At 35.3% G+C, this 40403-nt stretch carries 32 protein-coding genes; 7 read left to right on the top strand and 25 right to left on the bottom strand.

Going from position 1 to position 40403, the window contains the following annotated elements:
* Nucleotides 1-375 precede the first annotated feature (375 nt).
* The gene (locus RPL90_RS10190; RefSeq protein ID WP_398573866.1) at nucleotides 376-1572 is read left to right on the top strand and encodes a M20 family metallopeptidase; all 1197 of its coding nucleotides are present in this window, start codon (nucleotides 376-378) and stop codon (nucleotides 1570-1572) included.
* A gap of 179 nt (nucleotides 1573-1751) precedes the next feature.
* Here RPL90_RS10190 and RPL90_RS10185 read toward each other — a convergent pair whose 3' ends face one another.
* The 3 genes from RPL90_RS10185 to RPL90_RS10175 all read right to left on the bottom strand — a co-directional run bounded on the left by RPL90_RS10185 (nucleotide 1752) and on the right by RPL90_RS10175 (nucleotide 4105).
* Complete coding sequence (locus tag RPL90_RS10185) at nucleotides 1752-2381, bottom strand: nitroreductase family protein (RefSeq protein WP_313548774.1); 630 nt, start codon at nucleotides 2379-2381, stop codon at nucleotides 1752-1754.
* 138 nt (nucleotides 2382-2519) lie between these two features.
* On the bottom strand, nucleotides 2520-3308 hold the full coding sequence (locus tag RPL90_RS10180; protein WP_313548768.1) for a sulfite exporter TauE/SafE family protein: 789 nt from the start codon (nucleotides 3306-3308) through the stop codon (nucleotides 2520-2522).
* Between the two features lie 170 nt (nucleotides 3309-3478).
* Nucleotides 3479-4105, bottom strand: a complete 627-nt coding sequence (locus RPL90_RS10175; RefSeq protein ID WP_313548762.1) for a phosphatase PAP2 family protein — start codon at nucleotides 4103-4105, stop codon at nucleotides 3479-3481.
* Between the two features lie 382 nt (nucleotides 4106-4487).
* On the opposite strand from RPL90_RS10175, the gene RPL90_RS10170 reads away from it, so the two are divergent.
* Entirely contained in the window at nucleotides 4488-5633 is a 1146-nt protein-coding gene (locus RPL90_RS10170; protein WP_313548756.1) for a globin domain-containing protein, read from the top strand.
* Between the two features lie 435 nt (nucleotides 5634-6068).
* Here RPL90_RS10170 and cysC read toward each other — a convergent pair whose 3' ends face one another.
* The 10 genes from cysC to RPL90_RS10120 all read right to left on the bottom strand — a co-directional run bounded on the left by cysC (nucleotide 6069) and on the right by RPL90_RS10120 (nucleotide 16939).
* On the bottom strand, nucleotides 6069-6668 hold the full coding sequence (gene cysC, locus RPL90_RS10165; RefSeq protein ID WP_313548750.1) for an adenylyl-sulfate kinase: 600 nt from the start codon (nucleotides 6666-6668) through the stop codon (nucleotides 6069-6071).
* 16 nt (nucleotides 6669-6684) lie between these two features.
* Nucleotides 6685-7869: a sulfate adenylyltransferase gene (sat, locus tag RPL90_RS10160; RefSeq protein ID WP_313548746.1), complete on the bottom strand. Its 1185-nt coding sequence runs from the start codon at nucleotides 7867-7869 to the stop codon at nucleotides 6685-6687.
* A 19-nt stretch (nucleotides 7870-7888) separates the two neighbouring features.
* Nucleotides 7889-8797: a sulfite exporter TauE/SafE family protein gene (locus tag RPL90_RS10155; RefSeq protein ID WP_313548742.1), complete on the bottom strand. Its 909-nt coding sequence runs from the start codon at nucleotides 8795-8797 to the stop codon at nucleotides 7889-7891.
* A gap of 24 nt (nucleotides 8798-8821) precedes the next feature.
* Nucleotides 8822-9439, bottom strand: coding sequence for an NAD(P)-binding protein (locus RPL90_RS10150; RefSeq protein WP_313548737.1), 618 nt, complete (start codon nucleotides 9437-9439; stop codon nucleotides 8822-8824).
* Nucleotides 9440-9450: 11 nt separating this feature from the next.
* Entirely contained in the window at nucleotides 9451-10194 is a 744-nt protein-coding gene (locus RPL90_RS10145; protein ID WP_313548733.1) for a sirohydrochlorin chelatase, read from the bottom strand.
* 17 nt (nucleotides 10195-10211) lie between these two features.
* Nucleotides 10212-10985 carry a uroporphyrinogen-III C-methyltransferase gene (gene cobA, locus RPL90_RS10140; RefSeq protein WP_313548730.1) on the bottom strand — a complete coding sequence of 258 codons (774 nt, stop codon included), beginning with the start codon at nucleotides 10983-10985 and terminating at the stop codon, nucleotides 10212-10214.
* Between the two features lie 25 nt (nucleotides 10986-11010).
* Complete coding sequence (locus RPL90_RS10135; RefSeq protein ID WP_313548727.1) at nucleotides 11011-12720, bottom strand: NADPH-dependent assimilatory sulfite reductase hemoprotein subunit; 1710 nt, start codon at nucleotides 12718-12720, stop codon at nucleotides 11011-11013.
* Nucleotides 12721-12740: 20 nt separating this feature from the next.
* Complete coding sequence (locus RPL90_RS10130) at nucleotides 12741-14567, bottom strand: assimilatory sulfite reductase (NADPH) flavoprotein subunit (protein ID WP_313548724.1); 1827 nt, start codon at nucleotides 14565-14567, stop codon at nucleotides 12741-12743.
* A 228-nt stretch (nucleotides 14568-14795) separates the two neighbouring features.
* Nucleotides 14796-15530, bottom strand: a complete 735-nt coding sequence (locus RPL90_RS10125; protein ID WP_313548721.1) for a phosphoadenylyl-sulfate reductase — start codon at nucleotides 15528-15530, stop codon at nucleotides 14796-14798.
* Between the two features lie 341 nt (nucleotides 15531-15871).
* Nucleotides 15872-16939 carry a M20 family metallopeptidase gene (locus RPL90_RS10120; protein WP_313548719.1) on the bottom strand — a complete coding sequence of 356 codons (1068 nt, stop codon included), beginning with the start codon at nucleotides 16937-16939 and terminating at the stop codon, nucleotides 15872-15874.
* 226 nt (nucleotides 16940-17165) lie between these two features.
* Between RPL90_RS10120 and RPL90_RS10115 the strand changes: the two genes are divergently transcribed.
* From RPL90_RS10115 to RPL90_RS10105, 3 genes are read left to right on the top strand one after another with little or no spacing between them, the layout of a single operon-like run.
* Nucleotides 17166-18605: an NAD-dependent succinate-semialdehyde dehydrogenase gene (locus RPL90_RS10115; RefSeq protein WP_313548716.1), complete on the top strand. Its 1440-nt coding sequence runs from the start codon at nucleotides 17166-17168 to the stop codon at nucleotides 18603-18605.
* Nucleotides 18606-18627: 22 nt separating this feature from the next.
* The gene (locus RPL90_RS10110) at nucleotides 18628-20028 is read left to right on the top strand and encodes a glutamine synthetase family protein (RefSeq protein WP_313548713.1); all 1401 of its coding nucleotides are present in this window, start codon (nucleotides 18628-18630) and stop codon (nucleotides 20026-20028) included.
* A gap of 27 nt (nucleotides 20029-20055) precedes the next feature.
* The gene (locus RPL90_RS10105) at nucleotides 20056-20823 is read left to right on the top strand and encodes an SDR family NAD(P)-dependent oxidoreductase (RefSeq protein WP_313548710.1); all 768 of its coding nucleotides are present in this window, start codon (nucleotides 20056-20058) and stop codon (nucleotides 20821-20823) included.
* Nucleotides 20824-21218: 395 nt separating this feature from the next.
* On the opposite strand, the gene eutH is transcribed toward RPL90_RS10105, so the two are convergent.
* The 4 genes from eutH to RPL90_RS10085 form a co-directional block, all read right to left on the bottom strand.
* Complete coding sequence (gene eutH, locus RPL90_RS10100; RefSeq protein ID WP_313548707.1) at nucleotides 21219-22493, bottom strand: ethanolamine utilization protein EutH; 1275 nt, start codon at nucleotides 22491-22493, stop codon at nucleotides 21219-21221.
* Between the two features lie 104 nt (nucleotides 22494-22597).
* The gene (locus RPL90_RS10095; protein ID WP_313548703.1) at nucleotides 22598-23167 is read right to left on the bottom strand and encodes an ANTAR domain-containing response regulator; all 570 of its coding nucleotides are present in this window, start codon (nucleotides 23165-23167) and stop codon (nucleotides 22598-22600) included.
* A gap of 6 nt (nucleotides 23168-23173) precedes the next feature.
* Nucleotides 23174-24568 carry a sensor histidine kinase gene (locus RPL90_RS10090; protein ID WP_313548778.1) on the bottom strand — a complete coding sequence of 465 codons (1395 nt, stop codon included), beginning with the start codon at nucleotides 24566-24568 and terminating at the stop codon, nucleotides 23174-23176.
* A 151-nt stretch (nucleotides 24569-24719) separates the two neighbouring features.
* Nucleotides 24720-25631, bottom strand: coding sequence for a LysR family transcriptional regulator (locus RPL90_RS10085; protein WP_313548698.1), 912 nt, complete (start codon nucleotides 25629-25631; stop codon nucleotides 24720-24722).
* A 115-nt stretch (nucleotides 25632-25746) separates the two neighbouring features.
* Here RPL90_RS10085 and RPL90_RS10080 point away from each other — a divergent pair, with 115 nt between their 5' ends.
* Nucleotides 25747-26937 carry an MFS transporter gene (locus RPL90_RS10080; protein WP_313548691.1) on the top strand — a complete coding sequence of 397 codons (1191 nt, stop codon included), beginning with the start codon at nucleotides 25747-25749 and terminating at the stop codon, nucleotides 26935-26937.
* A gap of 79 nt (nucleotides 26938-27016) precedes the next feature.
* On the opposite strand, the gene RPL90_RS10075 is transcribed toward RPL90_RS10080, so the two are convergent.
* The 7 genes from RPL90_RS10075 to RPL90_RS10045 all read right to left on the bottom strand — a co-directional run bounded on the left by RPL90_RS10075 (nucleotide 27017) and on the right by RPL90_RS10045 (nucleotide 37438).
* On the bottom strand, nucleotides 27017-27871 hold the full coding sequence (locus tag RPL90_RS10075) for a LysR family transcriptional regulator (protein ID WP_313548687.1): 855 nt from the start codon (nucleotides 27869-27871) through the stop codon (nucleotides 27017-27019).
* Nucleotides 27861-29051, bottom strand: a complete 1191-nt coding sequence (locus tag RPL90_RS10070; protein ID WP_313548681.1) for a YbfB/YjiJ family MFS transporter — start codon at nucleotides 29049-29051, stop codon at nucleotides 27861-27863. Before RPL90_RS10070 ends, RPL90_RS10075 begins: the two co-directional genes overlap by 11 nt.
* A gap of 196 nt (nucleotides 29052-29247) precedes the next feature.
* On the bottom strand, nucleotides 29248-29619 hold the full coding sequence (locus RPL90_RS10065; protein ID WP_313548677.1) for a Na-translocating system protein MpsC family protein: 372 nt from the start codon (nucleotides 29617-29619) through the stop codon (nucleotides 29248-29250).
* A gap of 100 nt (nucleotides 29620-29719) precedes the next feature.
* Nucleotides 29720-32332: a DUF2309 domain-containing protein gene (locus RPL90_RS10060; protein WP_313548671.1), complete on the bottom strand. Its 2613-nt coding sequence runs from the start codon at nucleotides 32330-32332 to the stop codon at nucleotides 29720-29722.
* Between the two features lie 13 nt (nucleotides 32333-32345).
* Nucleotides 32346-33863 (bottom strand): NADH dehydrogenase subunit 5, encoded by a 1518-nt coding sequence (locus RPL90_RS10055; protein ID WP_313548666.1) that lies wholly within the window; start codon nucleotides 33861-33863, stop codon nucleotides 32346-32348.
* 546 nt (nucleotides 33864-34409) lie between these two features.
* Nucleotides 34410-35930 (bottom strand): acetaldehyde dehydrogenase ExaC, encoded by a 1521-nt coding sequence (gene exaC, locus RPL90_RS10050; protein ID WP_313548661.1) that lies wholly within the window; start codon nucleotides 35928-35930, stop codon nucleotides 34410-34412.
* Between the two features lie 500 nt (nucleotides 35931-36430).
* A complete protein-coding gene (locus tag RPL90_RS10045) occupies nucleotides 36431-37438 on the bottom strand; it encodes a YeiH family protein (protein ID WP_313548659.1) in 1008 nt (335 codons plus the stop codon).
* 108 nt (nucleotides 37439-37546) lie between these two features.
* On the opposite strand from RPL90_RS10045, the gene RPL90_RS10040 reads away from it, so the two are divergent.
* Nucleotides 37547-38431 carry a LysR family transcriptional regulator gene (locus RPL90_RS10040; protein ID WP_313548656.1) on the top strand — a complete coding sequence of 295 codons (885 nt, stop codon included), beginning with the start codon at nucleotides 37547-37549 and terminating at the stop codon, nucleotides 38429-38431.
* Nucleotides 38432-38599: 168 nt separating this feature from the next.
* Here RPL90_RS10040 and RPL90_RS10035 read toward each other — a convergent pair.
* A partial coding sequence (locus RPL90_RS10035; protein ID WP_313548653.1) for a putative Ig domain-containing protein occupies nucleotides 38600-40403 on the bottom strand: 1804 nt, incomplete at its 5' end.

Below are 40403 nucleotides of genomic sequence, written 5' to 3'. Positions count from 1 at the left end.
ATTTATCAAATCGAGATGCAAAACTTTTTTAATTAATAAGCTTATTAAATTTAGACAACTAAAACATTCACTGTAACATTTTTTAAACCCCCTTACTGTTAAACAAATAGTAAGGGGGATTTTTTATATTCAACCTATCTTATTTAAGTAAAAATAAAGTTATTATTTCCTATCAATTCCGAATAAAACGTATATCCTTCTCTATTCAAAGTGATTTAATTTTTAACTTGCTACCATTTTATTTTCCTATTATTTACTATTTAATTTGAATTGTATATATAATTAATCTAAAATTCTTTAAATGAGTTTAATTTTATAACATGAACACATTGATTCATCTATATTAGAGGGCTTCAATTTATATTTAAGAAAGAAGTGTATGTTTATGAGTCTAAAAGAACAGTTATTTCAAATTTAGAAACTAAAGAGCAAGAGATGATTGAACATCGTCGTCATCTACATCGTCATCCTGAATTATCTTTTCAAGAGGAAAATACTGCAAAGTATATCAAGTCGTTCTATGAAGGTAAAGATGTAAAATTAACGCAACCTGTGCAAGATGCGCATGCGATCATCGTAGAAATTGACAGTGGTAAACCTGGTAAAACGATTGGGTTACGCGCTGATTTTGATGCCTTACCAATTAATGAAGAAACAGATGTACCTTTTAAATCTGAAAACGAAGGCGTTATGCATGCGTGTGGTCATGATGCACATACAGCCTATCTACTTGGTGTAGCAGACGCTTTAATCGAAGTTAAAGATCAGCTTGCTGGCAAGATTAAAATAATTCATCAACATGCTGAAGAACAACCACCTGGTGGCGCACAACAAATTATAAATTCGGGCGCCTTAGATGACTTAGATGAAGTATATGGCATTCACATCGTCCCTGCCGTAACACCCGATACAATTCTTTACAATAAAAACAATGCATTTTCTGGAAGTTCAACGTTCACACTTAAAATCAATGGTTTAGGTGGACATGCTTCGAGCCCTCATAAAACGCATGATGCGATTGTTGCCGGTACAAATTTTGTCAATTCAATTCAGACCATAGTCTCTCGTAGAATTGACCCATTACAAATGGGTGTCGTGACTGTTGGTGCATTTGAAGCACCTGGCGCTAGCAACGTCATTCAAGATTCAGTAACAATCAAAGGAACTGCGCGTTATTTAGATGCCGAATTGGAACAATTTATGTATCAAGAAATTGATAAAATAGCGCAAAGCGTTGCACTTGGTTTTGATGTTACTTATGACTTAGATTATACATTTGGTTACCCTGTGTTATACAATCACCCTACTGAAACAGATAATGTTGCTCGTGTGTTATCAGAAAGTAAAGGAGATTACTTCAAACATTTAATGGAAATTCCACCTGTTACCGGATCTGAAGATTTTGCATACTATCTTCAAAAAGTACCTGGTACTTTTTATATTGTCGGTAGTAAACCATATGACGTTGAAGATCCTTATATGAATCATCATCCTAAATTTGATGTTAATGAAGACTGTCTCCTTGTAGCTGCAAAATCTCTTACGGATATCGCTTTAGATAGATTACAATAAAAATAAGGGAGCGGGACAAAATTCTTAAATTTGTAAGAGGATTTTTACTCCCGCCCCAGCAAAAATGACTAAAGTTAAAAGCAGCTTGATACAAGCGCTTTTCAATTCAGTCATCTACTGCCCATATAAAAGTAGAGCCTGAAGACAATATATGTCCCAGGCTCTTATTGTTTAATTAATTATACGTATTGCATAACTTTATCTACTGGCATTCTATAAGAAGCACGTGCTTCTCTTGCTGCTTTACCAATTGCAATGATAACGACTGGCACATAACGTTCAGAATCTAAACCTAATGCTTCAGCGATTTGATCTTCTTCAAAGCCACCAATTGGATTTGTATCATAGCCATGTTCTTTCGCCACTAACATAAATTGCATAGCTGCTAAACTGCTATCAATTTTTACGACATCATTAATTTTTTGTGTTGAATATGTTTGATACACTTCATTAATTTTAGATAATAATTGCTCTTTTACATCTGCAGGCATTAAATCATTTTCAACTGCTTGGGAATAAATAAATTCACCATTTTCATGACTCTCTTTGTCTCCAAAAATAACGACCATTGCAGATGAAGTATCATTTTGATTAGTATTAAATTGAACTAATGGACGTAACTTGTCTTTACCTTCGTCACTTTCAACAACTACAAATCTCCATGGTTGTAAGTTAACAGAAGATGGCGCCATTGTTGCTTTACGAATCATTTCTTCCATTTCTTCGTGGGGGATTTTATAATTTTCATCAAATAATTTAATTGATTTTCTTCCGTTTAACACTTCACTAAAACTATTATTTACAGTCACTTTACTTCCTTCTTTCTAATAATAAATTACACTTAATTTAATTCCACATAGAGTATAATAATTATATCAGAGCAATATTGCAATAGTTAAGCTCACTTTAATTATTTTTTCTTTAATTTTACATACACGCCTGGAATTTTATAGACTGCTAAAGCCTTTATAAATTAAATAAATACTCATTAATATCAATACTATTTTGAGTAAGTTTGATAACTTGGCTGAATCGATACTACGGTTAATTGTCACACCGATTTTAGTACCAATATAACTTGCAATGATTAATACTAAGCCATAATGCCAGATGACATGCCCTTGCACGACATGCCCTAATGTACTTGCTAAACTTGAAGTAAAGATAATAATCATGCTAGTAGCCACTGCCACGTGTGGAGAAAAATTAAATGCAATAATCATTAACGGAGTCATTAAGACGCCTCCACCGATACCGAAGAGACCTGCACTAATACCAACAAAGAATGAAAAGATTATTGCTACCGGTGTGTTGACCTTTTGTTCAGCATCTGAAGATTTTTTAGCCGCTAAATAATCCTTAACTATTAATACAATTGAAATAATAAATAGAAATATTCCAAAAATAATATTGAAGTATACATCATTTAAAAAACGACTTAAATATGCACCTACTAATGAACCGGGAATAATTCCAATTGAAAATAGAAAACCGTGTTTAAGATCAATCGTATTTTTACCTTTCTTACGATAAGCTATGATCGAAAACAGGCCTGTAAAGACTAAAGTTAACGATGAAATACCGACTGCTGTTTGTGTCGTAATACCTGTAAGCAAGTCTGTTTTAGAACCTAAATAAACTAATGTCGGTACGATAATTATACCGCCACCTACACCGATTAACGAACCTATTATAGCTGATATCACCCCAATTAGGATTAACACTACAATTGTCATAGTTACACACCTTTCTTAAACATGAACATATATTTTTCACATATAAGTATTCTAACATGTTTACATAGCACTTTAGTCAGTAAATTTATATTGCATTAGACATAGTAAAAGCGGGACTCAAATCATTAAGATTTCAGTCCCGCGCTGTTAATCATTATCAATTTGTTCATTTAATATGAAACAGTTCTTTTATTATAAGTATCTTTCTCAGGTTCTGTATTTTTATTACGTGATAATGCATGTAAATGTTGATGGTTTAACGTTAACAACATAATGCCGATGACAAGCAAACTACCAATGGTATCTGAAAAATAGTGCGCATGTACAAAGATTCTTGATACGATAATACCTGCAATCAGTAGCACACCAATCACTTTAGCCCAACTACTGTGCGTAACTAAAATAACTAAACTAACTACTAAGCAAACACTTAATACGTGCATACTAGGGAAACTATAACCATCAAAATGCATAGATGGTCTAGGTCGTTCAATTGCATATTTCATAATAGTACCAATTAAGAATACACAAAAACTCCAAAATCCTAGTAACCAAAATTTAGCTCTATTAACAAAGAATAGTATAGCTAAAATTATAAGGACCATAATTAAACAATTAAACGGTTCAAATATAGTTGATAACAGACTTAAAATAAGATTTAAAAAGTCATTATCTAAGTATTTATGTAACGCCTGATATACTGCTTGATCGATACCACTTATGCTGCCAGTAATTATTGCAATTAATAAGGCAATCAACAGTACATAGAGGATAATCATCCCGAAAATCTTTTTCATTATGTGGAGCTCCTTTATTTCTATATTAAATTGAAGTAAATTCATCTAAAAATTTATATTACCATGCAAGTCGACTGTAAAACATATTTTATTGTTAAAATTTGAGTATTATCATCAGTTAATCAAATTTGCTACTTTTTAACAATCATACTTTAGTTCCATATAGCTCAATTCAACCGTAATTAGCTTTAAAATTACGTAAGCTATGATTCACAGTAAATCAATTTTATTAATTAACTATGTAGATTAATTTAATAAATATGTAGTTAGTTTTTAATTTTGTCAAATTTTTTCGAATCTTTTGTGACATTCATTTTATTTTATTGTATGTGCTCTCATTTATGTTAATAATGTAGTTGTAATCAATGAGGAGGTATTCAAAATGTTAACAGAAAAAGAAATACAGACAATTAGAGAAACGGTACCACTACTTAAAGAACACGGTCAAACAATCACTTCAAAATTCTATAGTAGATTGTTTAATGAACATCCTGAATTAAAAAATGTGTTTAACCAAACAAATCAGAAAAAAGGTTTACAATCTTCAGCTTTAGCTATGGCAGTATTAGCAGCTGCAGAACACATTGATGATTTATCACCCATCGTACCTGTAATTATGCCAGTGGTATACAAACACTGTGCGTTACAAGTTCTTCCAGACCACTATCCTATCGTTGGCGAAAATTTATTATGGGCCATTAAAGAAGTTACTGGACTTACTGATGACAGTGAAGTTATCCAAACTCGGGGTAAAGCTTATCAAGAAATAGCTGACGCATTCATAGGATTAGAAAAACAAGTATACGAACAAATGGCTTGGTCAGGTTTTAAGCCATTTGAAATTACTCATATCAACCAAGAAACTAGCCTTATTAAATCATTCACAGTAAAATCTGACGCTATCGATTTAAGTCAATTTACACCGGGTCAATATATTACAGTAGATATTGATAGTCCTAAATTACCTTACAAAGCGAAAAGACATTATTCAATCGTTGATGGTGACGAAGACTATTTAACATTTGGCGTGCGTAGAGACGTTTCAGAAGAACACGAAGGTGAAGTATCAACAATTCTTCACGATGACATTGAAATAGGTGATACTATTTTACTTTCAGCACCTGTGGGTGGCTTCGGTATTGTAAACAGCGAAAACAAACAGTTATTCTTGGGCTCAGGTGTCGGTGTAACACCATTAGTATCTATGTTTAGACAATCAGTTTCTGAACTTACACCTTCAACTTTCGTTCAAGTAACTTCTGATAGTGATAACGTTGCATTTGAAGACGTGTTAAAAACAATTGAACAACAAGATGATAACAGCAACTTAAAATTACACTATCGCGATACAGAGGGATACATTAACGCAGAAGATTTACAACAACTTATCGATGAAGATACAGAAATTTATGTATGTGGTGGACAATCATTTATTAACTCTATGATCGTGAACTTAAAAACTTTAAATGTTCCTGAAAGCAAAATTCACTTCGAAACATTCGTACCAAGATTAAGTTTCGCAGTATAATATATGAAATCAATTTTAATAAAACGTCATAATAGCACGAGTAATCATAGTTTTAATACTATTATCAAAATATGTAACAACTAAAACAAAATCCGTTAACAACTTCTTTAAAATGAAAAGGGAGCGCGACAAAAATCTTATAGTTATAAAAAAATTTTGTAGTCGCGCCACAGCAAGGATGACTAGAATTGAAAACAGCTTGCTACAAACGCATTTTCAATCCAGTCATAAAGTCACATACTATCAATATAAAAACAAGATAAGATTAAGCTTTGTTACGATTTTGCATCGTGCTGACGCCTTGGTGAATCGTATGAGTGAGAGACTACAGACTCGAACCATACTATCCTAAATCAAGGCAAGCATGCACGGCAAAATCACAGGATTAAAAAATAGAGCCTGAAGACACATGTCTCAGGCTCTATTTTTTTACTTCTATAAGTATTTATTTTCCTTCATGTAATTTATAATTTCTTCTACCGCTTCTTCAACCGATAATTGTTCTGTATCAATAACAATTTCAGGATTAGTAGGTACTTCATACGGTGCATTGATACCTGTGAAGCCTTGTATTTCTCCTGCACGTGCTTTTTGATATAAACCTTTAGGATCACGCGATTCGCAACCTTCTAGACTACATTTCGTATAAACTTCAATAAACTCACCATCATCTAATGTTGCACGTACTTGTTCTCTATCTTCTTCATAAGGTGAAATAAAAGCAGTCATCGTTAATAACCCTGCATCAGCCATTAATTTCCCTACTTCACCAATACGTCGAATATTTTCTTTACGGTCTTCAGGACTAAAACCAAGATTATTATTCAAGCCGTGTCGAATATTGTCACCATCTAGTCGGTAAGTATGCACTTGTTGCTCAAAAAGTGCTTTTTCTAACGCTACTGAAACCGTTGATTTACCTGAACCCGATAACCCTGTAAACCATACTACAGCACTTTTGTGATTGTTACGTTGTTGTCGTTGTGCTTTCGTTACTTCCGAATCATGCCATGTTATATTTGTTGCTTCGCTCATTCGTTTCACTCCTAAATTATGCTTTTGTTTCTTGTAATCCTTTAATCAATACATCCGCAACTTCTGGTCTTGAGAATTCTTTTGGTAGTCGTTCACCGTTACGTAGTTTCTCACGTACTTTCGTACCACTTAAGTGGACGTGATAAGACTGATCGTGAGGACAAGTTTTAGCAGTCGCCATGTTGTCACATTTCGTGCAATAAAACGCATGTTCAAATTTGAATATTTGAATACCTAATTCGTCTTCATATTGTGCAATCAGTTCTTGTGCGTCATAAGTACCATAATAATCGCCTACACCTGCGTGATCTCTACCTACAATAAAATGAGTACAACCATAGTTTTTACGTACGGTCGCATGTAAAATAGCTTCTCTTGGACCTGCATAGCGCATCGCTGCAGGATAAATAACTAATCTATTACGTTCTGCAGGATAGTAATGTTTCAAAATGACTTGGTAACTTTCCATACGTACATCGGCAGGAATATCATCAGATTTTGTCTCACCAACTAAAGGATTTAACAATAATCCATCTACAGATTCTAAAGCTGCTTTTTGAATATATTCATGTGCACGGTGAACGGGGTTTCTAGTTTGGAAGCCTACTACGGTTTTCCAACCTAAATCTGCAAATAATTGTCTTGTTTCAGAAGGATCTAAATGAAAGTCAACAAACTCATCATGTTTTGGACGGTCTACGAGTTCGATAGGACCTGCTAAATAAACATTACCTTTTTCAAATACTTTTTGGACGCCAGGGTGAGCCACTTCAGTCGTTCCATAAACTTTTTGAGCTTCATTCTCTTTATCATAAGTATATTTTTCTTCAAGCGTTAACACACCATATAAATGATTATCTTTACCATATAGTGCAACTTGTTGTCCAATTTCAAAAGTATCAGCTTGCGCTTCAGTAACTGGTAAAGTAATAGGGATACTCCACACTAAACCATTGGCAAGATGTAAATTTTCAACGACATTCGTATAATCATCTTCACCCATAAATCCTGTCAATGGACTGAAACCACCTATAGCGATTAATTCTAGGTCAGATAAACTCCAAGGATTTAAAGTTAGCGATGGAAATGTTTGTGCTGCTGAGATAAGTTCTTCTTTACGCGTTCCTTCAGCTTGTCTATTAACAAGTTCACCACCATGTGGCTTAATTGTATTTTCAAGTAATGCTTTAGATAATGTCATTTTGTCTACTCCTTTTTAGTTAATTGGCTTGATCAATTTTGTTAGTTTGTTTTTTAGGGGACAGGAATGGTAGTTGCTTATTTTGATACAACGTAAATATTGCTAAAGCAAACCATAAGACGATAACTACAATTTTCACTATGTTTCCTACCACAGGATCGTCTACAAAGGTACTTAATAATGTATTAATATTTGTGAAAATAATAATACCTCCAACGCAAACTGCTAATAAATATACAGGCAATATTTTCACAATCCATGCTGCAAATGGCGCGGCTATGGCACCACCGACAGCTAAGGCAATGACTAAACCAATATCAATAAGATGCCATCCTAAGAAAATAATGAATCCAATTGATGCCGATAAAGTAATAAAGAATTCACTTGCAGATACGGTGCCGATTACGTAACGTGGTTCAATTTTGTTACGCGATAAAAACAATGGGGTATTGACTGGTCCCCAGCCCCCACCACCTATAGTATCTAAAAATCCTGCGATAATGCCTTGAGGTATAATTTGCCATTTAGAAAATGTGCCGCCTTTTAGCTTTTTTTCATGTTGCTTTCTAAAGACGAATTGATAAATAATAAACAATCCCATCGTTAGTAGGAATATTGAAATAAAAGGTTTAATTAGGCCACTGTCTAACTTACTCAATAGTGCTGCGCCTATGAATGCTGCTATCGAGCCTGGAAGTGCTAATTTCACAACCATCTTTTTATCTACATTTTTAAATTTATAATGTGAGACACCTGAAGCTGCTGTAGTTGCAATTTCAGAAAAATGGATAGTCGCAGAAACAATAGCTGGCGTAATACCTGCCGTTAATAATATAGAAGATGACGTTGCACCGAAGCCCATGCCTAATGATCCATCAATCATTTGCGCAAAGAATCCAGCGAGTGCAAATATTAATAATTTTTTCATTTAGCACTGTCTTCCTTTCGTCTATCATATTTGTGAATTGAGCCAACTCAATGCTCTTTGTTGCTGCGCCGGTTTTTTATATTCGTCGGCTAACACTTCACTTAACAATTGATTCTTTTTCAGTTCATTAACATTAAGTTGCTTTACCATTTGTCGATATTTATATAAAAAATCTACGTAAGCTCCATAATCTTCTGTATATTGCTCTTTTAATTGTCGAACTATATCAGCAGTAAGTTTTGGACTGGCGCCACTCGTAGATATAGCGATAGATAATTTGCTTCGTTGAATGATTGCGGGAAAGACTGCATTACCTGAATTAGCTTCACTAGCCATATTAACGAGCGCGTGTGCCGGCGCGTGTGCTTTAATCTCATTATTTACTGTTGTATTATCCGTTGCTACAATGATAAAATCCGCATTATTTATATCAGACAACTCATATTTCTTCGCATGCCAAGTTACAAAACCTTGTTCATTATAATATGCCAACGTTTCTGTTAAATGAGGGCTGACAATGTCGAGATGCGAGATATACTGTAGTAACGTTTTAACTCTACGTTCTGCAATTTTACCGCCACCAATAACCACGACACGTTTTTCTGACAAATCTATTAATAACGGCATGAATGACATTATCATACCCCCTTTCTTTATTGTTGTGGTGATGTTGTTAATGTTTCATAAACGAGATCTTTTAATGCTTCTTTCATCGCTTCGTGATGTCCTAGATGATCACACAATATAATATCTCCATGTTCTTTTGAATCATCTACTGTTTGTCGAATATGTTTCTCTAATACGCCTGTAAACCATATATATGGTACAATAAAAATTTGAGAATATTCTGAATCTAACGCGGATGAAAGTGCATCTTCAAAAGATGGTTTGCATGCTGCAAGATAACACACATCGATATCTTTAAAACCAGTAATTATACCTAGTTCATGTGCAATAGCCTCGATATCAATCTTGGTTTGTGGATTATAACTTCCACGCCCGACGACTAAAATTTTAGCATCGTCATGTGGGACAACGTTTGTTTCATCTATACGTTCTTTTAGTATGTGTGTAAGTCTAGATTGTACGCCTAATGGTTGCCCATAAGTAAACGTAAGGTCAGGATAGTGCTTTTTGGCTTCATCTAGTTCGGCTGGAATGTCTTTAAAATAATGACCCGCGCTAAGTAACAAGACTGGTATAACTGAAATTTCAGTAGCCCCTTTCTTTACTAATGTTTCAATACCTTGAGCTACAGTAGGTTCAGCTAATTCTAAAAAACAAATCTCTTGTAAAGGGACATCTACTTTATGTTGTACAGCTTCAATAAATTGAATTGCCTCCGCAGTTGCTTCAGCAATTCGACTTCCATGGCTGACATATAATACTCCACGCATAACGCTACCTCCAATAATTAATAACTTATTGCTTCTAACAAATCATCTTGAAGTTGCGTTGATTCAAACCAACTAATTTTATCTCTTAATTTAACAACCTCTCCAACGATAATCATTGCTGGATTTTTAATACCTTCTGCACGTTTCACTATATCTGTTAAAGTTCCGGTAACTGTTTGTTGATTATCTGTAGTGCCATAATGAACAAGTGCTACGGGTGTGTCTTCGTTTTTACCATGCTTTAATAATAGGCTACAAATATCTGGTAATTTTTTAACGCCCATGTATATACATAACGTATCAGGACCATGCACTAAACTTTTCCAATAGTCATCAGCATCTACACTATCTTTAATTACACCTGTAACAAAAGCTACGGACGAACTGTAATCACGATGTGTTACTGGAATACCAGCATAAGCTGGAGCAGCAACGCCTGATGTAATACCAGGAACAATTTCATATTGTATATCCGCTGCCGCTAGTTGTTCAGCTTCTTCCCCACCTCTTCCGAAAATAAATGGGTCTCCGCCTTTAAGCCTTGTCACAGTATTACCATTTTGAGCTAAGTCAACGAGTAAATCGTTTATTTCTTCTTGTGGCAATGAATGATGGTTTGGATGTTTACCGCAATACACTAACTTTGCTTCAGATGATGCGTAATCTAATAGTGATTGATTAACGAGACGATCATATAATATTACATCTGCTTGTTCTATTGCTTTTACGCCCTTGACCGTTATTAAATCTGGGTCACCAGGCCCGGCTCCAACTAAAAATACTTTTCCCATTATGCCACCTCATTTTTGAAATATATTAGCTATGAAATTTTTGGCCATCTGTAACTTTTTCAACAATACCTGCACGAACAACGAAGTCACCAAAGTGCTCGCCTTCTTCTCTTTCTTTTGCATATTGAAGGAAAATCGGTCCTAATATTTCTAAAATTTCTTCTTCGCCAATATTTTCTTTATATAATTTATTCAATCTATCTCCAATAAAGCCCCCACCAAGATATAAATTATACTTACCTGGTGCTTTACCAATAAATGCAATTTCTGCTAATGCTGGTCTCGCACAACCGTTAGGACAACCCGTCATACGAATCGTAATTTCTTCTTCTTGTAAACCTGCTTCATCTAATAAACCTTCGATTTTATTCAATAGCGATGGCAAATAACGTTCAGATTCAGCCATTGCTAAACCACATGTAGGAAATGCAACACAAGCCATTGAATTACGACGTAGACCTGAATAATTTTCACCATCGGTAATTCCATATTCATCGATAATTTCTTGGATGGCAGATTTTTGTTCTTCAGCAACATTCGCTATAACTAAATTTTGGTTAGGAGAAAGTCTGAAATCACCAGTGTGTATTTCAGCAATGGCTCTTAACGCAGTTTTTAATTTATAGTCTTTTGTATCTTTGACACGTCCATTTTGAATAAATAATGTAAAGTGCCATTTGCCACTTCCTTCTGTCCAACCATAGCGATCACCATTGTGCTCAAAATGGAAATCGCGTGTTGCTTCAATTTCATATCCTAAACGTCTATTAAGTTCTTCTCGTACCCACTCTAGGCCTAATCTATCCACTGTATATTTAAAACGTGCATTCGTACGTTCTTTACGGTTACCGTAATCACGTTGAATTGTTAAGATTTTCTCACAAACATCAATAATTTTGTCTTTAGGTACATAGCCTAGTAATTTACCAACTTGCGGATAAGTTTCTGGCATACCGTGTTTCATTCCCATACCTCCACCGACGGAAATATTGAAACCAATTAATTTTTCGTCATCATCTGTTATGGCAATTAATCCAATGTCTTGTGAATAAACGTCAACATCGTTGGACGGTGGTACGGAAATTCCAATTTTAAATTTACGTGGTAGATAAGTGCGCCCATACATAGGCTCCACTTCTTCGCTTGTACTTAAGACCTTTTCACCATCTAACCATATTTCATGATAAGCGCCTGTTTGCGGTGATAAATGGTTACTAATTTTTGTTGCATAGTCATTTACTTCCTCATGCACGCCTGATTGATAAGGATTGGGGTTACACATTACGTTACGGTTTACGTCTCCACAAGCAGCAAGTGAGTCCATAAGTGCGTTGTTAATACTTTGCATGGATGATTTAAGATTACGTTTTAAAATACCGTGGAATTGGAACGCTTGTCTTGTTGTTAATTTAATCGTGTGGTTAGCATAAGTATCTGAAATGTCGTCCATTGCAATCCATTGTTCAGGTGTTGCAGTTCCTCCAGGTACACGGACTCTAATCATAAAACTGTATGCCGGTTCTAATTTTTGTTTACGTCTTTCATCACGTATGTCTCTATCATCTTGCATATAACTACCATGGAATTTTAATAATTTTGTATCATCTTCGGCAATTGCTCCCGTAATAGGATCTTCTAAACCTTCGACGATTGTTCCTCTAAGGTAATTACTCTCTGCTTTAATTCGTTCCATTTCATCGAGTTTTTCTAGTAACTCTGAATTAAAATCAGCCATGCTTTCATCCCTTTCTAAACTTAATAAATATCGCGTTGATATCTTTGCTCTGTCTTCATTTGATTTAAGTATGCTTCCGCATCTGCTTCGCTCATGTTACCTTCTTTTGCGATGACACGAAGAATCGCTTCATTAACATCTTTAGCCATATATTTCTCATCACCACATACGTAAATGGCAGCTCCTTCTTCTAACCATTTGAAGAATAATTCACTATTCTCTTCGATACGGTGTTGAACATATACTTTCTCATCAGTGTCACGAGAAAAGGCAACATCTAGTTTGCTTAATATGCCATCATTTAGCCATGTTTGCCAATCTGTTTGGTATAAGAAGTCTATCGTAAAGTGTTGTTCTCCGAAGAAAAGCCAAGTATTACCTTTTAAGTCTAATTCTTCACGTTCTTCAAGATAGCTTCTGAATGGTGCTACGCCTGTGCCCGGTCCAATCATGATTACTTTTTTATCTTCCTCAAATGGGAATTTAAAGTTTGGGTTTTTCTTCAGGTACATTTTCACAGTATCGCCCGGTTGCACGCGTTCAGCTAATTGAATTGAGCAAACGCCTTCGCGGTCTCTATCGTGTGCGTTATATCTCACAGCGCCTACTGTTATATGCACTTCATCAGGATTTGCTTTGTAACTGCTTGCAATTGAGTATTCTCTAGCTGGTAATTTTCTTAGCGCTTCTAGCAAATCACTTGGTTGAATATTTGAAGCATTGTATGCTTTGAAGAAGTCGATTAAGTCACGTCCTTCAACGTAAGTTTGAACCCAACCATCTTCGGCTAATTTGTCGTTTAGTGAGTCATCGTTCACTAATTCCGCTAATTTCTTCACTAAAGGAATCGTTAATTTAGTAATCTCAAAATGTCCCGTAAATGCTTCAGTTAAGGAAGCAGTATTACCTTTGTTGTCTATTTCAACTGTCAGTTCTGGATCCCAACCAAGTAAGCTGATAAGTTGTGTTACTATGACTGGATCATTTTCAGGAATGATTGCTAAACAATCGCCCGGTTCAAATCCTTCACCATAATTATCTAATAATAATTCAACGTGTCTCACTTCTTTATTGGAACCGCGTCCAGTTAAGTTAATGTTCTCTAAAACTTCCGCTTCATAAGGATTTGATTTAGAATATTTTTTCTCTTTTGCAGATTGCACAGTTTCAGTAGTTTCTGCCACTGCAGCACGATTATCATCTGGGCCGCTCAGTGCTGCTAAAACATTTTGCATCCAATTTTCTGCTGGTTCATCAAAGTCTAAATCACAATCAACTCTATCTGTTAAACGTTCGCCACCTAATTCAGCTAAGCGTGCATCAAAGTCTTTCCCTGTCTGACAGAAAAATTCATATGATTCATCACCTAAGGCTAATACTGAATAGCGTAATCCTTCTAATTTAGGTGCTTTTCTACTATGTAAAAATTCATGGAATGTTATCGCGTTATCTGGTGGATCTCCTTCACCGTGAGTCGCTGAAACGATAAATAAGTCTTCAACTTTTTTCAGTTCTTTAGTTTTGAAGGCATCCATTGAAGATAGTGTTACTGTATAACCATTTTCAGTTAGCCTTTGGTCTAATAATTCAGCAAGACTTTGCGCATTTCCCGTTTCTGAACCATAAAGCACTGTAATATCTCTTGGTTTTACGGCTTCTGTACTTGGTGTTGCTTCGGGTACTTGTTGTATCTGTTGTGTATCATCGCTTGTCATAGATCCTTGTTGATTCGCAGCTAAATACCCACTCAACCAAAAACGCTGTTCTGGTGTCAACGATTGGACGAGTTGATTTAATTGTGCTGCTTGCTCTTCATTAAATGGACTGTTCGTTACGCTAAATTGCAAGGGAATTTCACCTCATATATTAATATTTGACTAGTATTGTAATTGGAATAGTGCGAAAAAAACTATCAATACTAGTCATTTCGCTTTATAAATATAATATATAACAACTTTTTAAAATCACTTAGCAAATAGATGTTAAACTATTAAAATTTTATAAACGTATAATTCCAATTAGAATACTAGGTTTTAGGTTTTAAAAAATAAGCTATTTAACAATAGCACTGTCAATTACTTAGAATTATTATCTACAGTGTGTAGACCACACTCAGTTTTACCAAATCCAGACCATCTTCCCTCACGTGAGTCTCCAGAGGCTGAAACAGCTGATGTACAAGGTATACATCCAATACTTGGATAATTAAAGTCATGTAATTCATTGTAAGTTAAATCGTGACGCTCAATGTATTGCCATACATCATCCCATGTCCAATGGATAAGCGGACAAACCTTAATAGACTTAAAACGTTCATCTTTATTTAAGAAATCTGTATTTTGGCGACTTGGAGATTGTTCACGACGTAAACCAGAAACCCAAGCTGTGGCACCAGATAAGACTTCTTCTAATGGTTTAATCTTACGTATATAGCAACATTGATTAGGATCTTTCTTCCATAATGCTGGACCATATTGTTCAGATTGCTCATCTAACGTTAAATCCGGTTTTTTAAGTTCAATATTTAATTCAGGGTATCTTTCTTTCACTCTGTCAATGAGATCGTATGTTTCTTGAAAGTGTAAATCTGTGTCTAGAAAAACTATCTTAGCATCGGGTCTTACTTTTGATATTAAATCTATTAAAATCATACCCTCTGCACCAAAGCTACAAGAATAAATAATGTTATCTCCGTAACTGTCATACGCCCTTTTTAACACTTCATAAGCGCCTTTAGTTTCATTATCTATATCGATATTTTGAAACACATCGGAAGTAAAATTATTATAGGTAACCTTTGTTTCTGTCATAAATTATAGGCCCCCTCGTATTATTAAATTACTACGTTATTAACTCTGCATAAACTCTAATTTAGAATTTTTAGAAAATAATAATTATGCTAATTACCATACCCGATGTACCTATACATGTCAATACAATTTTAATAGCTAAAAACCATATACAAGCGCTTAAAAAAGCTATAAACACGATGATGTAAGCATCTATAATTAAGTAAAAAATAAACACTTTTTATTTTCAAAATAATATATTTAATTACATTAATTTTAGTCTGGCTTATTTTGAATATATTTTTAATTAATGACATCATCGTTTCATTTATAGCGTCCCTTCAGTCTCACGCACCTCTAAATTACATATTTTGCGCGAATGTAACAATAATATCTTTATAATTATCGACCGATTCAACTTCAACGTATTCTCCATCTCCATGCCAGTGATTACCACTCGGTCCAAATTCGACGGCAGGAACATTAAATCGAGAGAAATAACGTGTATCTGCAAAACCATGCTGTCCAAATAATTTCACTTCATCTTTATTCGTATGTTGTTTTATAGCAGTAACTAATTGTTGAATATAAGGTTCATCTTTGTCATTCATTACCGGTGGGCCTTCAAGATTTATATGAATTGCTCCATCGGTAATACTTTCTATTTCTCTTAGTATTTGTGCTTTGTTTTGCGTTGGTAAATAGCGAATATCAAAAGATAGCGTACAGGCGTCAGGTACTTTGTTATAAACGTCTCCACCGTGTATTTTAGCTAAATTAATAGACGGACCATCGTAAAATTCCGTACTTTCACTCGCAAACGGTAATGTTAACAATTGATGATACACTTCAAAAGCTTTGGCAATGGCATTTTCACCTTCCCACGGACGACTGCCATGTGCCGACGAGCCCGACAATTCAATATCGATTTGCAAAATACCTTTTGCCTGAAAACCAATATCAATTTGTGTTGGTTCAGGACAAATAACGAAATCTCCTAAATAACCTTCGTTAGTTAAATAATTAGCGCAATGACCACCACCAACTTCTTCATCAGTTACCAGCTGTAATTGTACTTTTGTTTGTTTTAAGTCCAATTGATTTAGTTCGGAAATGGCAACCATAATCGCTGCAACACCAGCTTTCATATCTGCACTACCTCGTCCATAAAGTTTGCCATCTTCCAATACTGGCTCGAATTGGGTTTCTTTACCACTTACGACATCAACATGTCCATTTAATACTAATGTTTTATCCCCTTGTCCTACTTCACAAATCAGCATACTAAAGCCATTATTATTTATGATCTCGGCTGTGAGCCCTTCGTTAGCCAACCACTGCTTACAAAAGTTAATTGTTTCATTAGCAACGGTTTTATCAGAACTATCGTATTTAATTAATTGTTGTAGTAACGCTATTGTTTTGCTCATCTTATACCCCTCCGTCTATTAATTTTGAAAAAAGTATAAGTTATTTTCTGAATATTGACAAGGTTTAGATAATTTAATACAATAAAGTTAACTTGGAGCATGACTCCAATATTTATACAATTAATTTTAAGTGAATATACTAAGCAAAGGCGCTTATGTAACGCTTACCTTCATGTCGAAGTGAGTTACGTAGGCGTCTTTTTTTGTATGTAAAGGGGGCACTTTTATGAGTGAAGATTTAAATCATAACTGGGTTAATGGGCAACAACTACAAACGACTGATACGTTAGAAGTTGTTAACCCTGCTAACGGTAATATCGTCGGTCAAGTACCGAAAGTTACCGAAGCAAATATCCAGCAAAGTATAGAAGGTGCACATGGCGCATTCCAACAATGGTCTAAATATACTGCAGATTATCGCGGTGAAATTTTAGAACAGTGGGCTAATAATCTATTAGCTAAACAACACGACTTAGCTTTAATCATGTGCGAAGAACAAGGTAAACCATACGCAGAAGCATACGGTGAAATTGAAGTCTGTGCCAAATTCATAAGATGGTATGCTGCTGAAGGCAAACGCATTTACGGAGAAATCATCCCACCTTCCTCACCACAACAACGTATTTCCGTATTAAAACAACCCGTTGGGGTCTGTGGCTTAATTACACCGTGGAATTTCCCAGGTGCCATGGTAACGAGAAAGGTTGCACCTGCCTTAGCAGCAGGTTGTACTGTAATTGTTAAACCTTCAAGCGAAACACCAAGAATTGCTATCGCAATATTCGATGAATTGATGGCAACTGATATTGATGATGGCGTAGCTAATATTTTAACTGGTAGTGCATCTTTAATATCAGACACACTATTTAACAATCACCGCGTTAAGAAAATGTCGTTTACAGGTTCAACTCATATCGGTAAGTCATTAATGCAAAAAGCCGCGAATCACATTACTCGCATTTCACTAGAATTAGGCGGTAACGCTCCAGCAATCGTGTTACCTGATGCAGATTTAGAAGCAGCAGCAGATGCCATCGTCGACAATAAATTTGAAAACACAGGTCAAATGTGTAACGGCATCAATACTGTTTTAGTGCATAAAGATGTTAAAGATAAATTTACAGAACAAGTCATTGAAAGAGTTAAACAGCTTAAAGTTGGTCCAGCAACTGATGACAACGCTCAAGTCGGCCCATTAATCAATAGAGACGCGATTAACAAAGTAGAACAATTAGTCAATGAAGCTCAAAATAGTGGCGCAACAATTGCTACAGGTGGTAAAAAGTTACCAATTTCTGATTTTGGTCTTTTTTACGAACCAACAGTAGTAACAAATGTTACGCCAGACATGTCTATCGCCCAAGAAGAAATTTTCGGCCCAGTCGCACCTATTATCGAATTTGCAGACGAACAAGAAGCAATCGAAATTGCTAATGCTTCTCCATACGGTTTAGCTGCATACTTCTTCTCTAACAATGTAAATACAATTCATAAAGTTAGCGAACAACTCGAATTCGGCATGATTGGTGTGAACGGTACCCAACTTAGCGTACCTCAAGCACCATTTGGAGGTATAAAAGAAAGCGGTATGGGCAGAGAAGGTGGACATCACGGTTTAGATGGCTTCTTAGAATTAAAATATATTTCATTAACATTAAATGAATAAATAAATTAAGGGGTTGGAAGTTATGTTTAAAGAAATTAATTCTAGCGGTAAAGCTGGTAATATCGATAAAAATGAATTACTACAACTTATTGAGGAAGACAAAATTAACACTGTAGTGCTAGGTTTTTGTGATATGCAAGGTCGTTTAATGGGGAAACGCATTACTGGCGATTTTATTTTAGAAAATGATATTTCAGAAGGTACTCATTTTTGTAACTATTTATTAGGTACTAACTTCGAAATGGATACAAATGAAGGCTACGAATATATGAACTGGGATAAAGGTTACGGTGATTATTTAGCTAAACCTGATTGGGACACATTAAAAATTGTGCCATGGTTAGATAAAACCGCAATGGTTTTCTGTGACGTATTTACCGAAGATGGTAGCGAACAAATTTGCATTGCACCACGTTCTATTTTACAACGTCAAATTAAAAAAGCAGAAGCACATGGCTTGTCACCTCACCTTGCGAGTGAATTAGAATTTTATTTATTTAATGATTCTTTCGAAAACATTGATAAAAAGGGTTATGCCAATTTAGAAGCTGCAGGACATCTTAACGAAGATTATAACTTGTTACAAGGTACAAAAAACGAACCAATCTACCAAGAAATCCGACATCAAATGCATCGTATGGGTATCGTTATTGAATCTTCCAAAGGTGAAGCCTATAAAGGACAACACGAAATCAACTTAAAATACGATCATGCATTAAAAGCTGCTGATCAACATATTATGTTTAAACACGGAATGAAAGAAATTTGTATCCAAAACGACAAAGCAGTAACATTTATGGCTAAACCTTATGCAGAATGGACAGGTTCAAGTGGCCATATTCATCTTAGTATGATGGAGAAAGGTACTTCTAACAATGCCTTTTACGCTGGCGACGATGCAGAAAATCCAATGTCTGAAACAATGCAACATTTCTTAGCAGGTGTTATCAAATACACTAAAGATTTTGCTTTAATGTATGCGCCTTACGTTAATTCTTACAAACGTTTCGCGCCAAACTCTTGGGCGCCAGTAAGTATTGCTTGGAGTCACGATAACCGCTCTGCTGGTTATAGAACAGTTGGACATGGCAATGCATTACGCTTTGAATCTCGTATTTCTGGTGCAGATATGAATCCTTACTTAGCCTATTCTGCATTAATTGGTGCTGGACTTTATGGTATTGAACATAAAATCCCACTTGAAGACGAATTAAAAGGTAATGCCTATGAACAAGATAGTGTGGATCGTATCCCTTCTTCTTTACATGAAGCTATTTATCATTGGAAAAATAGCGATGTAGTAAAAGAAGTATTGGGCGAAGATGTAGCTAAACACTATCTACATGCAGCACGTTCTGAACAAAATGATTTTGATTCCTTTGTAACAACTTGGGAACGTTCACGCTATTTCGAACAAAGCTAATTCATCGATATTTAGGAGGTAACATTTATGAGATTAAAAGACAAAGTATGTATCATCACAGGTGCTGGTGGAGGCATGGGTCTCGTTGCAGCACAAAAATTTGCAGCTGAAGGTGCTAAAGTAGCAGTTTTCGAAAGAGACGAATCAGCGGGTCAAACAGCAGCTAACGACATTGTTCATAACGGGGGAGAAGCTAAGTTTTTCCAAGTTGATATTGCAAATGAACAACAAGTTAAAGAAGCAGTCGAACAAACTGTAGCGACTTTTGGTAAGATCGACGTATTATACAACAATGCTGGCGTTATGCCTTCTGCCGATAATTCTGTCGTAAATACCTCTGAAGAAGTTTGGGATTTAGTAATGAATATTAACGTTAAAGGCATATTCTTTATGACGAAATATGTCATCCCTGAAATGGAAAAGAATGAATCGGGTTCAATTATTAACATTGCATCTTTCGTTGCAGAAATGGGCTGTTCAGTACCGCAAGACGCATACACTGCTTCAAAAGGTGCCGTAGTATCACTTACAAAGTCATTAGCAATTCAATTTAGACCTAAAGGTATTCGTACAAATGCGATTAGCCCAGGTCCAATTGAAACGCCATTATTAATGGAATGGCTTGTGTCTGACGAAGCTGCTAAGAAAGAACGTTTAGACAGACAGCCTACTGGTAGATTTGGTAAACCTGAAGACATTGTAAATTGCGCATTGTATTTAGCATCTGATGAATCTGACTGGACAAACGGTGCTAACATTAACGTTGACGGTGGTATTACTGCTAATTATTTTTAAAATAACGTCAGTCTAATTACTAACAATAATAGCGCCTAGAACATAAAGTGCTTGGACAAGTATAAAAGGCAATTGCTATTGAAATAATATAGCAATTGCCTTTTTAATTATTGTTTTGATTTTAGTTAGCGCGTTGCGCTACTACTTTCTTATTTTAAGTGCCATTCATATAAAGCTAAGTTCTCTTTTGACTTAATTTATATCTCGAGTTGAAGCTGTCTCCTAAGAAAGTGAGCCAACAATACGACATATTCAATAAAAAGAAGCACTCAAATGCATTGATTTAAATCATCTGATTGTTACTATTTTTTGATTTATGACACAACCTCTATTTATTTTACTCCGAATTAAAAAAATCGACAAAACTAGCTATAGCTTTGTCGATACTCATATGTTTAAGTATATTTTTGTTCGTGATGAGGATTTGCTAATCGTTCTTTTTCTAAGTATTCATCAGGACCAATAATTCCCGCTCTTCTATCTATGTCTTCTAATTTTCTGGCTTTCGGTATACATAACAAGTATGCAAATATAACTGCTAATACACCGGCACTAAACTTACCTATCATCACTGCTGGGATTAATGTTGGTTGGAAGTTAGCTGTATATGATAAGTGATCGCCAAGAAGAAAAGCAGAACATACACCAAACGCGATATTAATTACTTTATCTTTAGGTGGCATGTCTTTAACTAACTTAAACATTGCTAAAATATTCGCTACTGTAGCGATAATTCCTGCACTACCTACTTCGCTCAAGCCAATTTTACTTCCAATTTTAGTTAAACCATTAGAGAAATATTTACGTATTAAGTAAACCATCGGGAATGCCCCGGATAACATAATTGCGATGTTACCAGCATTTTCTAATGCCCTAAAGTTATCCTTTTTATCGGCCATGATTGGGTCGAAGCCCCAAACACCAAACACATTTGTAAAGAATCCGGTAAAGATTTCTACTACTGAAAATACAAATACGAGCTTAATGCAAACATCTAAGATCTTACCAAAAATTATAAATATTTTGATCATAATATCTGAGAAGAAATATAATCCGATTGCCGTAATAACTACGAAGATAATTAATGGTAACAAATTCACAAACACCGTTGAAAGACTAATAGAAAAGACATGTGTCGCAGCACCAGTGGTTTCAACTACAGTACGTATTTTCATATGACTCATTAAGATGATAAACGTTGATATAAACACGCCAAACGGAATGGCTAACAAGCCAGATAAAATGCCTAAAGCCATATATTTATGATCTCGTTTATCTAACATTGGCAAGCCTAAAGGGATAGAAAAGACAATTGTTGCACCGGCCATAAAACCTACTATCATTGCCATAATCCAGCCTTCGTAACTATGCTTCAGTACATCTGCTAATTGGTAACCGCCCATATCAGTCGCCAATATCGATGTCGCCGCAATTGCCGGGTCAGCACCAATTTTATTAAAAAATGGACCAAAAACATTTTCGATGAATTTTGAAATAAATGGAATAGATGCCATAATACCTGCTGAATTGGCAAATATAGGACCGATAGTGAAGATCCCTTCCATAAATTCTTTCCCGACCCCTGCTTCGGGATTACGTATAGCTCCAAAAGCACCAATAACTGCACAAATCATAATGATATATATAATTACCGTACCTATATGTTCCATAATAATGTCCCCCTTTTATTGACCTCATAGAAAGCAAAAAGATGCCTATTTGATTTTCAAATAAGCACCTTTGCTCGAGCGTATTCACTTGTATAGTGGCAAAACTACGAACCTAATTGTTCAATCACCTTTATAGCTATCTGTTGAATATTTGTATGATGGTTCATACTTAATTTTCTTAATTTTTTGTAAGCCGCTTCCTCGCTGATATTCTGTCTATGCATTAATAAGCCTTTTGCTTTTTCAACTTGCTTACGTTGTTCAATCGCTTCATATGACTCTGTAACTTGTTGTTTCAAATTACTCATTTGTTCAGATTGCGCCATTGCAATCTCTACGGCTGGTAATAATTGTGATTCAGAAATAGGCTTAATGATATAGCCAACGATATTGGATTGTTTGGCCTCTTGCACAAACTCACTTTGGCTATAAGCTGTCAGTATTAAAATAGGTATATCATACCGCTTACTAATAATTTTACTCGCTTTCAATCCATCTAATTTAGGCATTTTAATATCCATTATAATCAAATCTGGTTGTGTTTTTTCTGTATATTCTATTGCCTTTTCCCCATTTCCCACGGCTGCAACAACTTTGTACTGGGCTTCTTTTAATGTTTCGACTATATCAAGTCTGACGATGGATTCGTCTTCAACGACCATAATTTTATTCATATTCAATTACTCCCCTTTGTATTGAAATACGAGTTGCGCCAATGTGCCAGTGTCATTTTGAACAATATTAAAATTACCATCTAAGTCATTTTCAGCGATAGTACTTACAATATTTAAACCAAATAAACTTGGATAATGACCATGCCCAATGCCATTATCTTGAACTTTTAACGTGTATAATGCCGCTCTTTGTTCATAGCACAAAGTGACTACGATGTTCCCTTTGGCAGTTTGTTTAAATGCATGTTGTAAACTATTGGTTATTAGTTCATTCCCTATTAAAGCCACTGCTATCGCTAAATGCGACGGTAAATATAATTGCTTATCTATATCATAACTAATATTAACCTCTTGCTCAGCAGTTTCGCTATAGACGAGCGCATTACCAATTTTTTCGATAAGTGTAGCAGTGTTTACATGATCCGAATCTGATTCACTTAAAATAACTTCATATACTGAGGCAATACACAATATACGATTCAAGCTTTCTTGAAAATAATGTTTACTTTCCTCTGGTACGTCCATTTTCATTTGTAGCCTTAATAAACTAGCCACTGTTTGCAAGTTATTTTTAACACGATGATGCACTTCCCGAATGGCGACCGTTTTGGAAATTAAAGCTTTTTCTTTTTCTTTAGCATCTGTAATATCTTTTAACATCATCAAATATCCAGTGAGGTGTTGATCAGTGAATAATTTAACGCATTTGATTTGAAAGTGTTTATTGCGGATTGCCTTATTTTCAATCACAATCACTCTGTCATCGTTCAATATGTAATCAAAATCTGGGAAAATATCTAAAATAGATATATTCAAATCACATTGTTTATCCGTTAAATCTTGAACCATTTTCTCACCTTTTAAATTATAATACTGTACGACGAATGACGTATCGAGATAAAACAACGCTTCTTCAATCATGTCTGGCACAAATATTTGTTCACTACTTGGATATTTGAATAATTCACTTATCGTTTCGGTCGCCCTTGAAAGTACATATAACTTCTCTTCATTTTTAATTTGTCGCGTTATATCTCTTTCCATGATTAAAGCACCAATAACGTTGTCATTGACCTTAATAGGCGTCACATTTTGCTCAACGACTTGCCCTTCTTGCGTTACAGCCTTATGATGATGAACATCTGTATCAGTGCGTAAAGAACGAAAAACGGCAGGCTCAAATTTCTCATACACATTTTGTGTTACTACTGAATTTTGATATAAAGTAGCTTCATTTGAAGGTACTGCTTCAGCAATCACGATAAGGTCGTTTGATTCTTTTAAAAAGCAATCAATAAATACATATGACCTATTTAAATCTGCAATACGCTGTAATTGTGTCGCTAGTTGTACAATTTCTGCTATTTCTTCTTGCGATAATGTCGTGTAGTTTTTACAAATGTCTGTAACATTTTCAATAATCTATCATCCCTATCATGATGTGCGAATATTTTGATAATTCTATTTTATATGTAACAATTATCTATTTTTGTCTTGCTAATGTCAATTATAAATAAAAGATTACAGTTGACTTAAAAATTTATATTTTACATTAATTATTATTGTAATCTTTGCCTTCATCATAATTACTAAAATAATTTAATAAGGTTTCTTTAGTAACTTTAACAATAGGTAACTGGTCGGCTTGTGTTAAATAACATAAACCTATCGTACGTCGTGCTTTATAATTACTGATTGGTATTTGAGTAAGATTAGGCAACTGGATGTTTTTTAATTTAGGTAAGATAGAAATACCTAAACCTGTACTTACGAAACTTGCTATCGTCAATGTTTCATCGCTCTCAAAATTAATTTCTACATTATTTATATTATGATCATAAAAAATTTGGTCTACTTGTTCTCTTAATACAAAATTTTCTTTGAGTAAGATAAATTGTTCATTATCTAAGTCGGCAATATTTATACTTTTCTCGTGGGCTAAAGGGTGTGTACTATTTAATGTTATAAACAATGGCTCTTGTAATAACGGAATAAAGCAGACACTATTACTCGCAGGTGCGACCATTGTAATTGCTACATCTATATCCCCATTCTCTAATTTGGAAATTAAACCTTTGGCATGGTCTTGTAACAATTTCACTCTAATATTAGGATATTGCGAATTAAATGTTTTTAAAAAGTCGGATAAATATGTTGGGCCAACAGAATGTAAAAAACCGATGGTAATATCACCATTTAACATATCGATGGATTGCGTTACTTCACTTTTAAACATATCCATTTCCTGGGTAATCGTATTAACGGTTACTAAAAAGGATTGTCCATATTTATTTAATTTCAGTGATCTTCCAACTCTATTAAATAATGGCGCGCCCACTTCTTTCTCTAATTGTTTAATTGCACGACTTAAAGCAGACTGGCTGACATTTAATTGTTTTGCTGATAATGAGACATTTTGTAACTTTGCTAATAGTTTAAAATATTCTAAGTGGTGCCACTCCATTGTTCAGTTCTCCCTTATGTGCTTAACGCATTGATTATATGAAAATTATGCATTTTATTTATTGTTATTTACATGCTAACATAAAATCATTACTTAAAAGAGAGGTATTTCACCGATGCAAACGATTTCCAACAACTTTGCAGAAAAAGGGACACCAGCATATTTAAAAATTAATATCGCTTTATTTATTGCTGGTTTTACAATCTTTTCGATTTTATACAGCGTTCAACCATTAATACCTCACTTTTCAGAAACCTTCCATGTCGATAAAACTACGGCTAGTTTACCGTTATCCACTACGACACTAACACTGGCTTTTGCGATGTTATTTTTCGGTGCCGTTTCTGAAGTTGTAGGACGTAAACCTGTTATGATTTTTTCAGTTATATCAGTATCATTATTGGCTATCGTCCAACCATTTATTACTGACTTCGGTGCTTTTCTAGCCGTTAGATTAATACAAGGCATTTGTTTAGCCGGGCTACCTTCTATCGCAATGGCTTATATCGGAGAAGAAATTTCACCAAGAAGTTTACCTGAAGCGATGGGCATTTATATTGGTGGCAATGCATTTGGCGGCGCATTTGGCCGTATTTTCACTGGCTATATTTCAAGTGTCTTTGGTTATCAAGCGGGTTTATTATCTATTGCCGTATTAAGTGTTATAGCGGCAGTTTTATTCACTATATTACTACCTAAGTCACAGCATTTTGAACAACAAAAGTTTTCTTTTAAAGAACTCATTATGAGTTACTGGAGCCATTTAAGAAACATCCGACTCTTAAAACCATTTATGCTTGGATTTTTATTTTTAGGAAGTAATATTGCAGCATTTAATTATATTTCGTTTGAATTAAAATCTGCACCTTATCACTTACATCCAAGTGTGATTAGTTTTGTTTATCTACTATTTTTAATCGGTATGCTTTCTTCTATGTTAAATGCTAAATTACGTGAAAAATTAGGCTCTATAAACGCCCTTAAATTCAGTATTATCATGTTAACCATCGGTATTTGTGTAACGCTACTTCCATTTTTAACGTTTAAAATTCTTGGTTTAGCTATTAGTATTTACGCATTCTTTAGCGGGCATGCTATTGCAAGCGCAGTAGTAGCAAGACGCTCCGAACATCACAATGCACAAGCCTCAAGCCTTTATTTGTTATTCTATTACATGGGGTCATCCATCGGAGGTACATTGGCAGGTTATTTCTATAGTTTAATTTATTGGCCTGGCGTTGTTTTAATGATTGTATTATTTATGGTTATCGCCTTTATTATTTCCTTAACAATCAAAGCAAGATAAATTATCGAATCAACTAAACAGCCAAACAATGCGTTATATCACGTATTGCTTGGCTGTTTTATTATAGACTCAATAAAGGTTACTCATATATTGCTGACATAACAGTTTTAAATTGATTAAAAACCGCAGTTTGTACGCTATCTTTACGATACATAAAACTGACTGGTACATGTTCAAAAGGTGTAGTCACTTGATAAAAATCTAATTTATCATTATCTAGTTTTGGTATTACTGATTGGGGTAACATGGCAATCCCTAAACCTGCTTGAACACAGCCAACAATACCGTCAAGTGTGTTTAATGTCATTAAACTATCGATAGTGATCTGATGGTGAGTTAACCATGCTTCAAAATAACTACGGTAGAAGCACCCTTCTCCAAAGACGATAATTGCTTGTTCTTTAGTTTTAAGTACAGGGTCTCCATAGCCTTTTTGTGTAATAACAAACATTTGTTCATCATATAGTGGCACTGCCTCAATTGTTTCATCATTAACAGCGCCCGAAATAAATGCACCTTCAATTTCACGTAACTTAATTTTTGATAATAATTGATTAGTGGAAGCTGTAGTTATTTTTAACTTTGCTTGTTTGTTAGTTTGTCTAAATTTCTCTAATACATTAGGTAAACGCGTGGCGGCAATCGTTTCGATTGAACCGATGTGTAATTCACTATACAGATTATCAATCAATTCAGCGTCGGCAGCGTCGACTAGCGTTAATATTTGATTAGTGTAATTTAGCAGGGCATGACCTGCTGGTGTTGCTGTTATTGCCTTTTTATCTCTATAAATTAACTGCTCTTGATAATGTTTTTCTAATCTTTTAATCTTAGCCGTAATATTAGACTGTACAAAGTTCATTTCTTCCGCTGCACGTGTAAAACTTTTTACTTCGCATACTTTTTTAAATGCTTTTAAATCATCAATATTCATTAATATCACCTTTTTGTTCAGTGACTTTAAAACTTACGACGGCACTTATTAAACCTACTACTAATATAATTGTCGCAAAAATTAATGCTGCATTATAGTTTCCAGAGTCTCCGATTAACCATCCCGAAATAGACGGAGCAATCATTTGACCAACACTATAAATCACCGTTAATGTTGCCACATAATTCGCTTTTCCATTTGCCTTATACATTAATTGTTGTCCTTTCGACATAAATAACGTCGTTAACCCAAGAAACGTTGCACCAAATAATAAAGAACTAATAATTAAACTGATGCTATTGTGAGAAAAAACAGGCATACTTATACCAATAATCTGTAATATAAAACCACCATATATTGCCTTATCATATCCTATTCTTTCTGCAACCATCGACCATATTACGGTAGACGGTATTGCACCTAAGCCAACAAACATCCAACTTAACGCTGCATAATCAGCCAATGCGGGTATTGATTTAACGATGGCAACTAAAAACGTACCTGTAATGATATAGCCCGCGCCTTCACAAAAATAAGCAATGGAAAAGTAGCGCATAAATTTAGGAAAACGTTGTCCTTGTTGCTCTGTATGGTTATGACTATCGTTGTCTTCTTTAACTGTTTGATTCTCTGTCATACCTATCACTACAAGTAACCCACCTACTAGTGAACAAATGCCTAAAATTATCCAAGTCGCCTGCCAGCGTGCATCTGTTGTAAAGAAGTAAATAAAAATACTACTTGAAAATATTCCAATCCCAACAGCACTATACAATAAACCTGAAATACTTTCACGTCGCCCTTGTTTTAACGCTTCTAATACCACATTAGACGCTAAAACGAATACAGCCCCACTCGTGATACCAGATATTACACGATATACAGACCATATAATATATTGTTCTGTAAAACCTATTAATATCGTAGTCAAAATATTTATTATTAAATAAATCTTTAAATCAATAACCTTACTTTTAAAAATATAACCTAAGGGAATAATCGCCCCTATTAAATAACCTAAATAATTAATAGTTGCTAACAAACCTGCACTTTGATCATTCATTATTCCAGTATGTTTCATAAATGGCAACATAGGCGTATAAGCAAAACGACCAATAGCCATAACTATAAATAACGCAAACATTCCTAACACGAGTTGTCGATAAGCGTGCTTAGCCAAACAATCACACCTTTCTTTTGTTATAAAATGATTATAATACTACATAAGCATTAATAAAAATGATTGTTTTTAATAGTTACCATCAATATTTTTAATCCTACAAATTAAACAATCAAAAAAACCATTCTCGCTAAGCTCATAAACGCAAACGAAAATGGTTTTAAATGATAATGCTATTTTAATTTCAAATAACTCATTATACTTTGTTAAATTGTTGTGCGAGATCATTGTTTAATTTAAAGACGATGACACGTTCACCTGTACGCGCACTCAAATCAGTATGAACACTTTTAACAGCTTCACCAGTAAGCTGCAGAATGATGTCTTTTAAATCTTCTGCGCCCGATTCGACTAATTTATTTCTTGTTCTTTTAATTGAAATTAAACCTTCTTGTGTTTCACATACTGTATACTCAGCTGGGGTTAACACACCTTGTAAATCAACAATGATCATATCTTTTACGATATCTGTTTTTACCGACAATGAGCCTCTACCTAAATATTCCTTTTCCCATTGCGTAATAGCTTTACTGATATCAGATTCACAAGCACCTTTCGTTAATGGCATTTAGAAACAACTCCTATGGCTTTAAAACTTATAATAATCTATGCAATCTCATTATACATGTTCATTCATTAAATGTATAAGCAATACTTCAAATTATAAATTACGACCAATGTTGCCAGGCACCTTCGCTATCTATGCTCGCTAATTGTAGCCATCCGTTCGTAACCTTTTGTTGAAAGTCACTATTAGCAGACAGTAATTGTTCGATATAAGCATTAGGCGCTTGAATAACGATTAATAATCTTAACGGTGCGTGATAAGCTTCAAAGTCTGATTTCATAACCGACTGCCAAGGTAATCCAGTTAACAAGTCACTCGCATTGCCTTGCATGACACCGATACCACCAGTAACCGTTTGTGTTGTTTTACTACCACTGCCATAATAATGTGGCGCTACCGTCGACGCGTAATATTGTAAGTTAATCCATTGTGCAACCGTAGCTGGACCTGCAATAATATTACTTAAAATAGCTCCGTCACTATCCTGTTGCCAATCATAATTGTGTAAGAAAGCTCTGCCCTCTAAATCTTTATTTTGCGTTAATTTACGTGGTGCAATAATAAATGAAGCATTACGTGCTAATCCCCATTCAGGTCTAACTTCACTCCAATCGTTAGCTAAACGATGCGCCTCTGCTTCTGGATATGCAATATTATTTTTTAGCGTTGGCAATGTCAACATACGTTGTTGATTCGCCTGCTTACTCACTTGTGGCATTACTTGTTCAATATGTTCATAAGATGCTTTCGCTTCACGTGATAATGTTGGTAAATATATCCACTTCAGATTATCTACAGACGTGTTATGTTCTGCTGCTGTAAATACTGTTTCTGCCGGAATATTTACGCTCACTTCACTCAGCCCTTTTCTAACTTCAGGTAAATTACATAACATCGCTAACACTTTAGCGTTAAACCCACTTGCTGCACCACCACAAGCACCACAGTCTAATGATGAAGCATATGGATTATTAGCGCTTTGACTACCATGACCACAGAAAACGACTAACGGTGCAAACGACTCTGTTAAACCCATCAACTTTAAAGCTTGATGCACATATTCAATTTGCTCTTGCGTAGAGAAACCAACAGGTAGTCCTTCTTCTACACCAAACTTGTCATGAGATAATGTTAATGACGTTTTTGGCTTTTGCAACCAACGGGCATAAAAATTATGAATAAATCTACCTATAGGTCTAGGTAAAAATGTACGCGACAACATTTGCACACTTAACCATGACCCCGTTAACTCTGGTAATAATAAGCTAGGTAACACGTTTTGTTTCATCTTCTTGAATGTATAAATAAGCGCACTAATTGAATTTTTACGTTCATGATACGTTTTCATTTCGTGCGGACGCGCATACTCTTTAATCTTATGTTGTGGCGCATTCATCACAGGTAAAGATGCATGACTATGATCGCTCCCTAACTTAGCACTCGCAATTGGCAAACCATAAAACCCAGCAATACCTATCGTTTCGAATGGCCCTGCATTTTCTAATTGACTACGAAACTGTTCAGAACGTACATCGATACAAAACGCTAACTGCGCTTTCACTTGGTCCTTTTGATGCTCTTCAGTATCCGTTAAAAGTCGCTCTTTTAATTGGTTTTCATATGTTTCTTCCCACGCTTCTAAACACATTTGTCGTCGTGTTTTGTCATCAAATGTAAGTGCAAATTCAAGGTGTTCTTGTTGCTGTTCCAATGACATTTGTTGCCAGTCTGTTACGGTTAAACCGCCCCACTCACACCATTCACTTACTAAAGTTTGCAACGAACGTCGAGGAAGCGGACGGGTCGTTTCAACAGGTAAATATGGGTTGATAAACGACCATTCTAAAGCAAGTCGTATAGCTAAATATTCAGTAATTAAGCGAGATTTTTTGTGCGCTTGTTCCATTTGCCATAACAACATACCAGCCCACCCTGGTAATGCTAATAAATGACTTTCTAAATAGCCTTGTCTCGATGCTTCCGGTATGTCTAACGACGTTAACGCCTCAGCAATAACTTCATATGGGTCATCCGATAAGGTTGCTAAAGTTTGGCGCTCTGTTTTAGATAACGCAGGATCATGTACGACTAATTTTTTCCATGCGTAAAAGAAACCTTGTTCACGATTAGGCAATGTCCAACTCGATTGATTTTCATCTAGGTATAATTTGCACCATTTGATAACATGATAATCGAGTAATTGTAAGTAAGTATGTGGGTTTTTATATTTAATATGTTTACTTCTTGGTGGCATTGAACGAACCATATGCGTTTCATCCATTAATTCGCTTAATGACACTCGAGTTACATCACTTTGTTCTACTTTTTGCACTATATCTTTTGACAAAGCTTCAAATTTCAACGCACCAGTACAATAGCGATACTTTTCTTCTGTCGATAGTTCACTACTATTAGTGTTTAACCATTGGATTAACTTTTCCTCTAGTATAGTGTCACTGATTTCGCCATCACGATAAGCTTGTTTTATTGTTTTAGTACCCGGATAAATATCAACATCTCTTGTATTATCTAACCAGCGCACTACGTGCTTAAAGTTCTTATCTTCTAAATTTACCCACGGATGACGCGCCGCAAAAATAGAAATTGGAGACAATGGCACTATCACATTACTCGCTTGTTCTATTAGCTTTGCAATATGTGCACTAGTTAAAGATGATTCATGTGTTTGAGATTGTGTTTTCGTATTAACCATATTTAAGTCTCCTTTACGATAAGAATTTCTTTAAATAATTAGGATGTCGTTCGATAGCTTGTGTCTTAGCATCTCCAACATGAACGAGCCATAAATAAATTTGGGCAAAGAGTTTTGATGAGCGATGTCGTGCCACCCAAGCACTGGCAATACTACCTAACACAAGAATTATAGCGACTGCAATAAAGACGACAATTGACGGATGATTTTGATGCATTGTAATACCTGTTAACCAGTGATAGAAATAATGATGTACGCCTAAATAGACAATTCCGATAACCACGAGCGCACCTAACCCTATTAAACGACCAATAACACCTTCACCGAATGCAACGAGCTGCGTCCACGATACTGATAATGACCAAGCTAAAATAAGTGCACTTACAATGCCATAGCCTTGTTCTGGCGATGTCCACCAAAAGATTACTGCTAATACACAAGCTAGTAAACGCCCAATCAAAATCCAAATATAAGATAAACGTTCACGTGCTCTTGCTGGTACATCAAAATGTTGCACAGCCGAACCCGACCTTAAGAATAAAGTTGCTTTAAATAGTCCATGTAATATTAAATGAATAATTGCCGCAATATAAGCACCTAACGCACATTGAATTAACATAAAGCCCATTTGACCCATCGTTGAGCCTACGAGTTGGCGTTTATAATCCACATGTACCAAACTAATGCCTGAACCCACTAACACTGAAAAGCATGCAATAACAATCAAAATAATTGCTGCTACATCACTTGTAAATAATGGTGAAAAACGAGTCAACATAACACCACCAGCATTGACAATACCAGCATGCATTATCGCTGAAACTGGTGTTGGCGCTGCTACAGATTCAATCAACCAACGCTGAAACGGCCACTGAGCTGCCGGAACGATGACTGCTAGAATAATTAAAATAGATAAGCCAAAATATTGCCATTCTGTTATTGCAGATAGATGTGCTGCAGTTAATGCTGTCGAAAATTTCCATTCTCCTGTAATAAAGTAGCACCATAGTACTACAATGGCCAATGCTAACCAACCTAAAAAGAAATAGCGGCCAGTAACTTTAGCAGCTGCTTTCGTAACTTTCCAACGTCTATTCAAACGCATTAATAACGTTAAGCAGACTAATGTTAGACCCCAAAACAAGGTCATAAGACGTAAATCATCACTTAACCAAGCAATAGCTGCAAAACTTGTTACGGCTTGAAACAAGACAAAATATTTTCTGTAATTAAAGTCCCCTTTTAAATATTGCATAGAAAAGCGTTGGATAATCAAGCCAATAACTAATACAAAAAATGCCATCAACCACGCTAAAATATCAAAATGAAATGCCCCTATGAATACACTTTGTCGCGTTTGTACAAGTGCGATTAAAGACACAATAATTGGCAAAGTCCCTAATATTAAATGTATATGTATATATGAAAGTGGCACACGTTTATTAATAAAAATGAGACCACTAACGTTAGCTATGATAAGCGTAATAATAAAGATGAGCATTAGCGTAAACAACGCAGTCGACGTAAACATATAATTGTCTCCTTTAAAAAGTAATGTCGTGACTGATCCATTCATTTCACACAACAAAAAAGAAGCCAACAATTTGTAATATATGGAAATCATCTATTACAATTGTCGGCTTCATTACAACTTGAGTTTGCATAGCATTTTAAGTGACATAAGAACAATATGCCTACATTACCCTGGCCGATTCACCGTGATAAATCAGTTGGGTCATAGGATTGTTATTCTTGCTACTATTATTTGCCATCTATCATAAACTCATTTTGCGCTGCTACCTGTGTATAATTAAAATGCACTGTATATGTATCAGTTTATAAAAAGATCAAACAGATGATTTTGACAACTTCTTCATTCAATCAATAAAGTATATTAATTGTCTGCTAAAGCGTCACTCTCACTGTTTAATTGTTAATGTTTGATTTAATCAGAATAACAATAATTTATAATTAATTGCGTAAAAAGTCAAGTTCACAACATTTTAAAGACATAAAATACCAATTAAAAAACGCTACAGATACTAACATCTGTAGCGCAACTTGGTATGACTAATAATTAGAATAACCCTGTTGGATTTTCATCATAGCTCACAAGTAAGTTTTTAGTTTGTTGATAATGCTCTAACATCATAAGATGATTTTCACGACCGATACCACTCATTTTATAGCCACCGAACGCTGCGTGCGCTGGATAAGTGTGATAGTTATTAACCCACACACGTCCTGCTTGAATCCCTCTACCAATACGATATGCAGTGTTTTGATTTCTAGTCCAAATACCAGCACCTAAACCATACATTGTATCGTTAGCCATTGCTAATGCTTCTTCATCATCTTTAAATGTTGCCACCGATAATACTGGCCCAAAAATTTCTTCTTGGAAAATACGCATGTTTTGTGTACCTTTGAAAATTGTTGGCTCGATATAGAAGCCATTACCTAATTCGTCATCTTCTTCTCTAATTCCACCACCAACGAGTACTTCTGCGCCTTCTTCTTTACCAATATTTAAGTATTTTTTAATTTTTTCTTGTTGCTCATTAGAAGTTTGCGCACCCACCATTGTCGAATCATCTAATGGATTACCAAACTTAATTTTATTTACTTTATCGATACATAGTTTAATGAAATCTTCATAAATATCTTCATGAATTAATGCACGTGAAGGACATGTACAGACTTCACCTTGGTTAAGTGCAAACATAACTAAGCCCTCTACGGCTTTATCTAAGAAACTATCATCTTTATCCATAATATCTTTAAAGAAAACGTTTGGGGATTTACCGCCAAGTTCTAATGTAACAGGAATAACATTATCACTCGCGTTTTTCATAATTGTTTTACCTGTCGTCGTTTCACCAGTAAACGCAACTTTATTAATATCTTTGTGTGTTGCAAGTGCTTCCCCAGTTTCAGCACCAAAGCCATTAACTACGTTTAATAGGCCTTCTGGTAATAAGTCAGCAATAAGTTCAACCATATGCAAGACGGACACTGGCGTTTGTTCTGCAGGTTTTAAGACGACCGCATTACCCGTTACAAGTGCAGGTGCAATTTTCCAAGTAGCCATTAATAATGGGAAATTCCAAGGAATAATTTGTCCTACAACACCAAGTGGTTCTTTATAATGGTAGGCAACAGTATCATTATCGATTTGTGATATGCCACCTTCTTCCGCACGAATAACGCCTGCGAAATATCTAAAATGATCTACGACTAAAGGTAAGTCAGCAGCTAAACATTCTCTAATAGGCTTACCATTATCAAATGTTTCAACAACAGCTAAATATTCTAAATTTTCTTCTACGCGGTCCGCAATATTTAATAATAACTGTGAACGTTCGGCTAACGATTTTTTGCCCCATTCAGCTTGTGCTTTATGCGCTGCCTCAACAGCCTTATCAACATCCGCTTTAGTAGAGCGAGGTACTTCTGAATACTTTTCACCAGTAATCGGTGAAATATTGTCGAAGTAATTGCCGTCTTGAGGTGCTACCCACTGCCCACCTATAAAGTTCTCATACTTTGATTTTACTTTGTATTGTGCATCTTGCTCTGTTGGATTTTGAAATATCATTAACATTACCTCCTTTTTTATAAATTCTACCCTTTCTGCTAAAAAGTAAGCGTTTTCCAATAAATTTAATAACGCAGTTAAGCATTTAAATTCATGCAATAATCCTATTTATTACTTTTAAAGTTTAATACAAAAAGGTATAAAATTTATAATTGAGTGTTAAACAACATGTTAGATAATCCCTATCACAGCAAGTTTAAAAGCTACCTTTAAAATACTTAACTATCTTACAATACTGTACTAAAAAATTCCCCTCCCTTAACAAACAACATGAAAAGTGAGTAGCAGAAATTAACAGTAATAAATAAACATACAAAAATAGCCTTGGACATAATATTGTCTTCAGGCTCTATTTTTATATGGCAGTAGATGACTGAATTGAATATGCGCTTATATCAAGCTGCTTTCAACGCTAGTCATCCTTGCTGGGGCGGGACTACAAAATCTTCTTATACAAATAAGATTTTTGTCCCGCTCTTATTTTATCTTTATAATCATTTTTAAATTAATAAATAAGCTAATAATGATACACAAACTGATACTACTAACATCGCAATTAATGGTTTTAATGCACGGTCTTTAACATCTTGTAAGTTAACATTTAATCCAAGTCCAACCATAGCGGCAGTGAGCGACCATGTTGTCACTTGGGAGATACCAGTCATAACACTACGTGGCAATGTAATAACATTATCGAGTACATAAGTACCTACAACACTCATAATGATAAAACCGATTAAAAACCACGGAAACTGTATGCGTGTATTTTCATCATGTTGCTTTTTCTTTTTCATATAAGCTAAAAAAATAAATGCTAAAGGTACAAGTAAAAACACACGGCCTAACTTCGCTAACATAGCAATCGCTATCGTCTGACCACCTAATGGTCCAGCTGCAATTGCCACGTGTGCTAGCTCATGTAAACTACTACCTGACCAAACACCATACTGTGAGTGACTTAAAGGGATGATAGGTTGTAGTAATGTGTAACCGATAGCAAAAACGGTACCTACTAAAGCGACTAAACCTACACTAATCGCCGTATCGTCATCTTCTGACTTAACGATTGGTGCTATTGCAGCGATAGCCGCGGCACCACATACACCAGTACCTATGCCTAATAATAAAGTAATCATTTTATCTGCTTTAAAAATTTTAGCTAGTATAATCATGGCTACAATCGCAAATGCTATAATGACCGCATCTTTAACAATCAACATCAAACCATGATGTAATATCGCATCGACATTTAACTTTAACCCATATAAAATTATAGCTAAACGCAATAACTTTTGTTGTGAAAAAGTAATGCCTGGCTTTAGTTGAGTAGGATAGCCAAATATTTGCCGATAAATTACAGCTAAAATAATAGCACAGGCTAATTGCCCGATGTTATTTAGTCCAGGAATCAACGACAATAGAAACCCTAGTCCAGCTATTATAAAAGTAAATGCTATACCAACAGCAAAATTTTTAAAGTATTGTTTATCTCCTTTTGTGTTTGTCATAACAATACCTCCCGTCATATACAAGGATATGATGCGCCTAGCTATAAGTAAAATTATTTATTATAATTATGATAATAAGTAATCACTTATATAAGGAGGTAGTTTTTCATGGACCAATATTTAACTGTTTTTATAACCGTAGCCGAAAAGCAAAGTTTCTCGCGTGCAGCAGAAGTACATCACATGACTCAACCGGCAGTATCCCAATATATCCGTTCCTTAGAAGAACGTATAGGTACCAAACTATTAGAACGTAGTAATAAGTATGTATATTTAAGCAAAGCCGGAGAAATCGTTTATACATACGCCAAAGAAATCCTGTCCCTCTACGATAATATGCGCGAGCAAGTGAATGATTTAAATCAATCTCCTAGCGGCACTTTAAGAATTGGTGCCAGTTATACTTTCGGAGAATATGTGCTTCCCCATATCATTTCCCAAACACTACATGTCTATCCTGATATAAAGCCTAGTGTAACCATAGATAATACAGAAGAAATCATGCATTTAGTCGAAACACGTCAGCTAGATATAGGTATTATCGAAGGCAAGGTCACACATCATTCTCTTAAGAAGACCATTTTTGCAGTCGATTCTATGGTCATCGTTGCTAGTCCTAATGATCCTTTAGCCCAAATGCCCGATGTAACTACAGACCAGTTAGAAGAACAAAACTGGATCGTACGTGAACATGGGTCAGGTACAAGAGAAGCTATGGACAGAGTGTTCAAACTATTAGAGATTGAACCTCATAAATTATTGTATTATAGCAGTACACAGCCCATCAAAACATCAGTAGAAGCGGGTATCGGCCTCAGTGTGCTATCTACTTGGACAATCAAAAAAGAACTAGAACGTAATGAATTAACCATTATAAACACGGCAAAATTACCACTCCAACGTTCATTTGCTTATTTAGAACATTCCTCGTTTAGAACGAAGGCCCTTCAAGCATTTATCGATATTATGCAACAACATGTAGATGAACTATAAAAGAGAGCGTAACAAAAATCTGATTTGTATAAAAAGATTTTGTAGTCCCTACCCGGCAAGGATGACTAAAATTGAAAGCAGCTTGATACAAGCACATTTTTAATTCAGTCATCTACTGCCTATATAAAAAAAGAGACTGAAACGTTAATGTTTCAGTCTCTTTTCTTTCTATTGATTTTTATTATCTTTCTTCTTTTTTCTACCTAATAATGCAGCACCAAATAGTGCCATCAAACTACCTAATAAAGTTAAGTTTTTATCATTTTGTCCAGTATCAGTCAAACTCTTTTCTGTGTTTTTTTGATGATCATTGTTTCTTTCATCATTATTTTGAGTCTTATCTGATGTTACTTCACTATTTGTTTTCGACTTACTATCATCATGATTATCATAATTAGATGTTATTAATGTACCATCACTCATAGTATCGTCAGAGTTTCGCTCGAATTCATCTCTATTTTTATCACTAAACGTACTAACATTACTATCGTTATGTTTTGATGTTACATTATTGCTATTATTCACATGCGATGCAGCATTATCATTACCGTCAGTTGTACTCGTTGTGCTATTATCTTCACTGCCATTAGTACTTGAATTATTATCATCGCTGTTAGGATTTGATATGTCATTGTCATCTTTGCCAGAAACTGGCGTATTATCTTCGACATTAATTACAAAACTTGTTTCTATTGAATTTCCTGCTTCATCTGTCGATATCACTATTATTTTATATGAACCGACTTTTGTTGGTGTTCCGCTGATTGTGTTTGTCTCTGGATCAAATGTGACACCTTCCGGTAAGCCTGTCACTGTATTCTTAACCGGTTGACCACTATTATCCGTCGCTTGTATTTCGATTGGGTCAATGCTAGTATTAACCTCTTTCGTTTGGTCAGAAATATTGTCTACCGTCGGTTTTGTCGTGTCTTGAACAGTTATTGTAAACGTCGTTGTCGTTTCATTGCCTTGTTCGTCTCTAGACGTTACCGTCACTGGGTAGTTACCGACTTTTGTTGGTGTCCCACTGATTGTATTGGTCTCTGGATCAAATGTGACACCTTCTGGTAAGCCCGTCACTGTATTTTTCACAGGTTGGCCACTATTATCCGTTGCGTGTATCTCAATTGGATCAATCGCAGTGTTGACCTCTTTTGTCTGATTAGAAATACCTTCAACCGTAGGTTTTGTCGTGTCTTCAACAGTAATAGTAAATGAAGTTGTCGTCTCATTTCCTTCTTCATCTTTTGATGTCACTGTTACTGGGTAGTTACCGACTTTTGTTGGTTTTCCGCTGATTGTGTTTGTCTCTGGATCAAACGTGACACCTTCTGGTAAGCCCGTCACTGTATTTTTCACAGGTTGGCCACTATTATCCGTTGCGTGTATTTCGATTGGGTCAATGCCAGTATTAATTTCTTTCGTTTGGTCAGAGATATTGTCTATCGTCGGTTTCGTTGTGTCTTGGACAGTTATTGTGAATGAAGTTGTTCTCTCATTTCCTTGTTCATCTCTTGATGTCACTGTTACTGGGTAGTTACCAACTTTTGTTGGTGTCCCACTGATTGTGTTTGTCTCTGGATCAAATGTGACACCTTCTGGTAAGCCCGTCACTGTATTTTTCACAGGTTGGCCACTATTATCCGTTGCGTGTATTTCGATTGGGTCAATCGCAGTGTTGACCTCTTTTGTCTGATTAGAAATATCTTCAACCGTAGGTTTCGTTGTGTCTTGGACAGTTATTGTGAATGAAGTTGTCGTCTCATTTCCTTCTTCATCTCTACTTGTAATCGTAACTGTTGATGTACCAACCTTTGTTGGTGTCCCACTGATCGTGTTGGTCTCTGAATCAAACGTCACACCTTCCGGCAAGCCACTTACTTCGTGCGTAACTTTACCTTTACTATTATCTGTACCATTTAATTTAATATCATCGATTGGTGTATTAACTTCTTTTGTTTGATCGTCGACA

This window comes from Staphylococcus kloosii (assembly GCF_032139365.1).
Taxonomy (GTDB): Bacteria; Bacillota; Bacilli; order Staphylococcales; family Staphylococcaceae; genus Staphylococcus; species Staphylococcus kloosii_A.
This window is presented reverse-complemented; position numbering and strand designations above follow the sequence as displayed.

Bases quoted from the DNA above. Each gene is read 5' to 3' on its own strand.
- RPL90_RS10095 (WP_313548703.1), bottom strand. From the start codon at position 23,167: ATGAATAAAATTATGGTCGTTGAAGACGAATCCATCGTCAGACTTGAT.
- RPL90_RS10150 (WP_313548737.1), bottom strand. From the start codon at position 9,439: ATGATAATGTCATTCATGCCGTTATTAATAGATTTGTCAGAAAAACGT.
- cysC (WP_313548750.1), bottom strand. From the start codon at position 6,668: ATGAGCGAAGCAACAAATATAACATGGCATGATTCGGAAGTAACGAAA.
- RPL90_RS10080 (WP_313548691.1), top strand. From the start codon at position 25,747: ATGCAAACGATTTCCAACAACTTTGCAGAAAAAGGGACACCAGCATAT.
- RPL90_RS10075 (WP_313548687.1), bottom strand. From the start codon at position 27,871: ATGAATATTGATGATTTAAAAGCATTTAAAAAAGTATGCGAAGTAAAA.
- RPL90_RS10180 (WP_313548768.1), bottom strand. From the start codon at position 3,308: ATGACAATTGTAGTGTTAATCCTAATTGGGGTGATATCAGCTATAATA.
- cobA (WP_313548730.1), bottom strand. From the start codon at position 10,985: ATGGGAAAAGTATTTTTAGTTGGAGCCGGGCCTGGTGACCCAGATTTA.
- RPL90_RS10105 (WP_313548710.1), top strand. From the start codon at position 20,056: ATGAGATTAAAAGACAAAGTATGTATCATCACAGGTGCTGGTGGAGGC.
- RPL90_RS10120 (WP_313548719.1), bottom strand. From the start codon at position 16,939: ATGAGCAAAACAATAGCGTTACTACAACAATTAATTAAATACGATAGT.
- RPL90_RS10125 (WP_313548721.1), bottom strand. From the start codon at position 15,530: ATGACAGAAACAAAGGTTACCTATAATAATTTTACTTCCGATGTGTTT.
- RPL90_RS10145 (WP_313548733.1), bottom strand. From the start codon at position 10,194: ATGCGTGGAGTATTATATGTCAGCCATGGAAGTCGAATTGCTGAAGCA.
- RPL90_RS10045 (WP_313548659.1), bottom strand. From the start codon at position 37,438: ATGACAAACACAAAAGGAGATAAACAATACTTTAAAAATTTTGCTGTT.
- sat (WP_313548746.1), bottom strand. From the start codon at position 7,869: ATGACATTATCTAAAGCATTACTTGAAAATACAATTAAGCCACATGGT.
- RPL90_RS10055 (WP_313548666.1), bottom strand. From the start codon at position 33,863: ATGTTTACGTCGACTGCGTTGTTTACGCTAATGCTCATCTTTATTATT.
- RPL90_RS10175 (WP_313548762.1), bottom strand. From the start codon at position 4,105: ATGAAAAAGATTTTCGGGATGATTATCCTCTATGTACTGTTGATTGCC.
- RPL90_RS10115 (WP_313548716.1), top strand. From the start codon at position 17,166: ATGAGTGAAGATTTAAATCATAACTGGGTTAATGGGCAACAACTACAA.
- RPL90_RS10135 (WP_313548727.1), bottom strand. From the start codon at position 12,720: ATGGCTGATTTTAATTCAGAGTTACTAGAAAAACTCGATGAAATGGAA.
- RPL90_RS10085 (WP_313548698.1), bottom strand. From the start codon at position 25,631: ATGGAGTGGCACCACTTAGAATATTTTAAACTATTAGCAAAGTTACAA.
- RPL90_RS10065 (WP_313548677.1), bottom strand. From the start codon at position 29,619: ATGCCATTAACGAAAGGTGCTTGTGAATCTGATATCAGTAAAGCTATT.
- RPL90_RS10170 (WP_313548756.1), top strand. From the start codon at position 4,488: ATGTTAACAGAAAAAGAAATACAGACAATTAGAGAAACGGTACCACTA.
- RPL90_RS10110 (WP_313548713.1), top strand. From the start codon at position 18,628: ATGTTTAAAGAAATTAATTCTAGCGGTAAAGCTGGTAATATCGATAAA.
- eutH (WP_313548707.1), bottom strand. From the start codon at position 22,493: ATGGAACATATAGGTACGGTAATTATATATATCATTATGATTTGTGCA.
- RPL90_RS10155 (WP_313548742.1), bottom strand. From the start codon at position 8,797: ATGAAAAAATTATTAATATTTGCACTCGCTGGATTCTTTGCGCAAATG.
- RPL90_RS10040 (WP_313548656.1), top strand. From the start codon at position 37,547: ATGGACCAATATTTAACTGTTTTTATAACCGTAGCCGAAAAGCAAAGT.
- exaC (WP_313548661.1), bottom strand. From the start codon at position 35,930: ATGATATTTCAAAATCCAACAGAGCAAGATGCACAATACAAAGTAAAA.
- RPL90_RS10060 (WP_313548671.1), bottom strand. From the start codon at position 32,332: ATGGTTAATACGAAAACACAATCTCAAACACATGAATCATCTTTAACT.